This window comes from Flavobacterium buctense (assembly GCF_014486695.1).
GTDB classification, from domain to species: Bacteria; Bacteroidota; Bacteroidia; order Flavobacteriales; family Flavobacteriaceae; genus Flavobacterium; species Flavobacterium buctense.
This window is the reverse complement of record NZ_JACTAB010000003.1, coordinates 173,014-230,684: the sequence shown is the minus strand read 5'-3', so window position 1 is coordinate 230,684 and position 57,671 is coordinate 173,014. Positions and strand designations below refer to the sequence as shown.

45 protein-coding genes, 4 tRNA genes and 1 riboswitch (2 of these 50 only partly in view) are annotated in these 57,671 nt (G+C 38.2%); of the genes, 18 read left to right on the top strand and 31 right to left on the bottom strand.

Going from position 1 to position 57,671, the window contains the following annotated elements; all coding sequences use genetic code 11:
* The 10 genes from ICG50_RS06805 to ICG50_RS06760 form a co-directional block, all read right to left on the bottom strand.
* Positions 1 to 1,016 carry the 5' portion of a methionine aminotransferase gene (locus ICG50_RS06805; RefSeq protein WP_187660157.1) on the bottom strand. The gene continues 112 nt to the left of window position 1, outside the view, so only the first 1,016 of its 1,128 coding nucleotides appear in the window; the start codon lies at positions 1,014 to 1,016; its stop codon lies beyond the left edge, outside the window.
* Between the two features lie 71 nt (positions 1,017 to 1,087).
* Entirely contained in the window at positions 1,088 to 1,591 is a 504-nt protein-coding gene (locus tag ICG50_RS06800) for a YybH family protein (RefSeq protein WP_187660156.1), read from the bottom strand.
* A 229-nt stretch (positions 1,592 to 1,820) separates the two neighbouring features.
* Positions 1,821 to 5,138 carry a T9SS type B sorting domain-containing protein gene (locus ICG50_RS06795; protein ID WP_187660155.1) on the bottom strand — a complete coding sequence of 1,106 codons (3,318 nt, stop codon included), beginning with the start codon at positions 5,136 to 5,138 and terminating at the stop codon, positions 1,821 to 1,823.
* 173 nt (positions 5,139 to 5,311) lie between these two features.
* Positions 5,312 to 5,521, bottom strand: coding sequence for a hypothetical protein (locus tag ICG50_RS06790; RefSeq protein ID WP_187660154.1), 210 nt, complete (start codon positions 5,519 to 5,521; stop codon positions 5,312 to 5,314).
* A 225-nt stretch (positions 5,522 to 5,746) separates the two neighbouring features.
* Positions 5,747 to 7,204 (bottom strand): FAD-dependent monooxygenase, encoded by a 1,458-nt coding sequence (locus ICG50_RS06785; RefSeq protein ID WP_187660153.1) that lies wholly within the window; start codon positions 7,202 to 7,204, stop codon positions 5,747 to 5,749.
* Between the two features lie 2 nt (positions 7,205 to 7,206).
* A complete protein-coding gene (gene scpA, locus ICG50_RS06780; protein WP_187660152.1) occupies positions 7,207 to 9,333 on the bottom strand; it encodes a methylmalonyl-CoA mutase in 2,127 nt (708 codons plus the stop codon).
* A gap of 2 nt (positions 9,334 to 9,335) precedes the next feature.
* A complete protein-coding gene (locus tag ICG50_RS06775) occupies positions 9,336 to 10,697 on the bottom strand; it encodes a methylmalonyl-CoA mutase subunit beta (protein WP_187660151.1) in 1,362 nt (453 codons plus the stop codon).
* Between the two features lie 9 nt (positions 10,698 to 10,706).
* A complete protein-coding gene (locus ICG50_RS06770) occupies positions 10,707 to 11,060 on the bottom strand; it encodes an FtsB family cell division protein (protein ID WP_187660150.1) in 354 nt (117 codons plus the stop codon).
* Positions 11,061 to 11,070: 10 nt separating this feature from the next.
* A complete protein-coding gene (gene udk, locus ICG50_RS06765) occupies positions 11,071 to 11,679 on the bottom strand; it encodes a uridine kinase (protein ID WP_187660149.1) in 609 nt (202 codons plus the stop codon).
* 470 nt (positions 11,680 to 12,149) lie between these two features.
* Positions 12,150 to 12,227, bottom strand: a tRNA-Pro gene (locus ICG50_RS06760).
* 140 nt (positions 12,228 to 12,367) lie between these two features.
* Here ICG50_RS06760 and trxB point away from each other — a divergent pair.
* Entirely contained in the window at positions 12,368 to 13,315 is a 948-nt protein-coding gene (gene trxB / locus ICG50_RS06755; RefSeq protein WP_187660148.1) for a thioredoxin-disulfide reductase, read from the top strand.
* Between the two features lie 34 nt (positions 13,316 to 13,349).
* Here the strand turns inward: trxB and ICG50_RS06750 are convergent, their stop codons facing one another.
* Both ICG50_RS06750 and ICG50_RS06745 read right to left on the bottom strand, forming a co-directional pair.
* On the bottom strand, positions 13,350 to 14,393 hold the full coding sequence (locus ICG50_RS06750; RefSeq protein ID WP_379761536.1) for a M28 family peptidase: 1,044 nt from the start codon (positions 14,391 to 14,393) through the stop codon (positions 13,350 to 13,352).
* 2 nt (positions 14,394 to 14,395) lie between these two features.
* Complete coding sequence (locus tag ICG50_RS06745; RefSeq protein WP_187660147.1) at positions 14,396 to 15,496, bottom strand: DUF3667 domain-containing protein; 1,101 nt, start codon at positions 15,494 to 15,496, stop codon at positions 14,396 to 14,398.
* Positions 15,497 to 15,567: 71 nt separating this feature from the next.
* Here ICG50_RS06745 and ICG50_RS06740 point away from each other — a divergent pair, with 71 nt between their 5' ends.
* Both ICG50_RS06740 and ICG50_RS06735 read left to right on the top strand, forming a co-directional pair.
* Positions 15,568 to 16,023: a DUF1801 domain-containing protein gene (locus ICG50_RS06740; RefSeq protein WP_187660146.1), complete on the top strand. Its 456-nt coding sequence runs from the start codon at positions 15,568 to 15,570 to the stop codon at positions 16,021 to 16,023.
* A 3-nt stretch (positions 16,024 to 16,026) separates the two neighbouring features.
* The gene (locus ICG50_RS06735; protein ID WP_187660145.1) at positions 16,027 to 16,524 is read left to right on the top strand and encodes a GNAT family N-acetyltransferase; all 498 of its coding nucleotides are present in this window, start codon (positions 16,027 to 16,029) and stop codon (positions 16,522 to 16,524) included.
* Positions 16,525 to 16,554: 30 nt separating this feature from the next.
* Here the strand turns inward: ICG50_RS06735 and ICG50_RS06730 are convergent, their stop codons facing one another.
* Together ICG50_RS06730 and ICG50_RS06725 are read right to left on the bottom strand one after the other, a co-directional pair.
* Positions 16,555 to 17,094: a YceI family protein gene (locus ICG50_RS06730; RefSeq protein ID WP_187660144.1), complete on the bottom strand. Its 540-nt coding sequence runs from the start codon at positions 17,092 to 17,094 to the stop codon at positions 16,555 to 16,557.
* A gap of 9 nt (positions 17,095 to 17,103) precedes the next feature.
* Positions 17,104 to 17,472 carry a c-type cytochrome gene (locus tag ICG50_RS06725; RefSeq protein ID WP_187660143.1) on the bottom strand — a complete coding sequence of 123 codons (369 nt, stop codon included), beginning with the start codon at positions 17,470 to 17,472 and terminating at the stop codon, positions 17,104 to 17,106.
* A 79-nt stretch (positions 17,473 to 17,551) separates the two neighbouring features.
* On the opposite strand from ICG50_RS06725, the gene ICG50_RS06720 reads away from it, so the two are divergent.
* Both ICG50_RS06720 and ICG50_RS06715 read left to right on the top strand, forming a co-directional pair.
* The gene (locus ICG50_RS06720) at positions 17,552 to 17,941 is read left to right on the top strand and encodes an OB-fold protein (RefSeq protein WP_187660142.1); all 390 of its coding nucleotides are present in this window, start codon (positions 17,552 to 17,554) and stop codon (positions 17,939 to 17,941) included.
* Between the two features lie 54 nt (positions 17,942 to 17,995).
* Positions 17,996 to 18,835, top strand: coding sequence for a DUF5777 family beta-barrel protein (locus tag ICG50_RS06715; protein ID WP_187660141.1), 840 nt, complete (start codon positions 17,996 to 17,998; stop codon positions 18,833 to 18,835).
* A 71-nt stretch (positions 18,836 to 18,906) separates the two neighbouring features.
* On the opposite strand, the gene ICG50_RS06710 is transcribed toward ICG50_RS06715, so the two are convergent.
* The 4 genes from ICG50_RS06710 to ICG50_RS06695 all read right to left on the bottom strand — a co-directional run bounded on the left by ICG50_RS06710 (position 18,907) and on the right by ICG50_RS06695 (position 24,499).
* A complete protein-coding gene (locus ICG50_RS06710; RefSeq protein ID WP_187660140.1) occupies positions 18,907 to 21,360 on the bottom strand; it encodes an FG-GAP-like repeat-containing protein in 2,454 nt (817 codons plus the stop codon).
* Between the two features lie 36 nt (positions 21,361 to 21,396).
* Positions 21,397 to 22,524, bottom strand: coding sequence for a hypothetical protein (locus tag ICG50_RS06705; RefSeq protein WP_187660139.1), 1,128 nt, complete (start codon positions 22,522 to 22,524; stop codon positions 21,397 to 21,399).
* Positions 22,525 to 22,635: 111 nt separating this feature from the next.
* On the bottom strand, positions 22,636 to 23,184 hold the full coding sequence (locus ICG50_RS06700) for an acyl-CoA thioesterase (RefSeq protein WP_187660138.1): 549 nt from the start codon (positions 23,182 to 23,184) through the stop codon (positions 22,636 to 22,638).
* Entirely contained in the window at positions 23,177 to 24,499 is a 1,323-nt protein-coding gene (locus tag ICG50_RS06695; protein ID WP_187660137.1) for a DNA recombination protein RmuC, read from the bottom strand. Before ICG50_RS06695 ends, ICG50_RS06700 begins: the two co-directional genes overlap by 8 nt.
* Positions 24,500 to 24,647: 148 nt before the next feature.
* On the opposite strand from ICG50_RS06695, the gene ICG50_RS06690 reads away from it, so the two are divergent.
* The 3 genes from ICG50_RS06690 to ICG50_RS06680 all read left to right on the top strand — a co-directional run bounded on the left by ICG50_RS06690 (position 24,648) and on the right by ICG50_RS06680 (position 26,709).
* The gene (locus ICG50_RS06690) at positions 24,648 to 25,592 is read left to right on the top strand and encodes a proline and serine-rich protein 1 family protein (RefSeq protein WP_187660136.1); all 945 of its coding nucleotides are present in this window, start codon (positions 24,648 to 24,650) and stop codon (positions 25,590 to 25,592) included.
* A 71-nt stretch (positions 25,593 to 25,663) separates the two neighbouring features.
* A complete protein-coding gene (locus ICG50_RS06685) occupies positions 25,664 to 26,230 on the top strand; it encodes a pseudouridine synthase (RefSeq protein WP_187660135.1) in 567 nt (188 codons plus the stop codon).
* A gap of 26 nt (positions 26,231 to 26,256) precedes the next feature.
* Positions 26,257 to 26,709, top strand: coding sequence for a tRNA (cytidine(34)-2'-O)-methyltransferase (locus ICG50_RS06680; RefSeq protein ID WP_187660134.1), 453 nt, complete (start codon positions 26,257 to 26,259; stop codon positions 26,707 to 26,709).
* 20 nt (positions 26,710 to 26,729) lie between these two features.
* Here ICG50_RS06680 and ICG50_RS06675 read toward each other — a convergent pair whose 3' ends face one another.
* The 4 genes from ICG50_RS06675 to ICG50_RS06660 are packed head-to-tail and all read right to left on the bottom strand — an operon-like array spanning position 26,730 to position 30,610.
* Positions 26,730 to 27,515 carry an ABC transporter ATP-binding protein gene (locus tag ICG50_RS06675; protein WP_187660133.1) on the bottom strand — a complete coding sequence of 262 codons (786 nt, stop codon included), beginning with the start codon at positions 27,513 to 27,515 and terminating at the stop codon, positions 26,730 to 26,732.
* Positions 27,516 to 28,544 carry an iron chelate uptake ABC transporter family permease subunit gene (locus tag ICG50_RS06670; protein ID WP_379761530.1) on the bottom strand — a complete coding sequence of 343 codons (1,029 nt, stop codon included), beginning with the start codon at positions 28,542 to 28,544 and terminating at the stop codon, positions 27,516 to 27,518.
* Positions 28,545 to 28,562: 18 nt separating this feature from the next.
* Entirely contained in the window at positions 28,563 to 29,699 is a 1,137-nt protein-coding gene (locus ICG50_RS06665) for an ABC transporter substrate-binding protein (protein WP_187660132.1), read from the bottom strand.
* 56 nt (positions 29,700 to 29,755) lie between these two features.
* Positions 29,756 to 30,610: a T9SS type A sorting domain-containing protein gene (locus tag ICG50_RS06660; RefSeq protein WP_187660131.1), complete on the bottom strand. Its 855-nt coding sequence runs from the start codon at positions 30,608 to 30,610 to the stop codon at positions 29,756 to 29,758.
* A gap of 81 nt (positions 30,611 to 30,691) precedes the next feature.
* Positions 30,692 to 30,889, top strand: a riboswitch (cobalamin riboswitch).
* A gap of 83 nt (positions 30,890 to 30,972) precedes the next feature.
* Between ICG50_RS06660 and ICG50_RS06655 the strand changes: the two genes are divergently transcribed.
* Entirely contained in the window at positions 30,973 to 32,925 is a 1,953-nt protein-coding gene (locus ICG50_RS06655) for a TonB-dependent receptor plug domain-containing protein (protein ID WP_187660130.1), read from the top strand.
* 62 nt (positions 32,926 to 32,987) lie between these two features.
* Here the strand turns inward: ICG50_RS06655 and ICG50_RS06650 are convergent, their stop codons facing one another.
* Positions 32,988 to 34,388: a S41 family peptidase gene (locus tag ICG50_RS06650; RefSeq protein WP_187660129.1), complete on the bottom strand. Its 1,401-nt coding sequence runs from the start codon at positions 34,386 to 34,388 to the stop codon at positions 32,988 to 32,990.
* Positions 34,389 to 34,551: 163 nt separating this feature from the next.
* Between ICG50_RS06650 and ICG50_RS06645 the strand changes: the two genes are divergently transcribed.
* Genes ICG50_RS06645 through ICG50_RS06630 form a run of 4 tightly spaced genes read left to right on the top strand, consistent with a single transcriptional unit; the run spans position 34,552 to position 36,584 of the window.
* Positions 34,552 to 35,061: an RNA polymerase sigma factor gene (locus tag ICG50_RS06645; RefSeq protein ID WP_187660128.1), complete on the top strand. Its 510-nt coding sequence runs from the start codon at positions 34,552 to 34,554 to the stop codon at positions 35,059 to 35,061.
* Positions 35,048 to 35,494, top strand: a complete 447-nt coding sequence (locus tag ICG50_RS06640) for a hypothetical protein (protein ID WP_187660127.1) — start codon at positions 35,048 to 35,050, stop codon at positions 35,492 to 35,494. The genes ICG50_RS06645 and ICG50_RS06640 overlap by 14 nt, the downstream gene beginning before the upstream one ends.
* Before the next feature lie 15 nt (positions 35,495 to 35,509).
* Positions 35,510 to 36,040, top strand: a complete 531-nt coding sequence (locus ICG50_RS06635; protein WP_187660126.1) for a DUF4252 domain-containing protein — start codon at positions 35,510 to 35,512, stop codon at positions 36,038 to 36,040.
* A 7-nt stretch (positions 36,041 to 36,047) separates the two neighbouring features.
* The gene (locus tag ICG50_RS06630; protein ID WP_187660125.1) at positions 36,048 to 36,584 is read left to right on the top strand and encodes a DUF4252 domain-containing protein; all 537 of its coding nucleotides are present in this window, start codon (positions 36,048 to 36,050) and stop codon (positions 36,582 to 36,584) included.
* 147 nt (positions 36,585 to 36,731) lie between these two features.
* Here ICG50_RS06630 and ICG50_RS06625 read toward each other — a convergent pair whose 3' ends face one another.
* The 7 genes from ICG50_RS06625 to ICG50_RS06595 form a co-directional block, all read right to left on the bottom strand.
* Positions 36,732 to 37,175, bottom strand: coding sequence for a sterol desaturase family protein (locus ICG50_RS06625; protein ID WP_187660124.1), 444 nt, complete (start codon positions 37,173 to 37,175; stop codon positions 36,732 to 36,734).
* Positions 37,176 to 37,179: 4 nt separating this feature from the next.
* Complete coding sequence (locus ICG50_RS06620; protein ID WP_187660123.1) at positions 37,180 to 38,019, bottom strand: phytoene/squalene synthase family protein; 840 nt, start codon at positions 38,017 to 38,019, stop codon at positions 37,180 to 37,182.
* A gap of 10 nt (positions 38,020 to 38,029) precedes the next feature.
* On the bottom strand, positions 38,030 to 39,490 hold the full coding sequence (locus ICG50_RS06615; protein ID WP_187660122.1) for a phytoene desaturase family protein: 1,461 nt from the start codon (positions 39,488 to 39,490) through the stop codon (positions 38,030 to 38,032).
* Positions 39,491 to 39,540: 50 nt separating this feature from the next.
* Positions 39,541 to 40,437, bottom strand: a complete 897-nt coding sequence (locus ICG50_RS06610) for a MerR family transcriptional regulator (protein WP_187660121.1) — start codon at positions 40,435 to 40,437, stop codon at positions 39,541 to 39,543.
* Between the two features lie 310 nt (positions 40,438 to 40,747).
* Positions 40,748 to 40,831, bottom strand: a tRNA-Leu gene (locus ICG50_RS06605).
* A gap of 40 nt (positions 40,832 to 40,871) precedes the next feature.
* Positions 40,872 to 40,944 (bottom strand) — tRNA-Lys (locus ICG50_RS06600).
* A gap of 27 nt (positions 40,945 to 40,971) precedes the next feature.
* Positions 40,972 to 41,044, bottom strand: a tRNA-Lys gene (locus ICG50_RS06595).
* Between the two features lie 127 nt (positions 41,045 to 41,171).
* Here ICG50_RS06595 and ICG50_RS06590 point away from each other — a divergent pair.
* Positions 41,172 to 41,690, top strand: a complete 519-nt coding sequence (locus tag ICG50_RS06590) for a shikimate kinase (protein ID WP_187660120.1) — start codon at positions 41,172 to 41,174, stop codon at positions 41,688 to 41,690.
* On the opposite strand, the gene ICG50_RS06585 is transcribed toward ICG50_RS06590, so the two are convergent.
* Positions 41,682 to 42,179, bottom strand: a complete 498-nt coding sequence (locus ICG50_RS06585) for a phosphoribosyltransferase family protein (RefSeq protein WP_187660119.1) — start codon at positions 42,177 to 42,179, stop codon at positions 41,682 to 41,684. The genes ICG50_RS06590 and ICG50_RS06585 overlap by 9 nt on opposite strands.
* Positions 42,180 to 42,578: 399 nt before the next feature.
* On the opposite strand from ICG50_RS06585, the gene ICG50_RS06580 reads away from it, so the two are divergent.
* From ICG50_RS06580 to ICG50_RS06565, 4 genes are all read left to right on the top strand, one after another.
* Positions 42,579 to 48,443 carry a fibronectin type III domain-containing protein gene (locus tag ICG50_RS06580; protein ID WP_187660118.1) on the top strand — a complete coding sequence of 1,955 codons (5,865 nt, stop codon included), beginning with the start codon at positions 42,579 to 42,581 and terminating at the stop codon, positions 48,441 to 48,443.
* A 46-nt stretch (positions 48,444 to 48,489) separates the two neighbouring features.
* Positions 48,490 to 48,687 (top strand): hypothetical protein, encoded by a 198-nt coding sequence (locus ICG50_RS06575; protein WP_187660117.1) that lies wholly within the window; start codon positions 48,490 to 48,492, stop codon positions 48,685 to 48,687.
* A gap of 634 nt (positions 48,688 to 49,321) precedes the next feature.
* Positions 49,322 to 54,709 carry a T9SS sorting signal type C domain-containing protein gene (locus ICG50_RS06570; protein WP_187660116.1) on the top strand — a complete coding sequence of 1,796 codons (5,388 nt, stop codon included), beginning with the start codon at positions 49,322 to 49,324 and terminating at the stop codon, positions 54,707 to 54,709.
* A 228-nt stretch (positions 54,710 to 54,937) separates the two neighbouring features.
* On the top strand, positions 54,938 to 57,671 hold the 5' portion of the coding sequence (locus ICG50_RS06565) for an immunoglobulin domain-containing protein (RefSeq protein WP_187660115.1). 5,507 nt of this gene lie beyond the right edge of the window; 2,734 of the gene's 8,241 nt are visible here — the first part of the coding sequence; its start codon is at positions 54,938 to 54,940; its stop codon lies beyond the right edge, outside the window.

Sequence of the window (57,671 nt, the reverse complement as noted above, 5' to 3'; positions counted from 1 at the left end):
ATAGTGGCTACGCCAAATTCTGTGACCAATCTTTTGGTAAAGTCTAAATCATTTTCATCCGAAATGTTGGCATAGGAAGCCACTTGAAAATAAGTGCCTTCACAAGGCAATAATGTTAATCTTGTACTTTTAATAAGGTTTCGGAAAAAGTCTCTTTTTTGTTGGTAGAATTGCCCCAACGCTTTCACATCCACCAAATCGATATATTCGTTTAGTACATGTTGGGCAATGCTACTAACGCTAAAAACCAAGAACTGGTGTACTTTTTTAATTTCTTTCATTATGTAATCCGGTGCAATAACGTAGCCTATTTTCCAACCGGTAATGTGAAATGACTTTCCGAAAGACGAAACAGAAATACTTCGATCCCATAATTTTGGACGGTGATGTACTGATATATGTGGTTGTTCAAAAGTAATGTATTCATAGACTTCATCGGAAAGCACCAGAAGGTTAGGGTAGGCATCAACTAATTTTTCCAAATGAACAAAATCATCTTCTGACCACATTTTTCCGGTTGGATTGTGAGGATTGTTGGTAATGATAAGTTTGGTTTTTTCATTGACTGCCGCCGAAATCACTTCCCAATTGGGTGTAAAATCATTGTTGAGCGAAACTCTGATTGGTTTGGCTTGGCTCAATAAAATCGGTGCTTCGTAACAGTCATAACTTGGGTCAAGGATTAGTACTTCTTCATTGGCTTTTACCAATGCTTGAATGGTGGCAAATATACCTTCGGTGGCACCGGCAGTGATTAAAATCTCTTCTTTTGGAGAAACGGTTCTGCCATAAGATTGTTTAGTTAAAATGGCAATTTTATCCAAAAGGGAAGGCAAACCGCTCATGGGGGTGTATTGGTGGATATTGGTTTTAGCCAGTCGGGAAAGTATTTCGGTCAATTGTTCATTTACCGGAAAATTTGGGAAACCTTGTGATAAGTTGATGGCCTGATGTTCCGTTGCCATTTGCGACATGACGGTAAATATACTTGTGCCGATATGAGGAAGTTTAGACATGAATTTGTTTTTGGTAAAGATAAAAAAAGCACCTCAAAAGAAGTGCTTTATAAACTATAAGAGAGTTGTTGTTATTCTTTTTCAGTTTCTTCGTTTTTATTTTTATCTGAAGCCGACATATCTCGGATGCAGACATATTTACCGTCTCTTTTTTCAAAAACTGCAATATAATTTCCGGTGTATAGCGGTGTACTGGTAGAATCGGAAACCCTGTAATTACCTATTTCAACCACTTGAATTCCATCATTGGAAGGGAAAATTTCATTGACTACAAAAGCAATTTGATACCCTTTTGGAAAATTCTCTAAGTCCTCTTTAATTGATTTTTCAATAGCAGTCTTACCTTCTAAAGGCAGTTTGTTCTGAGAAAAACTAATGGCATCTTCAGCATAATATTCTTCGGCTTTTACTGTTCTGTCGTTGAACATTTCTGCCATTTTGTTTTCAATGGCTTGAATTTCATTTTTGATTTGTTCTTTGTCTATAGCTACTGCTTCTACTTTTTTGGATTCGCAAGCAAAAAATAAAATAGATACGATACTAAGAACGATACCTTTTAACATCTTGTTTTTCATAAATTGGTGGTTTTGGTTACTAATTTTGTATGCATGACAAGATTGGGGTGTTATAAAAGTAGTGATAATTTTTGTAAAGTTGATTAGTAAAGACGCAATTTTTTAAAATACTATATCGATTTAGTTGGGATGCGCTTTACTATAAAGGAAGTATAGGAATTGAGTTGATTTGTACAGCATTAGACCATCTCCTAGTTTTTAAACTCAAAAGATAAGATTGCCCTTTGGATTATCGTTTCAAAGTAAAATGACCTTTCAATAGTCGACCATCTTCTCTTTGCACCACAAACCAATAGTCGTCTGAAAATAATTGTCTTCCATTGAGCGTTCCATCCCAACCAACACTTCCCGATGGGAATCCGGTGATGAGTTTTCCGTAACGGTCATAAATATACACTTGAAAATGGGGTTCGTTTTCCGAATTCTTGATGGACCAATAATCATGAATCCCATCGCCGTTAGGGGTAAAATAATGCGGGTAATTCAGCAGCCATACTACTTGTGTAACAACTCGGCAACCTGCGATGTCTCGAACATAAACCGTATAAAGTCCGGGTGATAATTGCGTAAAACTGTTGTCTACTTGATAGTTTTCGCCATCAATAGAATATTCAAAATCACCCGATTGGGTGGTCACAATAGTAATGCTGTTTTCATCAGCAGTCCAGTCATTTAACGTGATGTAGTCAATCTCAGGAACAATGGCAATATTTACAACTATATCCTTGGAAACAGTACAGGTTTGTGGCACATTGTTGCAAGAGCCATAAGTGTTAGTGGCAGTAACTGTCACATTAGTGGTGCCTGTTTCACTGATGGTTATGGCATTGGTATTTAATCCGTTTGACCAAGAATAGGCTGTGGATGGAAGATTGCCAACACCGGCATCAAGCAGCACGGGCTGGCCGTCACAAAGGGAATATTCGGGACTTAATGGGATAATAGGGTTTTGACCACTAATCACCTCAAAAGAACCTGTTTGATAACAATTGGGAAACTGATTAAAAATCAATCTCACATAAATCGTTTGGGGATTCGAAGTAGGATTGAATGCAGTAATGTTGGTAATAGGATTGATATTGTTATCCGCATTGGCTTGGCTTGTGAAATAGGAAAGGGTATAATTCGTAGGAGATTGGATTCCCAAAATGGTAGCGGCTTGTGAAGCTAAATTAAAAGTTTCATTACCCGTAATGATATTCGAACAACTAAATAAATTGCATGTTGGATAAACCACTACCAGCGATTCTAAATCAGAGACATCAAAGGTTCTTATGATAGTGTTGCCACAATTGTCTTCGATTTGAAATTTATAAATCCCGGGTTCCAAATTCACAAAAATGTTTGACGATCCATTGTCAATAAAAAACGGCAAACCATCTTTTTCAACTATAGTAAATTGCAACGGTGGTTCGCCACTGGTAAAAAGAATTACATCGAGATTTCCATTGGTAGAACAAGGAACCCTAAAGACATCATTTATCGCCAAAACCCTGTCAAAGGTTAATTCAGGAGATAAGATTTCTATGCAGTCTTTGATTTCACTAGACACAACATTGTTGTTCATATCACTACCGTTGTTGAAGGAAGTAAAATGATGTACAATTCGAAACGTACCATTGAAAATCAAGTTGGGATTAATACTGTTATTCAACAATTCAATTCCGGTGACCGCATCGGGTATGTTTCCCGGACTATAAGGGGCTTCTGTCTCCGGATGGCCCCATATTCCGGTTGCGGGATAGAGTAATTTTTGGAGCCAAAAGGTTTCCCCAACAGTAATATTGCTGAGAAAAGTGAGCGGAAGATCAAAGGCGCCACAGCCTATTATTAGGGAATAGTCACTCACGGTTACGGTATAGCCTTCAATAACTATAGGGGTATTGTTCACAAAACCACAATTGTCTGTTGTTCTGAAGGTATAATTTCCGGCCGGCAAATCATTAAAATAGAGTTTTCCTGAAGCCACTATATGATTGGAAATATCATAAGGCAGTACAAAAGGAAAGGTGCTCGGCGCATTGACAATACTCACCGAAGTCAGATTTCCATTGCCACTGATCATTTCAATAGCTCCTCGACCCCGACCACAACCTTGCAGGATATTGGTAGTAACCCCAACATCTGAATAGACCGGTACAGTAACTTGCAGCGGGTCATGAACATAGCCGCATTCATCAGTAACTACTAGGGTATAATCGCCTACAGGAACCGGACTGACAACCAAAACCCCACCTGCGTTAATTAAGGCGCTTACATCATGAGGAAGCGGAAAGGAATAGGCTGCCGGTGCAACCGTTATGACTGCGTTAATAATATCCCGACCTTCAACAAAACCTATGATTTGACCATTAGCCGATTGACAGCCATTGTTGTTGCCCACCATATTGGCCAAAGGCGGTTCGTAGACCACTTCGAAATCTATGGTTTCCGTTTTGCCGCAGGGGTCGGTTACGGTTACGGTATAATTGCCTTCGGGAACCGATTGCGTGTCGCTGCCGAAAGTTACACTCGGTAGCGAAAACGGTCCGGGATAAGCGGTATTAAAATCAGTAGGGTTAAAGCCCGCAGGAAAGGCATCGAAAGTAAGGGTGTAAGAACCGGCAAAATTACCCACATTGAGTACAAAAAAATATAGGCATTCCAAATCCTCTACTGTAGATTCCAAGGTAATGAGGTTACTTATCGCATAAGTACCGGAAGAGGTTATGCCACAAGCATCGGTAATCGTCATTTCATAAGTATACTCCTCATTGATAAAGAATGGAAAGGTTTGGGAGAGCACCGCGGAAGTAGGGTTTCCCGAATTTAAGACTACTTGTACAGTATCAGTAGTGCCGCTTGGTAGGTAAATGGTATACAGCACCGTGAGCGGATAAGCAATAGTATTTCCCGGTGAGGGTGTTAAGGTATTGGCAACTATTATTTGGGTACAAGAAGGCGGAGTAGTTTCTGAATAAACCGGTGCGCCAATATTCAGATTGTTTGGGTTTACAGAAACAATAAAAGTTTGAACCACTGCATTGCCACAATGGTCAATCACCCTGATTCTGTAAGTGCCGGCAGGTACACCGGAAAACACATTTGAAGTTTGTATGGGAAAGGTCGCCGGACCAAAAAAGATTTCATAACTGGCCGCTGAACCGGAGCTGACTGTAACCGTGACTAGACTAGTATTTGAACAAGCTTGGTTAACGGATTGCACTGTATATACAAGTGGTACCAAAACACTGTTGATGGTAACATCGACTTCTTGAATTGTGGTGTTGCCACCAACGGTTTCTCGGGCTACCACACGATAAGTACCGGCTGTGAGTCCGCTTAAGAAATTGGTTGTTAAAGAGGCATAAGGCGTAGTAAGATTGGGGAGTTTATAAACAATATAAACGATAGAACCCGAAGGATCAGGATTAGAAACATTAAAGGTTAAAGTCCCATTACCTGCACAAGTTTCATTGGTTGGGGTTACCGAAAAGGTAAAGCTATAGCAGGCAATTGGGCCTAGCAAAAGCAATACAATAGCGAGTCTGTAAAACCAATTTTTCATAGCAACTGTTTAGCAATTGAAGTGGATAATGTTAATTTCCAGACAATTGAAGATTTAAAAGTATGAAATTTAGGTGAATCTGTAAAGTTGTTGTGGTTTTTTTACACTTATCCTAAGCTTTACAGGAAAGAATGCAACGTCTAAATATATAGTAATTTTATGCTCCTTGAAGGTTAAATGTGAGCCTGATTGGATAAGGTTCTTTTTATTTCTCTATCCATAATTGATTTTCTACGAAGTGCTTTCATCGATGGCTTAATGATATGATGTCTCCATTGGTGTCCCAAATAACTGAGCTTTTTACTGCGAATAATAGAATACACAACAATACTCGTCACAATAATGAGTACAATAGGTTCGTTATTTTTTCCAGTAATCATCATGGTGTATCAGTGAAAATTTTTAGGATAACCAAGTTACGATAAATCAAGAGAAGATGTTTGTTTTTTTTGAATAAATAATTGGAGGTACTGTGGTTTCCCGAGTTGGGAAAGTGGTTTTTTAATTAGAATAGTGGTTTTCTGAGTTGGGATTGTGGTGCGCTGGGTTAGGAAACCGGTGTTCCGGATTGGGAAAGTGGTGGTTTTGGGTAGGGCGGTGGGAAAGGTTTAGTTACTATTATCCCGCAAACAACGCCCTCTGGGTTCATCACCTTCATAGAGTACAATTTCAGAATGTAAGAACTGTGCTGCGGCTTCAGATTCTTTTACTTTGATAGCAGAGCGCGCTAACATTTCTGTTTCAAATCCGGTCAAGATGCTTTTTCGCACACCGGCTTTTCTCCATTGAGATGAAGGCCTGCATGCTTTTGTTATTGATCGGGCCAGTGCGAGTGCATCCAGTATTGCTTGGTTTGCCCCTTGTCCTTTGAAAGGGCTCATAGGGTGCGCCGCATCACCAATCAGGGTGGAAGCACCACATTTATCCAACAAGCTAGAATCGAGTAATTCTCGATCATACACCGGATAGGCAGTTAGGTGTGTTTCCGGCGTGGCCGCAACAATTTGCGGAATAGGATTGTGCCATTGGGTCCTATGACCGGCTTCTTGCTTGACTGCGGGAATGCCCTTTGCACACAGCGCTTTCGCCTCATTTTCGGGCATTGGGTAGCTCAACTGCCACATTACGGAGTCTGGCGAATAAGGCATTATATAAATGCGTTCATGGCCATTGGCTGTTTGGAATACCGTAGCCGAATCGAGTAAAGAACTGTCATGACCTTCAAGAGCTGCCAAAGGGCAAATCCCTAATATCACAATACAGCCGAGGTAGCGCAAAGGGGTAACGTTCTCACCAATCAACAAACTGCGCACCGAACTGCGAATGCCATCGGCACCCACCACTAGGTCAGCCTTGGCTATTTTTATTTGGCCGTTCACTTGAAAGCTCAGGTGAATACCTTCGTTGTCAACTTCCTTAAAATCGGTTAACTGATGGCCCCATTGTATCACTTCATGCCCGTTGAGTTGTTTCAGCAGCGCAGCGCGCAACGACTGCCGTGCGATATGTACATTTCTGCTTTTTAGGGTCTTTTGGGAATCAGCGCCCATCCACTTTCTCATGCCCCATTCCCCAATTACTTTTCCTTCGGTGGTGTGAACCAAATGTCTTGTCGAAACCACACCTTCTTCCAATTTCGCTATACCCAATCCGGCAATGGCTTTACTGGCTTGTTGCAAAGTGAGGCCATAGCCCTGGGCTCGGGCATCAAAGCTTTTATCACGTTCATAAAGGGTAAAAGGGATACCGCGATGCAAACAGGCCACGGCCATCGCAACGCCACCTATACCACCGCCAATAATGGCCACGTGTGGGTAGTTTTCGGTATCGGCAATAGGAGGTAAGTCTGCAGCCACCAGTCCCGATCCGGAACAGTTGGGGCAGGTATACAGAGGTGCTTTAGGGAGAACCGGAGCTATTCCTTCGCCTTTTGTTTTTTCAAATAAATCTAAGGCTGCCTTGAATTCGAGTCGTACTTTCTTTCGAAGTCGGCGACTTTTTTTACCAAGTCCATGACATTCCTCACAACTGGTCCAGCCGGCTTTTTGATTTTCTTCCTTTTTCACTGTTATTCTTCTAACAGTACCTCAAGGATATTTATCGCCGCTTCGCTAATCTTCGTTCCCGGACCAAAAACCGCAACGGCTCCGGCATCAAAGAGGAATTGGTAATCTTGCGCCGGAATTACACCGCCAACAATCACCATAATATCTTCGCGACCGTATTTTTTGAGTTCTTCGATTACTTGGGGAACGAGGGTTTTATGTCCGGCCGCTAAGGAGGAAACGCCTATGATATGCACGTCGTTTTCCACGGCTTGTTTAGCCGCTTCTTCCGGGGTTTGGAATAAAGGGCCAATGTCTACATCAAAACCTACGTCGGCATAACCGGTGGCTACCACTTTGGCACCGCGGTCGTGACCGTCTTGTCCCATTTTGGCAATCATAATACGCGGTCGGCGACCTTCTTTCTTGGCGAAAGCGTCGGCTAATTGTTTGGCTTTTTCAAAGCTCTCGTCGTTTTTTATTTCTTTACTATACACGCCGCTAAAACTTCTGATTTGTGCTTTATAGCGTCCGAAAACGGTTTCCAAGGCATCACTGATTTCTCCTAAGGTCGCTCGGTTTCGGGCTGCTTCTACGGCTAAAGATAATAAATTATCGTTTCCGTTTTTCGCACAGTCGGTTAATTGGGCCAAACACGCTTTTACTTTATCGTTGTCACGCGTGGCTTTTATCTGTTGTAATTGTTCGATTTGTTGTTTGCGCACCATTTGGTTGTCGACATCCAAAATGTGCAATGGATCTTCTTTGTCTAAGCGGTATTTGTTGACCCCAACGATGATATCTTGTGAACTGTCGATTCGCGCTTGTTTACGCGCAGCAGCTTCTTCGATTCGTAATTTCGGAATTCCCGCTTCGATGGCTTTGGTCATCCCGCCTAAAGTTTCTACTTCTTCGATTAGTGCCCAAGCTTTCTCGGTGATTTCAGCGGTTAAACTTTCTACGTAATAACTGCCCGCCCAAGGGTCGACTGTTTTGCAGATTTTGGTTTCTTCCTGTAAAAATATCTGCGTATTTCTAGCGATTCGTGCCGAGAAATCGGTTGGTAAAGCAATGGCTTCGTCTAAGGCGTTGGTATGTAACGATTGGGTTCCACCAAAGGCAGCCGCAGCGGCTTCAACAGCAGTTCGAGCCACATTGTTAAACGGGTCTTGTTCGGTTAAACTCCAACCCGAGGTTTGGCAATGCGTTCTTAGTGCCAATGATTTTTCGTCTTTCGGGTTGAATTGTTTTAGGAGTTTCGCCCATAACATTCTTCCGGCTCGCATTTTGGCAATTTCCATAAAATGATTCATCCCAATAGCCCAAAAAAACGAAAGGCGAGGAGCGAACTCATCAATCTTCATTCCGGTAGCCAAACCGGTTCGGATGTATTCTAAGCCATCGGCTAAAGTGTACGCCAACTCAATATCGGCGGTAGCTCCGGCTTCTTGCATGTGGTAACCCGAAATGGAAATCGAGTTGAACTTCGGCATTTTTTTACTGGTATATTCGAATATATCGGCTATGATTTTCATCGAAGGCGTTGGAGGATAGATGTAAGTATTGCGCACCATAAACTCCTTCAAAATATCGTTTTGTATTGTTCCAGAAAGTTGCTCCGGCGAAACACCTTGTTCTTCCGCAGCGACGATATAGAACGCCATAATAGGTAATACGGCACCGTTCATGGTCATAGAAACTGACATTTCGTTTAACGGAATTTGGTCAAACAAAACCTTCATATCTTCCACAGAATCGATGGCTACACCGGCTTTTCCCACATCGCCTACCACTCTTTCATGGTCTGAATCGTAACCTCTGTGAGTAGCTAAATCGAAAGCAACGGATAAACCTTTTTGTCCCGCAGCTAAGTTTCTGCGGTAGAAAGCATTACTTTCTTCTGCGGTAGAAAATCCGGCATATTGGCGAATCGTCCAAGGGCGACGCACGTACATGGTCGCATAAGGTCCGCGAAGATTTGGCGCAAAGCCGGCTCCAAAACCCAAGTGTTCTAAATTGGCGATGTCTTCTTTAGAGTAAGTTGGTTTTACTTCGATGTTTTCGGCGGTGAGGAAGTTATCGGTTGAGGTACTTTTCCCTTTTCCCTTTTCCCTTTTCCCTAATTCTATATGTTGTATATCCTTTCTCATAACTATGCTTCTTGGGATAAACGTTCCTGTTCCAGTTTCTCCGCCAAACGTTTTTCAATAATCGGGGTGATTAAGGTTTTGCGCGGGTTTTGTTTTACGAAGGGATATAATTCCAAGTCGTGTTTCATTTTGTCGTTTTTGTTGGGGTATTTGTTGGTGCCCAATAAAACTTCTTTGCCGCTATCGAACAATTCCTGTTCCTTGGCAGCGCTTTCGCTGATTTTCTTTTGGATATTGCCTTCGATTAGTTGGGTAATCAAACCTCCATTGGCTTCGATATCTTTGAATAGGAGCAATGCTTTTTCAGCCAATTGTTCGGTTAGCGATTCGATGTAATATGCGCCATCGGCTGCGTTATTGACTTTGTCAAAATAGCTTTCGTGTTTTAGTACTAATAGTTGGTTGCGCGCAATTCTATCGCCAAATTCATTGTCTTTATGGTACAACGCATCGTAAGGCAAATTCGCAATGCTATCGGCACCGCCTAAAATGGCCGACATGCATTCGGTTGTCGTACGAAGCATGTTGACGTTGTAGTCGTATAAGGTTTTGTTGCGTTTGGTTGGGGTAACGAGGATATGACAATCGAAATTGTGGTTGTATTCTTTGGCTAATGTTTGGAACAATAGTCTCAACGCACGCAATTTGGCGATTTCAAAAAAGTAATTGGTGCCAATAGCTATTTCGACAGTTATTGGCTGATTGATATTTGGAACCCGATTAAAATATTCGTTGACATGTGCTAAAGTATACCCTAATTGCTGAACCATATTGGCACCGGCGTTTTGGTAAATTCCGCTGCTGATGTTTAAGTATGGAATAGTGGTTTTGGAAGCAATCGAATTCAGTTTGTCAAAATCTTTGGCTAAATTTTCAAACCAATTGCCATCTTTTACCAATTGTCCGATGGGGTCAATTTGGAGGGAAATGTTGGCGTTGTTTTTAGAAGCAAAATCATTGATTTTATTTACGAAATCGATTGAAAGGAATGGCAAATAAAAAAAATACCGGGTGTTCCCCAAAGGAAGATTTTGCATCAATTCTTCTACAGAAATTGATTCGTTCTCTAGGGTAAAGCGAATGCTTTCGGCACCTCGATTTAAAGTTTCTAAAGCGCGTTCGTTTGATTTTTTGACATCGTGAACAAAGATATTTTGAAGGATGGAAAAGGTATTGCTATTTGGTCTGCTTTCTATTTTTTGTTGATCTCCGTCACCATGATAGAAAGGTTTTACTTTAATGCCTTCGGGGCTTTCCCAAACTAAAGTTTCGTTATAATCGGCGCCTTTGAGTTCGTATTGAATTTGTTGTTTCCATTGTTTGGAAGACACCGGTTCAAACTCCTTGAATAAATTGTCAGCCATGATTAGTAATTATAAAGATTTTGATTTTGACTGTTCTTCTTTTAGCGAATCTTCTTCAAATTCGATGATGTAAACGTCTTCGCTATCGCGTTTCATATAGTATTTTTCGCGGGCGTATTTTTCTATTTGGTCAGGGTTTTTGAGCAACTTGATGTTTTCTTGGTCTTTCCTGATTTCGTCCTGATAGTATTTTTTGTTGTCTTCTAGTTCGTCAAGTTGTTTGTTCAAGACGCGTTGTTCCATATAGGAAGTATTGTCGATGAAAAGCATCCAAACGATAAAAAAACACAACACAATAACGTATCGGTTTCCTAAAATTTTCAGGATAGGATAGGCATCGGTTAGGTTTTTAAAGAAGCTCATAACGGGGATTTTAAGTAATTCTTTGGTTGATTACGGCACGAACAACATCAATGGCCACGGTATTGTATTTGTCGTTTGGAATGATGATATCGGCAAACACTTTGGTAGGTTCAATAAACTGTTGGTGCATCGGTTTCAAAGTCGTTTGGTAACGGTTCAACACTTCTTCCATATCACGACCGCGTTCAGCGATATCTCTTTTTAATCTTCGGATTAGGCGTTCGTCGGAATCAGCATGCACAAATATTTTGACATCAAATAAATCGCGAAGTTCCGGATTAGTTAAAATCAAAATCCCTTCGACGATCATTACTTTTCTGGGATGGGTGACTATGGTATCATCGGTTCTGTTGTGGGTAATGAAAGAGTAAACCGGTTGTTGAATGGTTTTGCCGGCTTTTAAGTCTTTTAATTGTTGGACTAAAAGATCAAAATCAATAGCACGAGGATGATCAAAATTGATTAAGGCTCTTTCTTCAAAACTTAAATTGTGATTTTCTTTGTAATAAGAGTCTTGAGAAATGACACCCACTTCAGTCTCGGGCAATTCATTCATGATTTGGTGCACTACAGTTGTTTTTCCACTTCCTGTTCCTCCGGCAATTCCGATAATCAACATATGTTATTGTGTTATTTTTACTGAGAACAAAAATAGAAATTATATCGGAAGAGAATTTGATTTTTTAGAGAAAAGAGAAAAGAAAATAGAGGATAGAAAATAGAGGATAGAAAATAGAGGTGAGTAGCTTCTACTAGTGAGCTATTTTGCAGGATTACATATCCTGAGTTTGGTCTCTATAACAAATAAATCCTTTAGCAGTTTTGGCAAACAGGAGGGATTTACTGGTCGGGGTGATTTGATATTAAGAGGAGGACTGCCGGTGGCAGTCAGGTATACGAACTTTAGTTCGTTTAACTGTTATCGCTTAGCAGGATTACTTTGTGATCCTGAGTTGGTGCTCTATTACAAATAAATCCTTTAGCAGTTTTGGCAAACTGCCGGACTTTTTTATTTCAAATAAATTTTCAGGTGAACCTGAATTCATTTGAAATAAAAAATCCCTTCTGTTTACAACAGAAAGGATTTACTGGTCGGGGTGGCAGGATTCGAACCTGCGGCCTCCTGCTCCCAAAGCAGGCGCGATAACCGGGCTACGCTACACCCCGAAAGCGAGTGCAAATATAAAGTTATTATTTATTTTTCAAAGCATAATGTAAAATTATTTTTTTATAGCTTTTTATGATTTGAGGAGAATAAATTTTTCATTTTAATGCGTTACCTTTGCCACCGAAATAAAACACAAGTCATGTCAGATACTATAGAAAAAATTAAATGCCTTATAATCGGCTCAGGTCCTGCGGGCTATACCGCTGCTATTTATGCCGCCCGAGCTAATATGAATCCGGTATTGTACCAAGGAACACAACCGGGTGGACAATTAACCACAACTAATGAAGTAGAAAATTTTCCGGGTTATCCTGACGGGGTTACCGGACCGGAAATGATGGTGCAATTGCAAGCGCAAGCGCAACGTTTTGGAACTGATGTTCGCGATGGTTGGGCCACGAAAGTTGATTTTTCGGGACCCATTCACAAAGTTTGGATTAACGATTCGATTGAATTACACGCAGAAACGGTGATTATTTCTACCGGTGCTTCGGCTAAATATTTAGGTTTGCCTTCAGAGCAACATTATTTACAAACCGGTGGTGGTGTTTCCGCTTGTGCCGTTTGTGACGGATTCTTTTACAGAAACCAAGAAGTAGTAATTGTGGGTGCCGGTGATTCGGCTTGTGAGGAAGCACATTACTTATCAAAACTTTGTAAAAAAGTAACCATGTTGGTGAGAAGTGAGAAATTCAGAGCTTCTAAAATCATGGAAGAAAGAGTACGCAAAACGGAAAACATTACGATTTTAATGAACCATGATACCGTTGAGGTGATTGGTGACGGACAAGTTGTGAATGAAGTGAAAGCTTTAAACAAAACTACCGGAGCAGAAATCACGATTCCGGCAACCGGTTTCTTTGTAGCCATTGGTCACAAACCTAATACTGATATTTTTGCGGATTATATTACTTTAGACGAAACAGGGTATATCATTAATGTTCCTGGAACTTCTAAAACTAATGTTGCGGGTGTTTTTGTAGCCGGTGATGCTGCCGATCATGTGTATCGTCAAGCGATTACAGCAGCCGGTACCGGTTGTATGGCGGCTTTGGATGCTGAAAGATATTTGGCAGCTTTAGAGTAAATTTTTAATAAAATCTTTTAAGGCCGACTCATTGTTACTCTTTTTTGTCAACAATTAGTCGGTCTTTTCTATTGGCAATTTCCCAAGCAATGGCAAAAGCATATTGGGTGCGTTTGGTTAGCGCATCAAATTCAATCTTACTAACTTCATCACTGGCTCTGTGGTAATCTGCATGCGTTCCGTTGAATAAAAACACCGATGGAATTCCGTTTTTGGCAAAGTTGTAATGGTCAGAACGATAGTAAAAACGGTTAGGGTCTTTTTTATCGTTGTATTTATAGTCTAAGTCCAATTTGGTATATTCTTTATTCACGCTTTCGCAAATGTTGTACAGGTCAGAAGACAAGTAGTCGGAACCAATAACGTAAACATAATTATTGTTGTCTTTGTGCAAATCATCGCGGCGACCTATCATATCAATATTGACATCGGCCACCGTATTGATTAAAGGAAACAAAGGATTCTCGGCATAAAAACGCGATCCGTGCAAACCGTGTTCTTCTCCGGTTACGTGCAAAATTAAAATTGAGCGTTTCGGACCGTGACCTTCGTTTTTGGCTTTTTGAAAAGCCACCGCCATTTCCATTAAAGCTACAGTTCCTGAGCCATCATCATCGGCACCGTTGTAAACTTCTCCGTTTTGCACGCCTACGTGGTCATAATGGGCCGAAATTACCACAATCTCTTCAGGTTTTTCAGAACCTTCTATGTATGCCCAAATATTTTCGGAATCCGGTAAGTTTTCATTTCGTTTCGCATTCAAAAATGCAGCCGGAATGTGTTGGTAATAATCGGTAGCGCCTTTAGGAAAAGATACGCCATTTTTTTTGTAAAAATCAATCATGAATTTACCGGCTTTTTTTTGTCCGGCACTTCCCGTTTCACGTCCTTCTGTTTCGTCAGACGCGATGTAGGTTAAATTGGTTCGCAATCGGTCATTGGAAATGGCATTAAGGTACGTTGCTAGTTTGGCGTTTTTTTTGCTAACTGTAGTGCTATTAGCAACTTCTTTTTGAACACTACAGCCTATAAAAACTGTAAGCATTACTAGCGATAATGAAATTATTTTTTTAGTCATGATTAATGGATGTTAATAAATGAAAAGAAGAAAAGCCCAACTAGTATAAATGTTAGGACAAACAAATTGATAAAAAATATAAAGATACCTTTGATAATGGTCATTATCCTACTTTGTTCATAAAAACGATGATGCGCCGGGAAAAAGTAATAAAGCATATAGATAATAATAATCGATTCAACTATGTAGCTAATGATGTTCACAATCTGATATTGGACAAACAATTCAAAAAAGAAATTAAACAATTCGAGAATTAAGGAAGCCAAAAGTAAAAACGAAAAATAATGTAAGGTAAAAATGCCGTGGTCAAAGTAGTACCAACGCTTTTTACTTTGGAACAACCATAAAATAAATGCAAACAATGGCATGTAAATAAACAAAGCTTTCGGAATATTTCGAATAACGGATTCCATTAGTTTTTCATACACTTCTTTTTGGGTTCTGCCTCTTTTGACTAAAAGGATTTTTTTGTTCACCCAATATTCCAAATCAGATAGTTTTTCATCGGGTTTGCCAAATTTTTGAATTGAGTCTAAATGCTCCACTGAACGGTAGCCAAAATTCATATAATCACTGCCATCATTTTTTTGCTCTCTTTCGGTGACTTCTTTTTGCAAAGAGTCGGAGTCTTTTTTATCGATATAGCCATTTTTTTCCATATTGGCTATCCATTGCTTTTTTTCAAGATTGTCTTTCGCTTTGTTGATAGAATCCGCATCAGTAACCAATACTTGCTCCATTGGCTTGGCTTGATGCTCGTTGACCTTAACCATTTCATCTTCCGAAGCATCAGGAATTATAGAAATGAGAAAGAAAGTGACAAAACTGATAAAAATATAAAGTCGAATAGGTGCTAAATAAGACATTCGCTTACCTGAAAGGTATTCTTTGGTTAAAGAGGAAGGCTTAAAAATTAAATTTCGGATGGTTTTCCAAAAAGAGTTTTCGTAATGGGTTAAGTCTTCAAAAAAATGGACAAATAACTGAATAAAAGTTTTTCGGGTATTGGTGTTTTCTTGTCCACAATTGGGACAAAATCTATTTTCTACAACGTAACGACAATTCAAACAGGTTTTGTCTTTTCTTAGCTCATTTTTAGACATTGCTTTGTAATAAAAATCAATACGTAAATCTATAAAATTATTTCTATTTTTGAGAAAGAAAATAGAAAACCATGCAATCAAAAGCTTTAACACCGGATGACTATATCAATGAGTTGCCTTCAGACCGAAAAGAAGTGATTCAAAAACTCCGAAAAACCATCATTGACAATTTGCCAAAAGGCTTTCAAGAAGCTATGGGTTATGGCATGTTGGGCTATTGTGTGCCGCATTCCATTTATCCCAATGGTTACCATTGCAATCCTAAAGATCCGCTACCATTTATGGGTTTGGCATCGCAAAAAAACTTCGTGGCGTTTTACCACATGGGGATTTATGCCGATAAAAATCTGTATGATTGGTTTGTTTCAGAATATGGTAAACAGTGTAAATATAAATTAGATATGGGAAAAAGTTGTGTTCGTTTCAAAAAACTCGATGATATTCCGTATGATTTAATAGCCGAATTGACCCAAAAAATTTCTGTAGAAGATTGGATTAAAACCTACGAATCCGTGCTTAAAAGATAATTCATGGTTGTCATAGAAAATAATACCGATGCTAATTTTACCGATGTCAGAGCGATTGCCAATGAGGTTTGGCCCAAAACGTACGGTTCGATTTTGAGTCAAGCCCAACTTGATTATATGATGAACATGATGTACAGTGTTGAAGCTTTGCAGTTACAGTCGAATGAAAAGAATCATCATTTCATTCTGGCCAAAGAAGATGATATTTCGGTTGGATTTGCTTCTTATGAGTTTGAAGCAAATGCAACGAATAAGACCAAAATTCACAAAATTTATGTTTTGTCGTCACAACAAGGAAAAGGGACGGGCAAGACTTTATTAGATTTTATTGCCCGGGAAGCCAGATGCCAAAATAATTCTGCGGTCTTTTTGAATGTGAACAAATACAATTCTGCCCAACATTTTTATACAAAACAAGGTTTCGAGATTACGGAAGAAATTGTAATTGATATTGGGCAAGGATATGTAATGGACGATTATATAATGGAAAAAAAAATATAAAAAAATCCCCTGAAGAGTCAGGGGATTTTTTTATTTAAGGGTGAAATCTAATTTCACCGCTACTTTTTTACTCAGTTTTTTACTGACAACACTCGGTATCTCAATATCAAAATCATCGGTATTGACTGTGAAATCCGAATCAATTTCTACACCGGCATCCGTTTTTTTGATTTTGGCAATCACGGTAATATCTTTGGTTTTTCCGTGCAATTCCAGTTTTCCTTTAAGGGTATACTCTTTTGCGGTTGCCGTAAGTTTGGATAAGTCAAACCCCTCAATTTTTCCTTTAAAAGTAGCTTTCGGAAACTTATCGCTTTCGACATAATTTTCGTTAAAATGTTCTTCCATCAAGGCTACCTTAAAGCGAAAACCTTTCAACAAAGCCAAACTGGCAATTTCTCCAGTGGCCGGGTTTAGAATACAAGTTACCGCTTCGTTTTTGGCTTTTACTTCTTCAAAAGCCGGAACAGAGGCTTCAAAAGTTATTTTACCCGTTTTGGTTACTAGTTTGGTTTGGGCAAAATTTTGCACAACCACAAAAAACAGTCCATAAAACAATATTTTTTTCATAATTATAATTTATTCGATTAATCCTTGATTAGCCCAGGTAGTAACTTGATCTATAACAGCTTGAGGTAAGCGAGTGCCACCACTTGGCATCATACCCGGTGCCCCTTGTTCTCTTGATATTCGGTTTAATAATCCTCGCTCAAGAACCGCTTGTTTAACATTTTCGTATGTTGTTAAAGGCATAGGTGCTCCGTTAATTGGTGTTGCCGCATGACAAGAAATACAATTGTTATCAATAATGCTTTTTACAGTATTGGTATATGTGACTTCATCAAGGTCATCAATACCGATTAAATCAGCTGAAGAATCGTTTGTACAACTACTGACAAGAACTGTGCCGAGGAGAAGAGTTGAAATTAAGAGGGTGTTCTTTTTCATGATTTTTAATTTTTTTTGAATAAATTTAATAAATAAAATGGCTTAAGTTTACATATTGATACTATAAATTAACGTTATTATGAAGAAAAAGGTTTTTATTTTAGGACTTATTTTAGTTGGGGTTGGATTTGGTGTTTATAAATACCTTTATCAAGGGCATAGAGATATTGCGACAGAAGAAGCCAATTATACGGCTACAGTAAACGACATTTTTAATGCTTTTACCACCAATGATAGTTTGGCAAATGCGAAATATTTGGATAAAACGGTAGCTTTAAGAGGAAAGATATCTACTATTGATTTTGAGAACAAAATTGTGACAGTGGATGAAAAAGTATCAGCCCGATTTACAGGCAAACTTCCTGAAAGTATTAAACCTCAGGATTCTATTAATTTAAAAGGTAGATTGGTAGGTTTTGATGATTTGCTTGAAGAAATTCAAATGGATCAATGTAGCATAGTGAAGTAGGGTTCCTTTTGTTGTTGAATAAAATGGTTATGTTTAATAAATAGAAATTTAGTTATGAAAAAAGTACTGTTATTGTTATTGCTCCCTTTGGGAATGTTTGCCCAAGATGATTTGTTAAATGAAATTGACACTGCGACAACTGAAAAAAGTAAAGTAGAATCAGCCTTTAAAGCATTGAAAATTGTCAATTTAGAATCTACTAAATTGGCTTCCAAAGGTGATCTGTATTTTATAGTAGCACACCGATTTGGTTCAGTAAAAGACGGTTTCGAAGGATTTTATGGTTTAGACCAAGCGGTAACGCAATTGAAATTTGTATACGGATTGAACGATTGGTTAACTATTAGCGGTGCCAGAAGTGAAATAGCTTATGATTTCTCGGGTAAGTTCTTGCTTAAATCACAAGAGACAAATGGTTTTCCGGTTGCTATTGCCGGTTTTACCAGTTTAGCCATTAATAATACTTTAAAGGAAAGTCTTTATCCGGAAATGAAGTTTGACAATCGATTGGTTTACGTGGCCCAACTTTTAGTTTCCAGAAAATTCAACAATAAATTATCGTTGCAAATTTCACCCACTTATTTTCATGAAAATTTCGTGATTGATGATAACCAAGATAACAGTCAATACGCTATCGGTATGGGCGGAAGGTATAAGTTTGCTAAGCGTTGGTCTTTAAATATTGATTATGCGGCTCATTTAAATCGTTCCGGCAGTTCCCCGTTTCGTGATCCACTTTCTATTGGAGTTGACTTAGAAACCGGCGGACACGTATTTCAAATGCATTTCAGTAGTTCACAAGGGATGCATGAAGCTGGTTTCTTAGGAAATTCAACGGGAGATTGGGGAAGAGGCGATGTTTTTTTTGGGTTTAATTTACTTCGAGTATTTTAATAATAATTATAAAATGAAAAAGTCCTCTTGTGGTTAAACAAGAGGACTTTTTTTATGGGTAAAGCGGGCAGTTATTCTTTAACAAATTTCTGAGAGTAATCTTTGCCTTGTATGTCTCTTAACATTAAGATGTAAGTTCCTGTAGCCAAATGGTCAACAGCAATGCTATTGTTTACAACAGCGCTTTCGTGTACAATTCTTCCATTTAAATCAAAAACTTGTGCCAATTTGAATTCAACCGGATTAGCCGTGTTGATTGAAATGTTAATTATACTTTTAACCGGGTTAGGATAAACTGTAAAAACAGAAGTTTCAAAGGCATTAGTGGCTAATGTTGCACCTTCAACAACCATTAAAGATTGGTTTGGGGTAACATTATTGAATGTATCTACAATACCTGATGGCCATCTTACGATTACTTGAGTAATTGTAGTGGCAGTGCCTAATCCGAAATGAGCATTTAAAGTACTCATATATCTAAAGCCTTCGCCACTGCGCACATCTCTGATTTGTTTGCCCCAAGGACCATAGATTTCAACACGAGCTCCAATTCCGTTACGGTTACTTTGTATTCCTTGGAAGTTTACTTTTAACCAATTGTTACCGTTTGGTACCGCATAACGAATAGTATTGCCGTTTTGGAAATCAATGAAACCGTCGTTGTTTAAGTCGCCAACAGCGCCTACACTGATGCCGCCATAGCTAACCGGTTCGAAAACATTATTTCCTTGGTTAAACATTATTTTACCACCACCACCAAGAACATCAACGCGTCCGTCATTGTCAAAATCATAAGCAATGTTGTCAATATTGGTTGAGGTGTTAGTATCCCATCCTGAACCTGCAGTAATGTTAGTAAATGCTCCTAAGACACCACCATTTGACTCAAGATTATTTCTAAAAAACCGATGCGTTCCTGCACTAGCCGTAATGATTACATCCATATCTCCATCATTGTCGAAATCAGCAATGGCAGAGGACCAAGTTTGAATAGGTGTTACGTTAATTTGTGCCAATGCTGAAACATCTGTAAACACACCGTTGCCATCATTTCTGTGCATTTCACAGGGTGGTCCTGAACATTTTGAGATGAACATATCTGAATCACCATCATTGTCAAAATCCGTCCATAAAGAAGCATAGTTTCCTCCACTTGGCGTTATACCTAACATTAAAGCGCCGTTTTGACCTGATTGATAATATTGCATGTTAGCGTTACCATCATTGATATAATATACGTTTGGTGCTACATCGTGACAAGAAAAGGCGTCTAAGTGTCCGTCATTATTGATGTCAACAAAGTTAGTTCTTTGACAGAAAATATAATCTGAAGGATTGATATTGGTGTAGGCCGTTCCGGTACTATTAGATCTCCAAAAAGTTAAACCACTACCACTTCCAAGAAGTATATCGTTGAATCCGTCTTTATTGTAATCGCCGGCAGCCATACTCCAAGAAGGCATGTCACTAGTTCCGGTTATTGGAAAGTCTGTAGGGGTAAATGCTCCACCAGTTACTTGATAATGAACTCTCATATTGTTAGAACTTACTCCAACTAAATCGTCTTTGTAATCTCCATTCATATCTGCTATACAGATATTGTAATTGCTGTTTAAAGAAGCTAGTGTTTGTGTTGTATAATTTACCGGTACAATAATCGGCACTTCAGTAATGGTAAAGTCAAAGCCATTATTGCTCCAACGATTATCCCATACTATATAATATGTAACACCGGCAGCAACGGTAAATGTTTTAGTAGATAAATTCGAATTTGTATTGCCAAAATTACAAGCAATAACACCGGAATTATCATCACTAGTAATACAAGTCAGTCCCGTAGTACAGCTTCCTGAATAAACACTAAAGAAGGTATCTTTACAAATGTTGATTGCTAAATCTGAAGAAATAGTAACATTTGCATTTACAGTTGGAGTATAAGAATACCACTTTGATAATGCAGCAGTAGAGCAGGCAGTGGTGATGTTAGTTTGGTCAATAGCGGCAACAGTAGTTGTACCGGCAGTTACTGCTACGGCTGCATTACAAGGATTGTAACCGGCCGGGATTTCTGAAATTTGAAAATCAAAGCCTATCGAAGAATATCGATTATCCCATACAATATAATAAGTTGTTCCGGCTATTGCATTAAACGTACCTCTTGAAAGGTAAGAATTAGTATTGCCCGAATTACAATTAATTACACCGGAATCATCATCGCCCAACACACAAGTCATAGTCCCGCAAGAACCGCTGTAAATTCTTAATCGAGTATCCTTACAAATATTTTGCATTAAATCTGAAGATACTGTGGTAGTGTAATTTTGAGTTGGCGTGTATGCATACCACTCTACTGCAGTAACATTCGCGTTTCCAAAATTACAGGTTACTGATGGCAGTTGAGCACCGTTTATGGTACTGATAGTGTATGTTCCTGCTGTTACTGGCAATGCCGAAGCACAATCGTCTTGTGCAAAAGACAGATTACCAGCTAAAAGCAAAACAAAAAATAAGGTAATTTTTTTCATTAGTATGGCTTGGTTTAAATTGTTTGTTTATTATTGTTAAGGACAACTTTGTAAAGAGTTAATCCATTCTTCTATCAGTAAAACACCTTCATCATGAATTAATGTTCTCCCGTGCAAAGGCATTCTGAAAGCTTCATTGGAGGTATTAATTCGGTGAAATAACATGGATTCATTTGTTTTTCCCGGAGTCACAATATTGCTCAATTGAGGGTCAAAATCTTGCATGTCTTCAGTTGGAACACAAACCCCCATATTGGTATGTCCATTAGCACCGTTAGTATCACTAAAGGCTAAACGTAATGGTCTGTAATCACAATGTCCTTGCTCCTTGTGACAATGGGCACAGTTAATATCAAAATAAGAACGAACTCTCTGTTCCAAAGGTTTAGAAGTATCATCGTAATTGATGGTAGTATTTTCAGCAGTTGGAAAAGTGAAATTATTCTCCAAATAACCTTGTTCTATCCATTTGGTCAATTGGTTTTTGGAAGTTCCACCATAATTGTAGTTGAAATTTAAATTTTGTGGTTTTATTCCAATTGGGATGTATCGGGTTTCTTCTACACCATTCACTTCTTCTTTGAATTTGTGACAAACAATACACTGTACTTCAGATGGGATTCTGTAATTAACATCTCTGGTTATGTTGTTGTCATCTTTGAAATTAATGGGTTTATAACTTCCGGCTAAATCTAAAAAAGCTTCAGTTTGTTCTGCATTCCATACATAATCGGCAAAAATCCAACCACTTTGTTTTCGAATCATGATACGGGTTTCAATAATCATTTCGGTATTGGCAGGTTGAACTTTATCGTAATAAAAAGTTTTTATCAAAACCGAACCTACAGGCATGTTTAGGATTTTATCATCACCTTCATAAGTTGCTTTAGCACCCGGTGGCATCCAAACAAATCTTTTTTTGTGAGCATAATCACTAAAAAGAACACTAGCCGGTTCATAAGGAATGACATTTAAGGAAGGAATTTGGTTTTTTAAGTCACCTTCAAAAAAATGATAATCGGATAGTTTAGGATAAGGAACTTGCGTCAAATCAACAACAACCGGTGATACCGGAGTGTATTCCTCATCATCGTTGTCGGAACAAGAATAAAAAATGGTTATGGCTAAAACTAAAAAAGTAGCAAGTAGGTAATATTTTTTCATAGGTTTTTTAAAATGCAATCCAAAAATAATAAAAAAAATATAATATCCTATCAATTAAATAATTAGTAATATATATTTTTAAAATTTTATAGGAATCCTTTAAGATTTACGCTAAAACGCTATTAATTTTACATGATAATTCTTTAGTTTTTTGATGGCATCAGCCGATTTGTAATCAAAAACTTCTTCATGCAAATTTTTATCTTTTTTCAAAGCAATAAGTTTGATGCAATTGTAAAAACGACGAATTTCTTCATCATTAGCTAAAATCAATCCGGGAACCGCTGTGTTGTTGCCTTTTTCATCTTTAGCTACCATCGTAAAATAACTTGAATTGCAATGTTTGATTACGCCGGTTTGAATGTTTTCAGCTTCAACTCGGATACCAACAATCATCGAGCTTTTGCCAACATAATTCACACTAGCTTTCATGGTAACCAATTCACCAACTTCAATCGGATTCAAAAAATCGACCGTATCAACCGAAGCGGTTACACAATAATGTCCGGAGAATTTAGAAGCACAAGCAAACGCAATTTGGTCGAGCAAAGACAAAATATAACCACCGTGAATTTTACCGCTGAAATTGGTATGCGAAGGCAACATCAATTCGGCTATCGTAATTTTAGAAGCGTCTACATTTTTGTACTTGTCATTCATCTTTTTCAGCTCTGGTTAGGATATTTTCGGGTAAAGCTTTTTTGGCCTTGGCGCCCATTTTTTTTAATTTTTCAACGCTGGTAACTAAGTTTCCTTTTCCGTCAACGAGTTTATTCATAGCACCTTGATACTCTACTTTGGCTTCATCCATTTTCTTTCCGATTTTAACCAAATCACCCACAAAACCTTCAAATTTGTCATATAAAGCTCCGGCTTGTCGCGCAATTTCAAGAGCGTTTTCTTGTTGCTTTTGGTTGGTCCACATACTGTCAATAGTGCGCAAAGTAGCTAAAAGCGTTGAAGGTGTAACAATTACTATGTTTTTCTCAAAGGCTTTATTGTAAAGTGTAGTATCTTCATTAAGAGCCAATGCAAAAGCGGATTCAATAGGGATAAACAACAACACAAAGTCCGGACTTTCCATTTGGTACAAATCCTGATAATTCTTCTCACTCAATTGGTCAACATGGCGTTTCAAAGCGATGACATGTTCTTTTAAATATTGTGATTTTGCAGTATCATCTTCTTCATTAATATAGCGTTCATAAGCGGTTAATGTCACTTTTGAATCGACAACCATTTTTTTGCCATCGGGTAAATTAATCACAACATCAGGGAAAACGCGATTGCCCTCTTCTGTAGTGAAACTTTGCTGTACTTCGTATTCGCGTCCTTTTTCTAACCCCGATTTTTCTAGTACACGCTCCAAAATCAATTCGCCCCAATTACCTTGCATTTTGCTGTCGCCTTTCAAAGCTTTGGTCAAGTTCAAAGTTTCTTTGCTCATCTGCTCATTCATTTCACGCAGGCCAAGAATTTGTTGGCGCAAAGCCGCATGATAATCAATACTTTCCTTGTGTGTGTCTTCGACTTTCTTTTCAAAAAGCTGGATTTTGTCTTGTAAAGGCGTTAAAATATTTTTGAGGTTTTCTTTGTTTTGTTCAGTGAATTTAGTGGTTTTTTCCTCTAAGATTTTGTTGGCCAAATTTTCAAATTCTTTAGTAAATTTCTCCTGCAATTTCTCGACTTCATCTTTTTGTTCTTTGTTGCGTTCCCATAGATTTTCAAAATCGGTTTCTTTTTTGGACAATTGAATGGCCAATGCCTCTTTTTCTGTACGAATGTTTTCACGTTCCTGAACCGTTTGGTTGACTTGATTTTTGAGTTGCTCAATTTGTTGGAACAAACCATTGATTTTTTCTTCCAACGACGCTTTATTCGATTGTGATTGGGCGGCGAAAAGCATTTTGCCTAGGTAAATCCCAATGGTTAAGGCGATTATAAAAGCAATAAGTAGCATCAAATTATCATTCATATAAGTCAAATATTAAAATTTAAATATACACAGTTTTGGACTAATTTTTACACTGATTTAAAAATTGTTTTTTAAATTGGCATCGTTTTTGAAAAATCAAAAAAAATGACCAATGCTAGATAAATTATAAATTTAAAAATTATTGAATATGATAAAGAAAATTACCCTTTTAGCGCTTTTACTTATTACAATGGTATCTTTTGCCCAACCGGGTATGGTTGGACATTTGACTATTTTTTCAGAAGATGGAGATAAGTTTACACTAATTCTCAACGGAGAAGTCATTAACGATGTTCCTCAAACTAATTTGAGAGTTGAAGATTTGAACCAGCCTTATTACAATGCCAAAATTAAATTTGAAGACAATACGTTAGCGGATATTTCTAAAAACAACTTGATGTTAACAGACGTAGACGGCATTTTTTCTGATGTAACCTATAAAATCAAAAGGGATAAAAACAACAAGACCAAAATGAAGATGAATTATTTCTCTTCTATTCCGGTGCAGCCTGATTTTATTCCGGCTCCTAATGTTCACGTTATACACTACGGTCGCCCAAGACAAGTTGTTGTTCAACAACCTGTTGGCGGTGTTACACAAACCACCACTACTACCACTACTCAAACCGGCGGAACTTCTGTTGGGGTTGGTGTTAATGTTGGTGGAGTCAATATGGGTGTAACCATCAATGATGCTACAGTAGGAGGAACTGTTACACAAACCACCACGACCACTACAACTAATGTTGGCGGAACTGCAGTTTTAGAGGAGGCGGAACCAATAAGAGGTTGTAATGGAAGAACTTGTATGACTGCAAGAGATTTTAATGCAGCCATGACTACCATCAAAAACCAAAGTTTTGAAGATACTCGATTAAAGACGGCTAAACAGGTTATCACTGTGAATTGTTTAAATACAGATCAAATTATCCAAATTGCCAATACCTTTAATTTTGAGGATAACAAATTGGATTTTGCTAAATATGCCTACGATTATTGTATTGAACCTAGAAATTATTTTAAACTTAATGGTATTTTTTCTTTTAGCAGTAATGTGGATGAATTGTCCGATTATGTTCAAAGTCGCCAATAATTTTTTTTAAATAATAGGCTAAAGACTGTCCTTTTCGGATGGTCTTTTTTATTTTTGTATAAATCTGTTTCATGAATCACCAACATTTCTTAATTCACAAGCCACACGGTTATTTAAGCCAATTCGTTTACGAGAAAAAGCGACACAAAAAATTGCTGGGCGAACTCTATGATTTTCCAGAAGGAACCATGGCCATCGGTCGTTTAGATGAAGATTCGGAAGGCTTGCTTTTGTTGACTACGGATGGAATGATAAGTGAAATGGTAAGAAGTAAAACCATTGAAAAAGAGTATTATGCCCAAGTCGATGGTATTATTACTCAAGAAGCGGTTGAACAGTTAAAATCGGGTGTGGAAATCGGTTTTAAAGGCATACGATACACCACTAAAAACTGTCGAGCAAAAATCATTGATAAGCTTCCGGAATCCATTGGCGAAGGCCGAAAAATTCGCGATGAACGTCACGGGCCAACCAGTTGGGTTTCCATTACTCTCACGGAAGGTAAATTTCGTCAAGTTCGAAAAATGACTGCAGCCGTTGGATTTCCGACTTTACGATTGGTGAGAATTCGAGTTGGACATATATCTTTGCAACTCAAAACCGGAGAAGTTCTAGCAGTAGAGAAATTCAATATCTAATAATCCAACAATCTAACAAACTGAAAATGCTAAATATCGTTCTTGTAGAACCCGAAATCCCCAACAACACCGGAAATATCGGACGTCTATGCGTTGGAACCCAAAGTCGGTTGCACTTAGTTCATCCATTCGGATTTGAAATCAATGACAAGAATTTAAAACGTTCCGGTTTGGATTATTGGGTGCATTTAGAGGTTACAGAATACCAAAATGTAGCCGAATGGATAGCAAAGATTAGTGACAAATCAAGAGTGTTTCTGATGAGTTCACACGCCTCAAAATCGATTTATGAAGCCGAATTCCAAGAGGAAGACTGGTTGGTTTTTGGGAAAGAAAGTGCCGGATTAAGCAAGGAAGTTTTAGCTCAATTCGAAAATCATTTGACCATCCCGATGTCGAATTTAATTCGAAGTTACAACATCGCCAATTCGGTGGCGTTTGTGGTTGGCGAAGCGAAAAGACAGATTAATTTGAAATAGTATTCAGTCACAGTTGGCCGTTAAGAAATCATAAACTTCCCTTTTTCACCATCAAAAGTGATGGAATCGTCTTTGAAAAGTAGACTAAAAACGCCTTTTGTAATTAGATTACAAGGTTGATCTTGCACAACATTATCTTCTGTCATAACAATCATTTCATCGCTTAGTTGAATGGCTAAGTCGATATCATGTGTCGAAAACAAGATGCATTTCCCGGTTTCCTTTGTTAACTTTTTCAACAGTTTAAAAACCGATACTTTGTGCAGTAAATCCAAATGAGTTGTTGGCTCATCTAAAATAATCAGTGGAGTATCTTGTGCCAAAGCTCTAGCAATCAAAACAATTTGCAATTGACCGTCACTAATTTCGTGGTATTTTTTGTATACCAAATGTTCGATATGCGTTAGTTCAATAGCTTGGTTGATTTTCTGATGATCTTCAGCGGAAAGATTGCCTAACCAATTCGTATAAGGTTGTCTTCCTAAGGCGATTAGTTCGAACACAGTCAGGTTGCTTGGCGGTAATTTTTCGGTCAGTACCAAACTTAAATTTTGTGCCAATTCCAAGGGTTGAAAATCATGGATGTTTCTTTCGTTCAAAAAAACGGCACCTTTTAAAGGTTTTTGAATTCCGGTCAACGTTCGCAATAAAGTAGATTTTCCAATGCCATTGGCACCAACTAAGGAAATCAGTTGTCCGGCAACCAAATTCAAATTCAGATTTTCGGCAACGACATGATTTTCGCGTTTGGAATAGTATCCAATGCTTAAATCGTTCGATGACAATATCGTTTTAATAGAACTCATTTAGGTCATGCTTTTTTTTCTGATGATTAACCAAATCACAATAGGTGCTCCTATAATTGAAGTAATTGCATTAATCGGCAAGGTAAAATCAAAGCTCGGCATTTGGGATACCGTATCACAAAATAACATAATAATGGCGCCAATTAGTATTGTACTCCAAAATAAAATTTTGTGGTTACTGGTTTGAAATAACAATTTAGACAAATGCGGTACTGCCAAACCTACAAAGGCAATTGGTCCGGCAAAAGCAGTAATGCTTCCGGCTAAAATACTCGTAGCAAAAATGATGGTGTATCTCGACTTTTTAAGGTTCAACCCCATACTTTTAGCGTAATTTTCTCCAAGTAATAAAGCATCTAATGCTTTTAAAGTCAGTAAACTCAGGAACAAACCAACAATCACAGAAATGCTTAATACAATAATATTTGGCCAAGACAAATTACCAAGGCTTCCCATAGACCAAAAAGTGTATTTCTGCAATTGTTCGGCCGAACTGAAATAGCTAAAAACGCTTACAATTGCACTGGTAAAACTACTGAACATCAATCCTACTATCAAGATTGACATTGTATCACGCAAGCGCTGGGAAACCATTAAAATCATCAATAAGACCAATAGGCTTCCCAAACAGGAAGCCAAAATAATACCGTAAGAAGATAATAAAAATGGTGAGCATACTGCAGGCAATAAACCGGCACCAAGTATCACAAAAGCCACACCCAAACTCGAACCTGAACTCAAGCCCAAAACATAAGGTCCGGCGAGCGGATTTCGAAACAACGTTTGCATCAACAAACCGCTAATTGACAATCCGATTCCAACTAAAATTGCCGTAATCGCTTTGGGTAACCTAAAATTCATAATGATGTATTCCCAAGTTTCTTTTTCGGCCTGACCGCCAAACAAACTTTTAAAAACTTCTTTACTAGGAATCGCCACTTGACCAAAAGAAAGGTTCAAGAATAATGTCATTAACAATGTCAATGACAAGAAGGTAAAGAGGAAAGTATTTCGGTTATTAGTTTTCAAATTTGTGTAATCTGTGTTCTATTTCAATTTCTCAAAAAAGAAAGGCTCGTAACTCGGTAATAAGTCAGGATGCAAAATTTTAACAATGTCTTTTAAAACAATGTCCGGTCGGTTTGGGGCCAATTCGTAATACAAAATTCCACCGGTTTTTCCTTTTTTACCGCTGAACGAATATACATTTTTATTTTTGAACGCGGCAAATTGAGCATAGTGCGGATTTTTGTCTGTCATCTCTTTTAAAGAAGCAAACTGTCCCGAGGTAATCCAAATATCGGCATTTTGGGCTTTTTCAAAAACCGTTTCAAAGGATAATGACAAGCTTCCGGTGCCGCTGGTTTCTTTCCATAAATAATGACCTTTGGCTTCTTTTAGGAATAAACTTCCCCAACTTGTACCTTTAGGCAAATACCAACGATTTTCATACATATCGCCGGCTAAAATGGTTGGTGTTGTAGTAGCCATTTTGGCAATTTTAATGGTTTTTAAATAATCTGTTTCAATTTTGGCGAAGAGTTCATAGGCTTCTTTTTGTTTGCCGTATAAAGCTCCGAAGAACTTAATCCACTCGGCTTTGCCTAGCGGTGTCTCTTCGTTCCAATCACCATTGAGCATGACTTTTAAACCACTTTTTTGTAAATTATCCAAAGTCGGATTGTTGTTGTCAATGCCGTAACCGATAATTACATCGGGCTGTAAATTGAGCACAACTTCAGTATTTAAATCTTTGTTATTGCCTAACTCTTTGACCTTTCCGGCTTCAATTCGCGCTCTCACTTTTTCGGAAGAAATATAATCCAAATGCGGAAAACCAACCAAAGTATTTTCTTCCTCCAACATTTCCAAAGACGGAATATGCGTAGTAGAAGTCACAACAATATTTTTTACCGGAACCGCAATAATCGGGTTTTGTTGTAAGCTATCGGGAACGATTCCTTCTTTTTCTTTTAGGATGTAAGTATAAGTTTTAGTGGCTTTAGGCCAAGGATTTTGAACCGTTAATATAGAATAGCCATCATAGTTATGTAGGGAAAATCCCTTGGCATACTGAACAGTGTTCTTTGCTGAAACAGTTGGTATCGATTTCGTTTCAGTTTTACAACTAATAGAAAGAAGTAATGGTATGGCCAATAAAAATCTAGATAAATACAATTTCATGGAAACGCTTTTTGCAAGTGATGCAAAGGTATAGCGAAACAATTGTAAAATGGATTTTATTTTTTAATCAGCTTATGATTAAACGTTTGTCCGCTTTCAAATTGAAGGTTCAAAATATACAGACCTGTGTTTAATTGCTCGATTTTAAAATCTAATTCGTTTTTTGAGGCGGTTGATACTATAGTTTTGCCGGTAAAGTCGATAATAGCATAGTGGGTTATCAATTGATCTGTCTCAATGTTTAAATAATTTGAAAATGGATTTGGGGATACTGTTGATTGAGGTTTTTGAATTACCTCATTGGATAAATATACCGCCGGCTGACCATAAGCGTTAGCGATAACGGTAGAGTAGTTGTTTAGGGCTAGTTGTAGCTCTGATGCATTGCAATTGCAGACTAGCGAATAATATTTTAAAAAAGCAGTACCTGCTGATGGATAAGTTAAGGCATAGTAAAACACGTTATAAGTCTGAAACAACTGATTTAAACCGGAGTCATTCGTAACTATTATATTTCCGGATGTTCCAATCGGGATTCCCACGTTGGCATCAACTAATTCTATATTAGAAGAATCTCTAAACCAACCCATATCAGAAACACCGGCATCGGCTACTACACTCGAATAGGCTTGTAAATCAGTAATAAATTGAGCAGGGAAAGTGCCGGGAATACTCAGGATTCTACCGACATAGGCTGGGTAGGGATGTCCTCCTTTTTCTCTAAAAAAAGTCACACCATAATTGCTAAAAATAGTATTTAAACCAGAATCGTTTGTAATATTACAGAGCCAATCATTCATAAAATACCCACAACTAGGAGTTCCAACACCGGCATTAACCAATCGAATTTCAACATCTGGTTGCGAAAAGGCTAAATTAGAAAGCAATAAAAGAAAGAATAACTTTTTCATTATCAGTAGTTTTAATTGTAGATAAATATAAGAAAATAATTTCAGTCAAATAAAACATTGGTTATTTCTTTTTACACATTATATTTGTTACCGAATTAAGGTTGCGATTTCGATTTTTCAAAATCGCATTAAAAGGGAATTTGGTTCAAATCCAAAGCTGTTCCCGCAACTGTAAGCTATCAAGCTTGTTGTTATCTGCAATACCATTGTTCCAATATCGGGATGAGAAGGTCAACAACAAGACGCAAGCCAGGAGACCTGCCTAATTCATCGAGTAACAAACTTTCGGGACAAAAGGTTTGGGTATGGGTAAATTCTATGCTTTTCTCCCAAGATTATCAAATTATTGTTGAATTTAAAAAATGAAAAAATCAGTTAAAGCAGTAGCTATATTAGCTATGCTAAGCACTTGTGCCTATGCGCAAGAACAGGATTCTACTAGGGTGAATCCATTGAAAGAAGTAGTAATCTCCGATACCAAATTTGCACAAAGCAAAGAAAAATCGGGAAAAGTAATCGAAGTGATTTCGGCCAAAGATTTGGAGAAAAAGTCCGGTCAAAGTTTGGCCACAGTCTTATCGCAAGTAACCGGTGTAGAAATTAACGGAAACCAATCTGCGAATGGAAAAAATTTAGGGTACTACATTCGTGGTGGTAAAAACAGACAAGTTTTAATACTTATTGACGGTATTCCGGTAACGGATGCTTCAGGGATTACTTTAGAGTATGATTTGCGTTTGCTTCCGGTAGAACAAGTAGAAAGCATTGAGGTGATGAAAGGAGCGGCAAGCACTCTTTACGGAACTGGAGCCGCTACAGGAGTAATCAATATTACTTTGAAAAAATCGGCTAAAAAGACCATTGAAGGCAACGCTTACCTCAACATTGGTTCTAACAATACTTCAGACGATAAAAAATACAACGGACAAGATTTTAACCAAGGAATTTCAGTCAACGGAAATTACAAAAAAATCAACTATTTCACAGGATTCAACAGTACCGAAACCGGAAATATTTCTCAGATTGCATCGCCTGATGAAACGATAAAGTATGAAGATGACCGATTTTCAAGACAAAATGCGATTGCCAAATTGGGTTTTAAAGCCACAGATAGACTGACTTTAGACTTTTTTGGGAACTATGATAAATTGAAAAACGGTTACGATTTTACTTTTGACAATACCGGTTTTAATGATACCGATATCAATACCACAACTTCAGAGCAAGTTCGCTTTGGATTCTCCCCGAAATTCAAATACAACAAGGGCGAATTTGTGCTGAATTCGGGTTTTGCTAAAATCACTCGTGATTACAGTGAATTCAATACTTTTTCAGGCACAACAGATTATTCTTTGTATGAATCGAGAAATATAGTCGTTGATGCTGTAAACAAATACAATATCAATAAGGATTTTGCCGTCATTCTTGGCGTGAATTATCAGTTCAATGATATGTTAAGTGAAACACCTTTTGGGAATATTGAAAATGAATCGACTAAATTTAATATTGTAGACGGTTACTCAACTTTGGTTTATCATTTTGATTTTGGCTTAAACCTTAACACCGGTGCTCGTTTGAACAACCACAGTGCATATGGGAATAATTTTGTATACAATTTCAATCCTTCATATAATTTCAAAACGAGTTTTCCTTTGAAATTGGTAGCTTCTTACAGCACTGCTTATATTACACCGAGTTTATACCAATTGTATTCAGAATACGGTAACACCAATTTAACACCCGAAAAAAATGCCACAGCGGAAGCCGGTTTTGAAACCCAATTGTTGGATAAGAAATTGAAAATAGATGCTGTAGCTTTCTACCGTGACCAAACCAATTCGTTTGATTTCTTCTTTAATCCGGATACTTTTGAAGCTTATTATGTAAACATTGACGGAAAAAATAAAGCCAAAGGAGTAGAAACCGAAGTGACTTTTGATGTATCGGATAAGTTGAGAATTAACGCTAACTATACCTTTACACAAGTAGACAAAGCTTTAGATCGTTTAATTCCTAAACACAAAGCCAATGTAGGAGTAGATTTTCAACCCACGTCAAGAACCTTATTCAATTTGAATTACCAATATTTTAACGCGAGAAATGATGCGTTTTTTGATGGTAATACTTTTGGTACCACTTTTGTAGAATTGGATTCGTATCAGTTGGTAAATGCATTGGTAAAATATGAATTAATTAAAAATCGATTAACCGTTTTTAGTTCAGTGACAAATATACTAAACGAGGAATTCGTTGAAAACATCGGTTACGCCACCCGAGGAAGAAATTTCAAGTTGGGGTTAAACATTGTTTTATAACAAACTTTGTTACTAATTGTGGTAAAAAGGCTAACCGAAAAGTTAGCCTTTTTTTATTGAATTTAGTAACGTTCCAAATACATTTCGCTTCGCAATGGATTGATAGTTTTTGCATCCGTAAAATCTCGCTCAATTACGCTTGGCAATTGAGGCACTCGTTTTCCGCTAGCTATAATTTGATTGATAGCCACACTTAATAATGGTTCGTCAACACTGCCCAAAACTCCTAAATTAGCAAGGTTTTCCGGTACTAATGTCGTGGGTGCTATTCCGGAGGTATAATCGCCAAATCCGTTTTTGTCCACTATTTTCAAAACAATTGGTTGCATAGCGTATTTATGACTTGGGTTAACATCTTGGTTGCCAAAAGTTGGCGAATCATATAAAGTAATAGAACCTACATTTTTTCCGGTAGTGATGTCACCAATTTGAACTACATCAATATAAGGTTTCAAACAATTAATCACCAATTCACTCGCAGAGGCCGATGATTTAGAAGTTAGAATATAAACTTTGCTGAGGTTCAAACTGTTCAAACTACCTACAAATTTATTGGTTAAACTTTCCGGATTGTTCGCCTCAAAATAGGCTTGTGCTTTGGCATTCCATTGCTGCTTAGCAAAAATTTGTCCGGTAAATTGTCCGGTAATCATACTGGCTAATTTTGTTGCGGTATTAACGGAACCACCTGAATTGTAACGTAAATCTAAAACCAAATCGGTTACATTTTGCGTTTGAAAATTACCGAAAACAGCATTGAGTTGGCTTTCATAATTCGAATAAAATCCGTTGTACATTAAGTAGCCAATATTGTGCGTTCCTTGTTGTAATACAGTACTCAATAAAATGGGATTCTCTGCTAATGCTGTTTTTGTCAAACTCACAGATTGTCCATTAGGAGTAATGTTACCACCATCAAATTCAGCTAAATTTATGGTATAAGTTTCATTAGCCAATAATGTTTTGTAATTGTCAATGGTCAGTGGCGTACCGTTTATCGCATAAAAGATGTCACCGCGCTCGATTGGTTTGGTGGAAGCGTCAGAATTGGGAATTATATAGCGAACCCAACCATATAGGTCTGTTTGACTCCCTGATTTATAGCGCAAGCCAAAATCCATTCCGTTGTTCAATGTGTTTCCGGAGAGTACCCCTTCTAAAACATCATAATCGCTATAAATTACACTAAATCTATCAATAGAATTATCAATTCTCAAAGCATTAAAAAGCGACTCCGGATTTTCAAAATCGGTCAAAAAAGCATTCAATTCCGATTGATTGGCAAATCGGTCGTCGTCTAAATCAGGTACTTCTCCTTGCCACAGATAGTATAAGTTCATGCCTTTCCAAACAAAGTCTTTTACACCAAGGTTGTTTGGAACAGCATTGTCGTCCATATCTTCACAACCCAAGGGAAGGACAAACAGGAACAACAACAAAACGGATTTCATTAAGTTCTTCATAGCAGCTTTTTATTTTAATAAACGTAAATTTACTAAGTTTAGATTAATAATTGTAGTTTGTTTGTAACAAATAAAATGATGAGTCGTCTCTACTTTATAACCACACCCGAAGCGTCAGACGAATTGTTTGGAGCATAGCGAAAAAAAACCAAGAATAGTTGCAATGAACCAAAAGGAGTTTATGTTATTGGTAAATCCGTTTAAGGATAAAGTCTTTCGAATGGCTAAGCGATTGCTAGTCAGTACGGAAGAAGCCGAAGATGCAACACAAGAAGTTTTGGTTAAATTGTGGAACAAGAGTGAAAGTTTAGTCGATTACAAAAGCGTTGAAGCCGTCGCCATGACAATGACCAAAAATTATTGTTTGGATCAATTAAAGTCGAAACGCGCAAGCAATATGAAGATTGTGCACAACAACTTCACCGATAGGGAAGCGAGTTTACAACAAAAAGTCGAAGACCGTGACACTTGGAATTGGGTCGAAAAAATAATGAATGATTTGCCCGAGCAACAAAAATTAATTGTTCAAATGCGTGACATCGAAGAAATGGAGTTTGAAGAAATAAGTAAGATATTAGAAATGAATGAGTCGGCGATTCGCACGGCTTTGTCAAGAGCAAGAAAAACGATAAGAGAAAACATGATAAAAACACATCATTATGGCATTGGATAGAATAGAAAAATTACTGGAAAAATACTTTGAAGCAGAAACCACTATAGCCGAAGAAAAAGAGTTGAAAAACTATTTTGCTTCTTCAAATGTTGCTCCGCCTTTGGAACAATACAAACCTATGTTTGGTTATGCTACTCAAGCAAAACAAGAGCAGTTTAAAGCAACGATTCCTTTAAGCACTAAGAAACGAAAAAGCGTAGTTTGGTTATCAGTTGCTGCATCGGTGGCAGTTTTGTTGAGTGTGGGTTTATTTACTTTCAATCATTATAATCAACCTGTATCAGAAGATTTAGGTACTTATGATGATCCGGAAGTAGCTTTCAGAGAAACACAAAAAGCTTTGGCTTTAATCTCTAAGAGTGTAAATAGAGGCATCGAGAGTATGGAATACATAAATGAATACGAACAATCAAAAAACAAAGTTTTTAAATAAAAAAATCAAGAAATCATGAAAAAATTAATCTTAACACTAGTAGTACTATTGGCAACGAATTCTTTTTTTGCCCAAACCGTCTTTGATAAATTTGACAATCAAGACGATATTACAGCAGTCATTGTCAATAAAAAAATGTTTACTTTATTAAGCAAAATGGAAGTCAAAGATGCTCAAACAAAACAATATGTCAATTTAATTAAAAAGTTAGACAACTTAAAAGTTTTTATGACCACTAACGATAAAAAAGCGGATGAGATGAAAGCGGTATCAGACAAATACGTAAAAACATCAGCTTTAGAAGAATTAATGCGCCTAAACGAAAAAGGGAAAAGCGTAAAGATTTATGTAAAATCCGGTGCTACTGATTCTCAAGTAAAAGAATTATTAATGTTTATTGAAGGTAGCGGTAAAGAGGAAACGGTTTTAATGTCATTGACCGGTGATTTCGATTTGAATGAGCTTTCCGTCTTAACCGATAAAATGAGTTTGCCTGGCGGAGACGATTTGAAAAAAGCGTCAAAAGGATCAAAAGCTAAAAAATAATAAGAGTATGAAACTTATTTATTTCATCGCAATGTTAGCTTCAATGTTGTTGCTCAGTTGCAATAGCGAGCCAAGTCTCCAAAAATATTTTGTTGAGAAGTCAGAAGACAAAGATTTTGTTGCTCTCGATGTGTCGCCTAATATCATTAATGTAGACAAAACTAAACTAACTTCGGAACAAAAAACGGCTCTGGAATCCTTTGATAAAATGAATATTTTAGCGTTCAAATTAGATGAGAAAAACAAAGCGCAATATGAAATCGAAAGCAAAAAGCTAACCACAATACTAAAAGGAGAAAACTATCAAGAATTAATGAAAATCGGTTCCGGTAAAGATGGTGCTTCCATTAGTTTTGTAGGCGATGAAGATAATATAGACGAGTTTATTTTATTTGGCAAAAAGGAAGATAACGGTTTTGCAGTAATCAGAATTTTAGGCAATGATATGAATCCGAATAACATCATGAACATGATTTCTATCTTGCAAAGTGCCAATATCGATATGGAACAATTAAAACCTTTGGAAGGTTTGATGAAAAAATAATTTTAGTATAGGTTAATAGTTAAAAAAAGAAAAGTCCCGATTTAGTAGGGACTTTTTTTATTTTTAAAATATTTAAATGATTTGAGATTAAGAGGAGGAAGCCCTGTGGGCTTCAGGTATGTGAACTTCAGTTCGCTTTTTTTGATTTCACTTCTTAAAATATTTAAATGGTACCACCAACATTCCAAAGCATTCTCCATCTTCTTTACCGATGTGTTTGTGGTGCATTTTATGTGCTCTTCTTACCGCTTTAGCATAACGATTATTGGCATTTCGGAACAACTTAAATCTTTGGTGAATAAAGATGTCATGCACCGTAAAATAAGCCAATCCATAGGCAAAAATACCTAAGCCAATGGCCAATCCGACTTCAAGGATGTTATTCTGCCAAAGTAAAAAGAAACCAACACTCACAACAGCATAAAAAATAAAAAAGGCATCATTGCGTTCAAACCAAGAATCGTGGTCTTTTTTGTGGTGATCGGCGTGTAAGTTCCATAAAAAGCCATGCATGATGTATTTGTGACTAAACCAAGCCATAAATTCCATGATGCAAAAGGTAACGATAAAAACAATTATATGTAGTAACATAATTTTATAATAAATTTAAACGATAATTCACATAACAACGTGCCAAAAGCCCAAATTTTTCATAATCCGGTACTCGAATTCGAGTGTTTTTAATTTCCATCGAAGGTGTTTTTTTCAACTTAGACAGTAATTTTTTATAATAAACATAGGCGGTATAAACACCAAATTTAGCTTCCAATGGCAGTTTTAAAATTCCATCAAAACCCGCCTGAAAATCAGCTTCGATTTCTTTGATGATTTCATTTTTAGATTGCTCATCCAGTTTTGATAAATCGGTGTTGGGAAAATAAGTTCGGTTCAAATCTTCGTAATCTGCTTTCAAATCGCGAAGAAAATTCACTTTTTGGAATGCCGAGCCTAGTCGCATAGCCGAATGTTCTAACTCATTGAATTTCTTATCATCACCATTAACGAATACTTTCAAACACATTAAACCCACTACATCTGCCGAACCATAAATGTACTCACTGTATTCATCATAAGTTTGATAAACGGTTTTGTGTAAATCCAAGCGCATACTTTTCATGAAAGCGGCAATCATGGTTTGGGGAATATTGTATTGGTTAACCGTATGCTGAAACGAATTCAACACCGGATTCAAACTGATTTTATTTTCTAGGGCATTCGCCAAATCCTTTTCAAACATCTCAAAAAGTTGTTCTTTGTTGTAATCATGAAAAGTATCTACAATTTCATCTGCAAAACGAACAAATCCATAAATATTATAAATATCCTGACGGATGCTCGGTGCCAACATTTTCACGGCTGCCGAAAAAGACGTGCTGTATGATTTAGTCACATTTCTACTGCAGTCGAAGGATACGGTGTCAAAAATTGATTTCATAAAATAATAACTATAGATTTTTTTCAATGAGGTCAGCAACAAGTTTTCCGGAAATTAATGAAGGCGGAACGCCTGGTCCGGGAACAGTTAATTGTCCGGTAAAATAAAGGTTTTTTACCTTTTTACTTTTCAATTTGGGTCTTAAAAAAGCGGTTTGCAATAAGGTATTGGCTAACCCATAGGCATTCCCTTTGTACGAATTGTAATCTTTTATAAAATCATTTACACAAAAAGATTCTTTAAAGATAACGTTATTTTTTACTGATTGTTGTGTAAGTGTTTCGAAACGAGTAATTATTTTATCAAAATACAAGGCTCTTAATTCAGGAGTGTCCTCAAGTCCTGGGGCAATCGGAATTAAAAATATTCCGGCTTCTTTGCCATCAGGCGCAGCATTTTCGTCCGTTTTAGAAGGGAAACTTGCATAAAATAAAGGTTCTTTCGGCCATCTTGGGGTATCATAAATATCCTTGGCATGCACATCAAAATCCACATCAAAAAACAAAGAATGGTGTTCTACGTTTTCAATTTTCTTGTCAAAGCCCACATAAAATAGGAGTGAAGAGGGTGCAAATGTTCTTTTGTCCCAATATTTCTCAGAATATGCCCGGTATTTTTGGTCCAATAAAGTTTCTGAATGATGGTAATCGGCACCACTTAAAATAATATCCCCTTTTACAACCTCGCCGTTCACTACAATTGAAGTAGCTGCACCATCGACTACATTTATTTTTTCAATGTTTGCATTAGTATGAATAACTACACCAAGTTCTTTGGCTAATTCTTCCATAGCTAAAATTACACTATACATGCCGTTTTTGGGATGCCAAGTGCCAAGGCCAAAATCTGCAAAGTTCATAAAACTATAAAAAGATGGAGTGTCAGAGGGTTTTGCTCCTAAGAAAAGCACTGGGAATTCTAAGATTTGGATAAGTTTCGTATTGGTAAATCGACGGCGAATGTCCTTAGAGATGTTGCCAAAAAACTGATTCACTTTCTTAGCGGTTTCCAAAGTAACCAATTCCAAAGGAGAAACACCCGGACGATAGACCAAATCTTTAATGGCAATGTCATAGTTGCTTTGTGCTTCTTTCATAAAAGAAGCTAATTTTTTACCACTGCCTTTTTCTATGGCTTCAAAGGCGATGATGATTTCCGGTAAATTGTCGGTAATGGTTACAAAATCCTTTACGCCAAAATAAACCTGATAAGCAGGGGAAAGTTTGATTAACTCATAATAATCAGAAGGTTTTTTGCCAAAGTCGGCAAAGAATCTTTCAAAAACATCAGGCATCCAATACCAAGTGGGTCCAATGTCAAAAGTAAAACCCTCTTTTTTGAGTTGGCGCGCTCTTCCGCCAATTGTGGTGTTTTTTTCATAAACAGTAACACTATAGCCTTTTTGGGCAAGATAGCTTGCTGCTGCTAAGGAAGAAAACCCCGAACCGATTATTCTAATTTCTTTTTTCATATTTTGTTTAACAAAAGTAGTAAAAAGCTAAACAATAAAAAAAGATTTCTTTATATAAATTCAACTAATTCTTTAATGGAGTTAAAGGTAGTTATTTTTTCAGTAATCAATTTTGAATCTAGATTTTCAGTCATGCGACCAATTAAATAAAGATTAGAAGTTTCATCTAATATGTCTTGCTTTAAACTTTTAATGTAATTATTAATTTCATTCTTATTAGGTTCAACCGTCATATAACAAACATAGGTAATATTGTCAAAGTGTTTTTTCATATCTTTCAAACTGTCAATTGGAACACTCTCTCCTAAATAGATGGTTTTGTATCCTAAATTCAAAATTTCGTAGTTTAAATACATGATACCTAATTCGTGAATTTCATTCATTGGAAGATACAAAACAAAAACCCGATCAGTTTTTGATGGTTCTTGTGATTGAAGTTTCTCCGTATTGGTCATTAATTTTTGCTTAATTAGATAGGAGAAAAAATGTTCGTGAGCAGGAGTAATGGTATCCGTTTGCCAAAGAAATCCTAATTCTTGTATCATTGGAATAAATACATCGTAAAATATTTCTCTGAATGACTTTTCAGCGAGCAATTTGTTGTAAGTGGAAAAGAATAGTGCTTGGTCAAAATTCATCATCGACATTTTAAAAGAACTGATGGCATGATGCTTTGCACTTTTTTCAGAAATGATTTCATTAACCAACTGCGGAATTCTCTCTGAAGAAAGTTTGGATATTTTAGAAATTTTGTAGCCGTAATTGTGCAATAAAGTGATGTTTAATAACTTCTGTAAATTACTTAAATCATACATACGGATGTTGGTTTCAGTACGCATAGGTTCAAGTACATTGTACCTTTTCTCCCAAATTCTAATAGTGTGCGCCTTGATTCCGGATAGATTTTCCAAATCTTTTATACTGAAAACACTTTTAACATTGTTCATCTTTTGATTAAATTAGTTAAACAAAATTAGTAAAATAACTTTAAGAAAGACTTTTTTTGGTGATAAACTTTAAAAAAAAGAGTAAACCCATTAGAATTTACTCTTTTTATTGTCACCAAGTTGGGATTCCCTTCTTTTAATTTCAAATGTGACCACTTTGGGATTAGCTATACTGTTCCCACAAAGCTCCGCTTTGAGAATTCTTTAAACAAAAAAAAACACTCAAGCGAGCTTGGTGTTTTTTTTTATTTGATTCCGAACTTTAAAAATACCTGACTACCACTGGCAGTCCTCCTTTTAATTTCAAATGTGACCACGATGGGATTCGAACCCACACGTCCTTTCGAACACCACCCCCTCAAGATGGCAAGTCTACCAGTTTCTCCACGTGGCCTAAAACAAAAAAAGTCAAACAATAGCTGTTCGACTTTTTGTGACCCGACTGGGGCTCGAACCCAGGACCCCATCATTAAAAGTGATGTGCTCTACCAACTGAGCTATCGAGTCTTTAGCCTCAAAATAAAGAAAAAATAGTGACCCGACTGGGGCTCGAACCCAGGACCCCATCATTAAAAGTGATGTGCTCTACCAACTGAGCTATCGAGTCTTTTTCTTTTCTTGAATGCGGGTGCAAATATAAGACCTTATTATTTATATTTCAAAGCAATTTTATTATAAATTTGCCTTTTTTTGGTTATAGGTCTTAATGGCTTAATTTATAAGGTTTTATTGCAATGCAGAAAATTATTTTAGTGGGGTATATGGCAGTTGGAAAGTCAACTATTGGCAAAATCTTAGCTGAAAAAAGACACATGAAGTGGGTAGACTTAGATAAAGTAATCGAAAAAAACGAGAAATTATCCGTAGCGGATATTTTTAAACAGAAAGGCGAAATTTATTTCAGAAAACAAGAACACCTCGAATTTAAAAAATTGATAACTGCTCCCGAAAACCTTATCATAAGTACCGGCGGAGGAACACCTTGTTATGCTAACAATCACTTATTACTAAAAGGGGATAATGTGGTTTCAATTTACCTCTATGCCACTATTGACGAACTTTACAACCGACTTAAACATAACGCTTCCGAAAGACCTTTAGTAGCCAATCAATCCGAAGAGGAACTCAAAGAATTTATCGCCAAAAATTTGTTTGATAGAAGTTATTTTTACAATCAAGCGACTTTCAAAATTAATACCGGCGGTAAAACACCCGAAGCCATAGCCACAGAAATTGAAGCCTTACTAAACTAAGAAAGCATGGTTGTTGTTGTCCTCAAATACCACATGTACATGTTCTTTTGAAGAAGTGGAAAGGGAAATACCTTTAAAGTCAGCTTTAACCGGAAATTTTTTGTGATTGCGATCAATTAGTACTACGGTTTTAAACTTTTTAATAGGTACTTCTAAAAAATGTTTTACCCCATATACTAAGGTTGTGCCTGAGTTTAAGACATCATCAACCAACACTAGGTTTTTATCATGATAAGCATCTTTTGTGATGGAAGTGGTCACAGCATTAAACGGATTTTGCTTATCCATTTTTACTTCACACAAAACAATAGTAATGTCTGAAATATTTTTTAGAACTTCACTGATTTTCTCCGCCAAAATGTACCCATTACTCGAGATACCAGCCAATACAATTTCTTTTTCATCAGCAAAGGTTTCATAAATTTGATAGGCAATGCGTCTTATTTTGTGTTCAATTTCTTGGTGGTTGAGTATGATGTTTTGCCCCATAATAATATTTTTTCCAAAGATAGAAAACACTTTGTTTTTTTGACATTTTTATCTAATAATTAAACCTTTTTAAGCTAAAGATTTTTAACACCCCTTTTTATGGATTTAATTAAAAATATTTTTTTTGAAGGGATTTCTTCTCTTTTAAGGCTTTGCAACTAGTAAGTGCATTTGGTGTAAGAATAAAATTACCCTAAAATTGCTGAATATCGATGGTTTTAAGCACTTTGACGATTAATTCTTGAAATTAGATTTATAAACTTTTTTTTTTAAACTTTTCACATAAATTTACTGATTCCAAAAAACGCTGATTTAGCATTTTAATTGATTAAAAAACAAACAATTAATATCAGATTATTGGTGTTTTTTTGAAATTTAGCCTTGAATCAAAGTATTGATATGATTGCCAACTCAAACAAAGAAAACTATTTCTCTGTAAAAAAACTTTTGCCTGTTTTTTTTGCAGTTATATGCTCTTTTTTTATATCGCAACAAGCTTTTGCTCAGGTGAGTACTTATAGCTTTAATGAGTCAAGCGCAACTTATACCGCACTTACAACACCGTCAGTAGCCTATACAGCACCTTGGGATGATCATACTACCGGTGCTGCTTTTCAAGCCAATATCGGATTTAATTTTTCCTATGATGGAGTCATTCAAAGCCAATGTTTCATTAGCCCAAACGGTTACATAGCGTTCGGAGTTGAACCACTTTCCAATTCTTATTTGCCACTAAGTGTCGCTACGGTTTTTACCGGTGGAGGTACTATTAGCGCTTTGGGTATGGATTTGATTTCAGCAACTGATAACATCACATACAAGACTATCGGGACGGCTCCCAACAGAATTTTCGTGGTTCAATGGACAAACGCCAGAAGAAAAGCTATCACAGGTAATTTTAATTTCCAAATCCGATTATTAGAGACTTCCAATAGCATAGAGCTTTCGTACGGTATCTGTGCTCCAGATGATCCCACAGTTTTGAATGCGCAAGTCGGAATTCGTGGGGTTACCAACAATTTTGTTCAAGGAGATGTTCAAAACAGGTTGCAAACCGGACTAAATACCAATGCAGCTTGGTTAGGAAAAACCGTTAATGGTACAGCCAATTCAAATACGGTTAGAACTAGTGTGACCGAATACCCTAACAACGGATTAAAATATACTTATACTCCTTCAACACCTTGTTTAACTCCAACGGCAGCGCCAACTGCTTTGGTTATTGGAGCTACCACCGTAACCGCTACCACCTTTACCGGAAATAGTTTTGCGGCTGCCAGCCCGGCACCAACCAATTACCTTGTACTTAGAAGCACTACCAATGTGCCTCCCACAGTAACTGACATTCCCAATCGTACTTATTGGTCAGTTACCAATGTGATTTCTGGTACTTATACCGTGGTGAGCAATTCTAATGTTACTACTTTCGCGCAATCTGTCTTAACGCCCAACACAACTTATTATTATTGGGTAATACCTTATAATGCGGGTTGTCTTGGCGGTCCTTTCTATAATTTAAGTGCCATGGCAACGGCCTCTAAAACAACTTGTACTGCAGCACCAACCGGTTTGTCAGCTTCAACAGTAGAAGGAAATTCATTTACCGCTTCATGGACGCCCGTGGCCGGCGCTACCGATTATGTGATTGATGTGTCAACTAACAATACGTTTACCGGCATTCTTCCGGGATATTCCGGAGCTTCAACTGCCGGGGCAAATGATTTTGTGGTTGACGGACTAAACCCTTTGACCACCTATTATTTTAGAGTGCGGGCTATTGGTATCGCTTGTACAACAAACAGTGCGACAGTTGCGGTAACTACAGTTTGTGGGGCTTTTCCAATTCCTTATTTTCAAAGTTTTGATACAACACCGGTCAATACCCTTCCAACTTGTTTCACCATTTCCAATGACAATGCTGACGCGGTAACTTGGACCGTGCAAAACAGTTTAGCGGCTTCAACTCCTAATGCCTATCATTTAGCAACTAATACTGCTTTAGATACCAATGATTGGTTTTTTACCGCTGGATTAAATTTAACGGCAGGAGTAACCTATCGTTTAAAATTTAAATACAATACTCTGAGTGCCGGTTCTTTTGCTGAAAATATAAGAATTCGTTTGGGTACAGGACCTTCTGAGGCAAGCATGAATAACACCATTTTAGATTTGTCCAACATCATTAATACGGTATACCAAACCGCTACGGTCGATTTTACACCGGTAACCAACAACATTTTTTATCTTGGTTTTCAAGGATATAGTTTTGCCAATCAAAGCAAAATAATGATCGATGACATTAGTGTAATTGTATCACCTACCTGTTTTGAACCAAGTGATTTGATAGTGACTACCGTTGGAAGTACTTCTGCCGGAATAGCCTGGACTGCTGCTTTTCCGGAACCGGCTAATGGTTATCAATATTATGTTAGTACTTCCAATACCACCCCAAGTGGAGCAGTTACACCAACCGGATCAGTCGCCTTTGGCGTTACTACCGCCACCATCACCGGACTAAATCCGGCAACCTTGTATTACGTATGGGTTAGAGGAAATTGTAGTGCAACGGATAAAAGTGTTTGGAGCAATATCGAAACTTTTAGTACAGATTGTGCGGCTTCTACTTCATTAACAGTTACCAATGGTACGCTGTGCGGTGGAGGTTCTACCACTTTAAATGCCACCGGTGCACCGGGCTCTACCATCGAATGGTATGCAGAAGCTACCGGAGTGACTTTGTTAGCTACCGGAAATAGTTTTGTAACCCCTAACTTAGCGGCTACAACAACTTTTTACGCACAATCAAGAGCACCCGGAGGCTTAGTGGGCTTAGGTCCCATATCACCAATATTACAAGGGGGTGCATTAGGAACCCAAACCACTCAAACTTTTGTTACTTTTGCAGTAACTACGGCTACTACTTTACAATCATTTGATATTTACCCCATGGTTTCGGGACAAAGCGGAACATTGGTCATTCGAAATGGTTCCAACGTTCAAATTGCTTCTTATAACTATGTGACTAGTGTAGCCGGAGGAAATACACCACAAACAATTCCTTTAGCGCTTAATTTAGCCGCCGGAAATTATTTTGTTTACTTTGAAACATTGCCTGCTGCCGGTTTGATTGTCAATATTGACAATACCGCTTATCCATACACTTCTTCTTTAGCCAATATCAACGGAAATGGTTTTGACAATACCTTTTTCTTGTATGCTTACAATTGGAAGTTTTCCAACATTTGTCGTTCTCTATTAACACCTGTAACTGCTACGGTTACGGCTGCTCCGGCAATTACGTTTAGTGGGGCATCCACCACCATTTGTCAAGGAGAAACTACTGCATTGGTTACCGTTACCGGTGCTGCGTTATACAACAACTTCACTTGGAACACAACCGTTGGTCTTTCAGGCTCAATAGCCGCCGGATTCACTTTCAATCCAATTGTTACTACTACTTATAACTTATCAGCTTCGCAAACATCGGGAGGATTGTGTACTTCAGTGCTCTCTTATACAGTGACCGTAAAACCCGAACCGCCGGGCATTAGTATAGTGCCGCCTTCAGCTACCATTTGTGAAGGGGCAATTCAATCTTTAAACGCCAGTTTAGCGGCGGCGGCACCGGTACTCATTTACAGTGAAAATTTTAATGCGCCAACAAATAACTGGATTAGAACCAATGCCTCAACAGGGGGTATAGTGGCTAATTCTGCTTGGACTTTAAGACAAAGTCCTTATCCTTATTCCAGCTCCTATTGGAATATAACAATGAACAGCAATGATGCTTCTCAGTTTTATTTTTCTAATTCTGATGCGCAAGGAAGCCCGGGAACCAATAGAACGCTTACTTATTTAGAGTCGCCTTCTATTAATTTAACCGGGTATACTTCGGCTTCATTAAACTTCTTCCACTACCTAAGATACATTCCGGGCAACAAAGCTAGGGTAGAAGTTTCCATTAACGGAGGAACAACTTGGGCCATCTTGAATGCCTTTTTGGCCACACAAGGTTCAGCCTCAAATTTTGTTAGTTACACCGTAAGTATGAACAGCTACGTAGGAAATTCTAACGTTAAAATCAGATTTTTATATGACGCTTCTTGGGATTACGGTTGGGCTATAGACAATGTTAAAATCAGCGGTAATTTAGCGGTTGAGGTAACTTGGTCTCCGCCAACGGAATTGTTTTTTGACGCAACAGCTACCACACCTTACCTTAGTGGTACGCCAACCGGTACAGTATATACTAAACCAACGTCAACAAGGGTTTACACCGGAAGTGTAGTAGGAGCCAACGGCTGTGCGGCCAGTGCTTCAACCACCATAACGGTAATACCTGCACCAAATCCGGGGGTATTGTCAAGCAGTCAAATAGTATGCGCCACTTGGCAAGCTTCAGCCCTAACCATTTTGGGCATTGTCGGAGGGTCAGTCATAAGATGGGAATATGCTACGAATGCCGCTTTTACAGTGGGTTTAACGTCAATAGCCAATACCACAACAACTTTAACCACTGCTGAAATAGGTACTTTTAGTGGCACAAGATATTACAGAGCAGTAATTCAAAGTGGCACATGCCCAATTGTTTATACTAATTCGGTTTTTATCAATTATCCGGTTACAGTTTGGAACGGAACAACATGGAGTAATGGTTTACCAAATGCTAATTTAAGAGCCGTTTTCAATGGTGGAGCCGTAACCTATTCTTCTTTAGGAGATTTAAATGCTTGCTCTGTCGAAGTGCAGTCGGGTACTGTAATTTTTAATTCGGGTCATACACTTACGGTCCAAAACGATGTAAAAGTATCCGGTGGTTCTTTGATTTTCCAAAACAATGCGAGTTTAGTCCAAATCAACTCCCTCAATAATAATGGAGTGCCTTTTACCAATACCGGAAATATTACCTACAGAAGACTAAGTACACCAATTAAAAAGTTCGATTATATTTATTGGTCAACACCGGTAAGTCCGCAAACTTTAATGGATTTTTCACCGGCAACCACTTTGTTTTATTCTTTTGACCCTAACGTGGGCAATTGGGCCTATGCTACTAGTACGGTTCCAATGGTTCTGGGTAAAGGTTACCTGATTAGAGCTCCCGATGCGGCGCCGTTTAACGTAACTACACCAAATAACTATTTGGGCTCTTTTATTGGGGTACCAAACACCGGAGACATAACCATTCCTGTTATTGGTGGTGCCAATCAGTTTAATTTAATTGGAAATCCATTTCCTAGTGCTATCAATGCGGATGCCTTTTTATCGGATCCGGTTAATGTTCCTCTAATTGATGCTACCATTTATTTGTGGACACACAATACGCCTATTGCCAATAATGTGTACAGTGCGGCAGATTATGCCATCTACAATTATTCAGGAGGTGTGGGTACCGGAACTGCAGCAGCCAATCCGGGATTGAACAGCAGTGTGCCTAATGGTAAGATTGCTTCAGGACAAGGGTTCTTCGTGAAAGGATTGTCTTCGGGCAACATCATTTATAAAAACAGCATGCGATTGGCCGGTAACAACGATCAGTTCTTCAGAATGAGTTCGCCTCCGGTTACTGAATCGACTACTGAATTGGAGAAACACCGCTTTTGGTTGGATATTTTCAACGAGCAAGGGGCCTACAAGCAAATGTTAATCGCCTATATTGAAAACGCAACCAATACCGGAATGGACAGAGGTTTTGACGGTGAAATGGTTGATGTGGGTAATCCTATTACCATTTATACTCTGCAAGAAGAGAAAAAACTGTCTATTCAAGGTCGTGCCTTACCCTTTAATCAGGAAGATGTTATCCCGATAGGGTATAAGTCAACAGTGGCCGGTGCCTACCAAATTAACTTGTCTGACTTTGACGGAGTGTTTACCGAGCAAGGGATTTATTTAGAAGACCTACTTTTAAATGTGGTCCACGATTTAAAAGCAGGCAATTACCAATTCACCACCGAAATCGGAACTTTTGAGGACCGATTCAGAATTAGGTTTGTCAACAATACACTTGGGGTAGACAACCCAGTCTTAACGGCTAACCAAATAGTCATCTACAAAAACAGCGAAGAAAACTTTGTCATCTTAACCGGCAATGTCCTTATGGATTCGGTAAAAGTGTTTGATGTAAGAGGCCGATTGTTATGGGAACAAAAAGGAATCAATGCCGCACAAACTACAGTCAGTGGTGGTTTAGCCAATGAAGTACTTCTTATCCAAATTAAGGATGTAGAAGGTACAGTAGTTACTAAGAAGGTGATTCGGTAGTTTTCAGTCGCAGTTTTTAACCGCAAATTATAATGACGACGGTGAAATGCATCGGAACAGTGCTTTCCCAAATCAAAACACCACATTCCCAAGTCAGGAAACCACAATCCTAAATCAGGAAACCACATTCCCAAGTTGGAGCACCACAATCCCAAGTCAGGAAACCACATTCCCAAGTTGGAGCACCACAATCCCAAGTCAGGAAACCACAATCCTAAATCAGGAAACCACATTCCTAGGTTAGCGCACCACATTTCCAAGTCAGAAACCACAATCCCAAGTTAGCGCACCACAATCCTAAGTCAGGAAACCACTATCCCAACTCAGCGCAGTACCAATTTTGACCACTGCGACTGAGACTGAAAACTAAAACTATAACCAAACATTAAAATCGGTGCCTATCCGTTCAATCCGTGTCATCCGTGTTCTAAATAGTTCCCCACTGAAAGCTATAACTAAAAAACTACCACTAAAATGCTCTTAACGGAATAGTGTCATCTTTTTTACATAAAATGCTGATTAAATAGCATAAAAGATAATAACTTATTAACATTTCTTGCAAAGTATTGACAATTTGTTAATTTAGCGAACCCAAAACTACCAAAATGTACTAAGTTTGAGGAGATTATTGAAGTAATTTACCCCAAAAAATGTACTACTTTTTCTATCATTTAGCGCTATGAATCGTCCAATCTGCACTACTGGTGTGGCATTGGTCTATTATTATTGACTGTTTATCGAAAACAGTTAATTTAGGGTAAACAAAATGTTAAAAAACAATACAATAGACGTATTTTTAGCGTCTAAACCTTAGGGTAATTTATTTTGAATCGAACAAACTAGACTATTGATTATACCACAAAAACAAACAACATACTATGAAAAAAACTTTACTTAATGCCTCGGGTAATGTAACTCATTTTAAAAAGACAACGCCGCTCCACATCCTACTGCTCACGTTAACCTTCTGGTTAGGTTTCCTCGGAAATACTGAGGCGCAGTGTATCGGACCTTATCAAGGTTTTGAGAGTGTGACTAACGTAATAGGTGGTATGCAAGCCACTGGCTGGGTATTCGGCGGAAGAAATGCAGCCAATACTGCAGATGATTCTTTCGTTGCCGGTGGAGCAACGGCTAACAGTAGAACAGGGTTATATAGATTGATACATTCTACTGCTAACAATTCTGTTAATGCTTTTGTAGCCTCACCAATTATTGCCACACCTAGTACATTTCAGTACTACATGAGAAAATCTGGAACTACAACAGCTTATTCATTTGAGTTTTCGGATAATGGGGGAACCAACTGGTACGCCATTCCTAACGGCACCAACAATGTGGCCGGTTTTTACAATACGATTTCTTTAACGGCGGTTATTCCAACCTTACCAGCGGCTATAGCAACATCTGTAACCCACTTAGTTTCGGTTACCGGGGCATTTCCGGCTACACCGGAAGGGTATCGTTTTAGAGTTGTAGATAATAGAACAACCGGAGTTACCGGTAATTTATTTTTAGATGACTTTTCATGGACGTCTTCAGTTGCGGCGGATAATACCATAGTAGTGCCTGAGTTAGGTGCTGTTACAGCTTGTAATGCCATCACAGTACCGGCTACCGGAAGTTTGACTTTTTATGACCAAGGAGGTGCTACAGACCGTTATAATTTTAGTCAAGATCAAACTTGGCAGTTTGCCCCACAAAACCCAACAGACAAAGTAAAAATAACATTTCAAAACTCTTTTAATGTAGATACAGGAAGTTTTTTAAGTGTATATAATGGTAGCGGCACCGGTGGTACAGTTTTATTAAGCAATTATAATGGAACTACTTTACCTTCAACAACAGTTTACACCTCTACCGATGCCAATGGTTATGTAACCATTAGATTTGTTACTTTAGCTACTGGTACACCACTGGCCGGTTTTAATATTAAAGTAGAGTGTGTGGGTTGTGCGGCTCCTTCAGGTTTAGCGTTTGCGGCCGGTGGAGGAGTATCTCATGAAAATGCTTATTTGACTTGGTCGGGTACAGCCTCTAATTATGACATTTACCACAGTACTTCTAACACAGCACCAATTGCTTCTACCACACCCACTTTTACCAGTGCTACAACATCGGCAACGGTAACCGGTTTATCGGCTTCAACCCCATATTACTTTTGGGTGCGTTCCAATTGTGGTTCGGGTAGTACCAGTACATGGTTAGGCCCTATTACGGCTACCACTTTATGTACACCACAAAGCATTGTTTATTTGGAAAACTTCAACGGTTTATTAGGAGGCGTTTTGCCTACTTGTACTTCTACTGATGGTGCGTTTGCTTCTAATGCTACCAATGGTAATATATTCTCCAATGGTGTTGGTGATAATTTCTTTACTCAAGGATTTACCTTGACGGCAGGCACTTTATACCGTATTAGTTATGACTATTCTACCAACTTAAACGGAAACGCGAGTTTGGAAGTAAATATTGGTCACCCAAACAATAACGTGGCGCCAACAGCAAGCAACATTAACCAAACGATTGCTTACAACGGTTCGTTTTCGGTAATCAATTCAAACATTGTAAACTACACTCCGTCAGTGAGCGGAACGTATTATTTGCGTTTTGTAGTGGATGATTCTGATGGTCCATCGGTACAATTAAATTTAGATAACATCCGTGTTGAAATAGAAACTTGTTTGCCACCAACAGCTGTGACAGTTTCTGTACCATCCATTAATGATTTCGGGGCTACCTTGTCTTGGACGGCACCGGCTACCGGAGCGCCTTCTGCCGGGTATGCTTATTTTATATCTACTACCAATACACCACCTAGTTATAATGACTTAGGAACAGGAACGGTAGCGTCTAACGGCATTACTTTTTCTACTTTGTCGCCTAACACTACTTATTATGTGTGGGTACGTGCCAATTGTGGAGCTCAAATCAGTATTTGGTCTACCAGCTTTGCCACGTTTACCACTACTAATATCACGGCACCGGTAACCATCAGAATTTCTGATATTGCGGGCTTAACCAATGTGACTTGTGGACAAAACATCACCTTTACCGATAGTGGTGGTACAGCAGCCGGTTATGCCAATAATGAAAGAACCGGTTTTCCTTCTTATGATCCTCATACCTATACTTTCGTACCTACAACTCCGGGCGCAAAATTGATGGTTATTTTTAACTCATTTGCTACTGAGAACAACTGGGACGGTTTAATGATCTACAGTGGTCAAAATTCAACTACCGGTACTTTAATGCCATCGGGTAGAGCAGCCGGTTTCTTACCGCAAACTTGTCCGGCCGATGCTTGGTCAGGAACGGCTTCACCGGGTAGTATCTTATCTACAGCGGCAGACGGATCTTTGACTTTTGAATTCCGTTCAGATAACATTATAACGGGTGCAGGATGGACTGCGTCTATCGTTTGTATTTCCAATGTGCCGGTAATTGATAGTTTCAATCCTACAACTAATAACTGTACTACAGGTACTAGTGTGCAGATTTTTGGTTCTAACTTTGTTGGCATTACTTCAGTCACCTTTGGTGGTGTATCCGCAACTTTCACCGTAAATGGTGCTGGAACAATTATTACAGCTACTTTACCGGCTGGTGCTACCACCGGAAGAATTAGAGTATCTACAGCACAATTGTCAGTAAACAGTGCCACTGATTTTACCGTTTTAGCGCCACCGCCAACAACCACAGGAGTTACTATCTGTACGGGTGGTTCAGGAACTATTTCAAGTTCTACTAACTGTAACGGTTATTCTAACGCTACCAATACGTTAGCAGGAAGCTGGACTGTAGGAGTTGATCCTGTGGCACCAAAACCATTTGGTTCGGCTAACTCTACTACTTGTGGATTTACAACAACCAATTTAACTTACAGTACCATTACTTTCCAAGTAAGCGTTACAGGAACTTATGTGTTCAATATGAGTAGTGGCGTGGATGCGATGGGATACATTACAACAGGACCATTTACTGCAGGAAGTTGTGCTACCGGTACCTTCATTATCGGAGACGATGACTCGGGTCCGGGATTAGAACCAAGATTAACCGTATCCTTGACAGCAGGGGTTACATATACTTTATATTCCACTTTCTACTTTACGGCTGTTACGGGTCCATATACTTGGACGGTAACGCCACCTTCTGGAGGAAGTACCTTATTATTTGCGGCTCAATCGATTCAATGGTATACGGCAGCCAGTGGCGGATCGCCAATTGGTAGTGGTAGCCCTTTTAATCCGGTAGGGGTAGCGGGTTCAGGTTTAACCAATACACTTACACCGGGAACCACCGTTTATTATGCGGCTTGTTCTTCTAATCCAACTTGTAGAACTGCTACAAACTTTGTGATTGGTGGTGCAGTGGCTGGTACGGCTTCAAGCGATCAAAACGTATGTTCGGGTGTAGCTTCCGATTTGACTTTAACCGGTTTTACGGGAACAGTAGTCAAGTGGCAGTATGCTTCTGACCTTGCCTTTACTGCAGGGATAACGGATATTCCGGCTAGTGCCGCTGCAACGTTAACTTCAGCACAAATTGGTACTTTTTCAGGATCGCGTTATTTTAGAGCGGTAGTGAATTTGGCGGGTTGTTCAGATGTTTATTCCAATGTGGTAACCATTACTTTCAGTAAAGCCATTTGGAATGGTTCGTCTTGGTCTAATGGAACCGGTCCTACGTTAACTATAGGAGCTGATTTCCAAGGGAATTATACTTCAACCGGTAGTTTATCGGCTTGTAGTGTAACCGTAACCAGCGGAAATGTATTATTTGCCGGAGGACACACTTTAACAGTACAAAACCAAGTAACCGTTTTGGGTGGAAGTTTGTATTTTGAAGACGATGCCAGTTTATACCAAATCACCGATGTGGCTAATGCCCCGGGAGTTTATTCCGGAGGAAACTCAGGAAACATCACTTCGGAGCGCGATGCGGCACCGATGTTTAGATACGATTACACTTATTGGTCAACACCGGTAAATCCGCAAACGCTTTTAGCCGTTTCACCAAGTTCGCCACAGTTTTTGTCTTACGAATTTGATGCTGCAGCTAACAATTGGGCTTATTTTAATCCGACCGGTGTGATGACAGTTGGAAAAGGGTATATTTTCAGAGCGCCAACGTTCTTTAATTTGCCACCGGGCTTCCCGTTAGTGCACACGGCCCAATTTATTGGAGTGCCTAACAATGGTATCATTACCATACCGGTTGTTGGTGGAGCAGAGCAAATGAACTTGTTGGGTAATCCTTATGCAAGTGCCTTGGATGCTGATGATTTTATTGCCGCTAACCTTGATGTGAACGGAACTTTATATTTCTGGACTCACCATACACAATCCACAGCTCCTTATACTTATAACCAAAGTGATTATGCCTTGTACAATTCAACCGGTGGAAGTGCAGCTACTACTTCGGGAGCCGGAAATGGAAGTGCACCAACCAAATATATTGCTTCCGGACAAGGTTTCTTTGTGAAAGGATTGACTTCAGGAACCGCTACGTTTACCAACGCTATGCGTGAACCGGGGAACAATACTAATTTCTACAGAAACGGTTCGGCAGTTCAAACGGATAATGGATTAGAGAAACACCGTTATTGGTTGAATATGACAAACCAAAGCGGAGCTTTCAAACAGATGTTGGTGGGTTATGTTGAAACGGCTACCAACGGAATGGATCGTTTGTTTGACGGACAAATGGTAGAAGCAGGCAATACTATTGGTATGTATACTTTAGTAGACAATACTAAATTGAGTATTCAAGGAAGAACCTTACCATTTGATGTGAATGAGACTTTGCCATTAGGATACAATTCGACTATAGCGGACACGTTTACGATTTCGTTAGCCGATTTTGACGGCTTGTTTACTTCACAAACCATCTACTTAGAAGATACATTACTAGGGATAATTCATGATTTAAAAATAGCCCCTTATACTTTTGTAACCGAGGTGGGTACTTTTGACACGAGATTTATATTGCGATATACTACACAAGCCTTGGGCACTACTGACCCAATCTTTAATGAAAATACCGTAGTGGTTTACCAAAACCAAGACGGATTACACATCAATTCAGGCACTTTAAATATGGAAAATGTAACCATTTTCGATATCAGAGGTCGACAACTTGCTTCCCAAAAGCAAATCGGTACCACTCAAGCAGTGTTTACCACTTTACCTACTACCCAACAAGTATTACTTGTTAAAATTGAAGCAGAAAACGGTGCCATAGTTACCAAAAAAGTAGTCTATTAACACTTACAGTATAAATACCTAGCCATTTTAATCTAAATGGTTAGGTATTTTATTTGCTCCATTTTTTAATTCAATTTTAGGTCTTGCTAATTTCTGTAAGAAAAAAGTAAGTCTATGATTTCTTTGACCGATTTTAAAGCACCTTTAATCGAATAAGTAATCTATTGTTTCACATTTAATTAACAATTTATATACATTCACATTTCTTATTAACCCAATTTTATAATTATGATTAACAACTACACTATTTTGAATTCTCGTAAAAAAACGGGATTCGGTTCGTGGCAGCCAAATGAAGGGAATTCCCCGCATTCATTATTTGGCCTACGAAAAATGTGTCTTGTGGTCTTATTTTTTGTGTTGAATCTTATTTCAATGCAAGAGGTGTCAGCTCAAGTCTCATTTTCACAAAATTTTGATGTCAACTCTACGGGTTGGACAGGTTTTACCAGATTCACGGGAACTACCGCTTGCGGTGGGACAGGTGGTTCTGTGAGAGCAAATTTGTATTCATTTGCTACAACTGCCAATTTGGTATCTCCACTCGTTGGAGTTTCCTCAGCAGGGAATTTTACTATTAATTACAGTTATAAGGTGGCCAATTGGAGCGCTAATACTGTAGCAACAAACCCTTGGGGTTCCTTTAACGTTCAATATGGTGCAACAGCTTCAGGGCCTTGGACTACTATTGCAACTGTTACTGAAGAAACTCAAAATGGTTCTTGTATTAGTAAATCACACACCTTTACACCTCCGGCGGGAAATCTTTATATCAGATTTTCGGCTACATGGTCTTCAGGTGATTATTATTTGAATTTTGACAACATTACATTGTCAGAGTCATTACCGGCTTGTACAGGAACTCCTGCTGCAAATAATATTGTTGGAACTTCTGCGGTTTGTGCCAATTCGGGAACTAGTTTGTCATTAAGTAATAGTTATGCTTTTGCTGGCATTAGCCGTCAATGGAAATCATCTCTTACTCCTGGTGGTCCTTATACTAATTTAGGTACCGCTACAACTCAAGCAACAGGTAATTTAACGGCTACAACATATTATGTTTGTGATATTTCATGTGCAGGTGGAGATACTTTTACAACTCCAGAGTTTACGGTTGCAGTAAATCCTTTGCCATTGGTAACCGTTTCATCTTCATCTCCTTCTTATTGTAATCCGGGTGGAACTGCAGTTAACTTAATTGCTGGTGGTGCAACAACATATATATGGTCTCCTGCTACAGGATTGTCTACTACTATTGGTGGGATTGTAAATGCAACACCATCATCTACTACAACTTATACCGTAACAGGTACTGATGGCAATGGTTGTCAAAATATAGCCACTTCTACAGTGATTGTTTTTGGTGTTCCTCAATCAGTAACTGCCACGGCTACGCCGGCAACAATTTGTGTTGGTGGTACGTCTACTCTTACCGCTGCGGCTTCAGTTCCTTCCACAGTTAATAGTTATGCTTTTGCAGCTTCATCAGGGGCAGCTTTAGATCCTATGACAGGAGCAACTGTTCTTATTGGTTCTAGTGTTGATGATACTGCTTCAGCTTCATTGACCTTGCCATTTACTTTTAATTTTAATGGTGTAAATTATACTACTTATACTGTTTCTCCTGACGGATGGTTAAAATTTGGTGCCGCTGGTACTAGTGATTTTTCCAATCAAGTAACAGAAGGAACTAACTTACCTAAGCTTTACCCTTACTGGGATGATTTAGCCACAGGAACTACCGGAAATGTAACCGGATTAACTATTGGTACAGCACCAAATAGAATTTTTGTGGTGCAGTGGTTCGTAACCAGCCCTAGAGCAACAACAGGTCCTGCTGATTCAACATTCCAAGCTTGGATGTATGAAGGAAGCAACAAAGTAGAATTCCGTTATGGAACTATGGGGGCTTCTGGTAGTGCTTCAGCCGGTCTTACAGGCGCAACTACACAATACCAAAGTATCACTTTGTCAACAGGTGCAGTGAGTACTTCGACATCTAATGATTTAAACGATTTTGCTCCGGTTAGTGGTACATCTTATGTATTCACACCGCCAACGGCTACTTATACTTGGTCGCCTGCCGGTGATGTAGTGAGTTCAACTAGCCAGACAACAGCTACAAATGCTTTATCGACTACACAAACCTTTACAGTAGTGGCTTCTAATAACGGTTGTAATGGAGCTCCTGCTTCAGCTACGGTTATTATTAATCCTTTAAGCTGTTCTGCGGCTACTTATACATCTCCTAATTGTGCCGGAAGTGACTTTACAGTTACGGCTAACATTAGCGGTGGTGGTGCTCCTTATTCTTATGCTTGGAGTGATGGTATCGGAGGGGTTTATCCTAATGCGGCAACTATAACTGCTAATTTACCGGCCGGAACTTATAACTTCGTTTGCGTTGTTACTGATTCTTGTGGTTCTACTTGTACTTCTAGTGTAAGTGTTACTGTTAATGGAATACCAACCGTTACGGTTTCGCCATCTTCAGCTTTATACTGTAACCCAAGTACTCCAATAGCTTTAACAGCTAGTGGTGCGGCAACTTATGCATGGTCACCGGCTGCCGGTTTATCGGCTACTACCGGAAGTGTTGTAAACGCTTCACCATCATCTACTACTACTTATACCGTAGTGGGAACAGATGGTAATGGTTGTGTGGCTCCTGCAGTTTCGTCTGCTATAACAGTACAACCTGGTCCAACACCAATTTCATTGTCTTCAAGTGCTGCTACCGTTTGTAATGGTACTGTTGTTACTTTAACGGCTAACGGTGGAAATGTTTCAACTTCGACTGCTTTTGCTGCTGTAGGTACTACACCAATTGTAGATTTTGTTTACAATACTTCACCGGTTACAGTGGCCGGCTTACCTGCTAATGCAGTGATTTCTAAAATTGAAGTCCTTTTTGATGTTACACACACTTGGGATTCTGATGTTCAATTAAATCTTCAATCGC

Bases quoted from the DNA above. Each gene is read 5' to 3' on its own strand.
- ICG50_RS06800 (WP_187660156.1), bottom strand. From the start codon at position 1,591: ATGAAAAACAAGATGTTAAAAGGTATCGTTCTTAGTATCGTATCTATT.
- ICG50_RS06795 (WP_187660155.1), bottom strand. From the start codon at position 5,138: ATGAAAAATTGGTTTTACAGACTCGCTATTGTATTGCTTTTGCTAGGC.
- ICG50_RS06790 (WP_187660154.1), bottom strand. From the start codon at position 5,521: ATGATGATTACTGGAAAAAATAACGAACCTATTGTACTCATTATTGTG.
- scpA (WP_187660152.1), bottom strand. From the start codon at position 9,333: ATGAGAAAGGATATACAACATATAGAATTAGGGAAAAGGGAAAAGGGA.
- ICG50_RS06775 (WP_187660151.1), bottom strand. From the start codon at position 10,697: ATGGCTGACAATTTATTCAAGGAGTTTGAACCGGTGTCTTCCAAACAA.
- ICG50_RS06770 (WP_187660150.1), bottom strand. From the start codon at position 11,060: ATGAGCTTCTTTAAAAACCTAACCGATGCCTATCCTATCCTGAAAATT.
- udk (WP_187660149.1), bottom strand. From the start codon at position 11,679: ATGTTGATTATCGGAATTGCCGGAGGAACAGGAAGTGGAAAAACAACT.
- trxB (WP_187660148.1), top strand. From the start codon at position 12,368: ATGTCAGATACTATAGAAAAAATTAAATGCCTTATAATCGGCTCAGGT.
- ICG50_RS06750 (WP_379761536.1), bottom strand. From the start codon at position 14,393: ATGACTAAAAAAATAATTTCATTATCGCTAGTAATGCTTACAGTTTTT.
- ICG50_RS06745 (WP_187660147.1), bottom strand. From the start codon at position 15,496: ATGTCTAAAAATGAGCTAAGAAAAGACAAAACCTGTTTGAATTGTCGT.
- ICG50_RS06740 (WP_187660146.1), top strand. From the start codon at position 15,568: ATGCAATCAAAAGCTTTAACACCGGATGACTATATCAATGAGTTGCCT.
- ICG50_RS06735 (WP_187660145.1), top strand. From the start codon at position 16,027: ATGGTTGTCATAGAAAATAATACCGATGCTAATTTTACCGATGTCAGA.
- ICG50_RS06730 (WP_187660144.1), bottom strand. From the start codon at position 17,094: ATGAAAAAAATATTGTTTTATGGACTGTTTTTTGTGGTTGTGCAAAAT.
- ICG50_RS06725 (WP_187660143.1), bottom strand. From the start codon at position 17,472: ATGAAAAAGAACACCCTCTTAATTTCAACTCTTCTCCTCGGCACAGTT.
- ICG50_RS06720 (WP_187660142.1), top strand. From the start codon at position 17,552: ATGAAGAAAAAGGTTTTTATTTTAGGACTTATTTTAGTTGGGGTTGGA.
- ICG50_RS06715 (WP_187660141.1), top strand. From the start codon at position 17,996: ATGAAAAAAGTACTGTTATTGTTATTGCTCCCTTTGGGAATGTTTGCC.
- ICG50_RS06710 (WP_187660140.1), bottom strand. From the start codon at position 21,360: ATGAAAAAAATTACCTTATTTTTTGTTTTGCTTTTAGCTGGTAATCTG.
- ICG50_RS06705 (WP_187660139.1), bottom strand. From the start codon at position 22,524: ATGAAAAAATATTACCTACTTGCTACTTTTTTAGTTTTAGCCATAACC.
- ICG50_RS06700 (WP_187660138.1), bottom strand. From the start codon at position 23,184: ATGAATGACAAGTACAAAAATGTAGACGCTTCTAAAATTACGATAGCC.
- ICG50_RS06695 (WP_187660137.1), bottom strand. From the start codon at position 24,499: ATGAATGATAATTTGATGCTACTTATTGCTTTTATAATCGCCTTAACC.
- ICG50_RS06690 (WP_187660136.1), top strand. From the start codon at position 24,648: ATGATAAAGAAAATTACCCTTTTAGCGCTTTTACTTATTACAATGGTA.
- ICG50_RS06685 (WP_187660135.1), top strand. From the start codon at position 25,664: ATGAATCACCAACATTTCTTAATTCACAAGCCACACGGTTATTTAAGC.
- ICG50_RS06680 (WP_187660134.1), top strand. From the start codon at position 26,257: ATGCTAAATATCGTTCTTGTAGAACCCGAAATCCCCAACAACACCGGA.
- ICG50_RS06675 (WP_187660133.1), bottom strand. From the start codon at position 27,515: ATGAGTTCTATTAAAACGATATTGTCATCGAACGATTTAAGCATTGGA.
- ICG50_RS06665 (WP_187660132.1), bottom strand. From the start codon at position 29,699: ATGAAATTGTATTTATCTAGATTTTTATTGGCCATACCATTACTTCTT.
- ICG50_RS06660 (WP_187660131.1), bottom strand. From the start codon at position 30,610: ATGAAAAAGTTATTCTTTCTTTTATTGCTTTCTAATTTAGCCTTTTCG.
- ICG50_RS06655 (WP_187660130.1), top strand. From the start codon at position 30,973: ATGAAAAAATCAGTTAAAGCAGTAGCTATATTAGCTATGCTAAGCACT.
- ICG50_RS06650 (WP_187660129.1), bottom strand. From the start codon at position 34,388: ATGAAGAACTTAATGAAATCCGTTTTGTTGTTGTTCCTGTTTGTCCTT.
- ICG50_RS06645 (WP_187660128.1), top strand. From the start codon at position 34,552: ATGAACCAAAAGGAGTTTATGTTATTGGTAAATCCGTTTAAGGATAAA.
- ICG50_RS06640 (WP_187660127.1), top strand. From the start codon at position 35,048: ATGGCATTGGATAGAATAGAAAAATTACTGGAAAAATACTTTGAAGCA.
- ICG50_RS06635 (WP_187660126.1), top strand. From the start codon at position 35,510: ATGAAAAAATTAATCTTAACACTAGTAGTACTATTGGCAACGAATTCT.
- ICG50_RS06630 (WP_187660125.1), top strand. From the start codon at position 36,048: ATGAAACTTATTTATTTCATCGCAATGTTAGCTTCAATGTTGTTGCTC.
- ICG50_RS06625 (WP_187660124.1), bottom strand. From the start codon at position 37,175: ATGTTACTACATATAATTGTTTTTATCGTTACCTTTTGCATCATGGAA.
- ICG50_RS06620 (WP_187660123.1), bottom strand. From the start codon at position 38,019: ATGAAATCAATTTTTGACACCGTATCCTTCGACTGCAGTAGAAATGTG.
- ICG50_RS06615 (WP_187660122.1), bottom strand. From the start codon at position 39,490: ATGAAAAAAGAAATTAGAATAATCGGTTCGGGGTTTTCTTCCTTAGCA.
- ICG50_RS06610 (WP_187660121.1), bottom strand. From the start codon at position 40,437: ATGAACAATGTTAAAAGTGTTTTCAGTATAAAAGATTTGGAAAATCTA.
- ICG50_RS06590 (WP_187660120.1), top strand. From the start codon at position 41,172: ATGCAGAAAATTATTTTAGTGGGGTATATGGCAGTTGGAAAGTCAACT.
- ICG50_RS06585 (WP_187660119.1), bottom strand. From the start codon at position 42,179: ATGGGGCAAAACATCATACTCAACCACCAAGAAATTGAACACAAAATA.
- ICG50_RS06580 (WP_187660118.1), top strand. From the start codon at position 42,579: ATGATTGCCAACTCAAACAAAGAAAACTATTTCTCTGTAAAAAAACTT.
- ICG50_RS06575 (WP_187660117.1), top strand. From the start codon at position 48,490: ATGCATCGGAACAGTGCTTTCCCAAATCAAAACACCACATTCCCAAGT.
- ICG50_RS06570 (WP_187660116.1), top strand. From the start codon at position 49,322: ATGAAAAAAACTTTACTTAATGCCTCGGGTAATGTAACTCATTTTAAA.